The 57,331-nt window shown below is 58.3% G+C and carries 52 protein-coding genes; 29 read left to right on the forward strand and 23 right to left on the reverse strand.

Annotation, left to right across the window (positions count from 1 at the left end; translation table 11 throughout):
* Positions 1-1,293 (forward strand): FkbM family methyltransferase (locus B2344_RS09040; protein WP_290483227.1); only part of this gene is annotated, 1,293 nt, incomplete at its 5' end.
* A gap of 105 nt (positions 1,294-1,398) precedes the next feature.
* Complete coding sequence (locus tag B2344_RS09045; protein ID WP_290483228.1) at positions 1,399-2,445, forward strand: NAD-dependent epimerase; 1,047 nt, start codon at positions 1,399-1,401, stop codon at positions 2,443-2,445.
* Here B2344_RS09045 and rfbC read toward each other — a convergent pair whose 3' ends face one another.
* The 4 genes from rfbC to rfbB form a co-directional block, all read right to left on the reverse strand.
* On the reverse strand, positions 2,446-3,009 hold the full coding sequence (rfbC, locus tag B2344_RS09050; protein WP_290483229.1) for a dTDP-4-dehydrorhamnose 3,5-epimerase: 564 nt from the start codon (positions 3,007-3,009) through the stop codon (positions 2,446-2,448).
* Positions 3,010-3,021: 12 nt separating this feature from the next.
* Entirely contained in the window at positions 3,022-3,891 is an 870-nt protein-coding gene (gene rfbA / locus B2344_RS09055; RefSeq protein ID WP_206991145.1) for a glucose-1-phosphate thymidylyltransferase RfbA, read from the reverse strand.
* A gap of 209 nt (positions 3,892-4,100) precedes the next feature.
* Positions 4,101-4,982: a dTDP-4-dehydrorhamnose reductase gene (gene rfbD, locus B2344_RS09060; RefSeq protein WP_290483230.1), complete on the reverse strand. Its 882-nt coding sequence runs from the start codon at positions 4,980-4,982 to the stop codon at positions 4,101-4,103.
* A complete protein-coding gene (rfbB, locus tag B2344_RS09065) occupies positions 4,979-6,031 on the reverse strand; it encodes a dTDP-glucose 4,6-dehydratase (protein WP_206991147.1) in 1,053 nt (350 codons plus the stop codon). The genes rfbD and rfbB overlap by 4 nt, the downstream gene beginning before the upstream one ends.
* 370 nt (positions 6,032-6,401) lie before the next feature.
* On the opposite strand from rfbB, the gene B2344_RS09070 reads away from it, so the two are divergent.
* The gene (locus B2344_RS09070) at positions 6,402-7,562 is read left to right on the forward strand and encodes a DegT/DnrJ/EryC1/StrS family aminotransferase (protein WP_290483231.1); all 1,161 of its coding nucleotides are present in this window, start codon (positions 6,402-6,404) and stop codon (positions 7,560-7,562) included.
* 25 nt (positions 7,563-7,587) lie between these two features.
* Here B2344_RS09070 and B2344_RS09075 read toward each other — a convergent pair whose 3' ends face one another.
* Positions 7,588-8,130: an RDD family protein gene (locus tag B2344_RS09075; protein ID WP_290483232.1), complete on the reverse strand. Its 543-nt coding sequence runs from the start codon at positions 8,128-8,130 to the stop codon at positions 7,588-7,590.
* A 217-nt stretch (positions 8,131-8,347) separates the two neighbouring features.
* On the opposite strand from B2344_RS09075, the gene ahcY reads away from it, so the two are divergent.
* The 3 genes from ahcY to metK are packed head-to-tail and all read left to right on the forward strand — an operon-like array spanning position 8,348 to position 11,818.
* Positions 8,348-9,742, forward strand: a complete 1,395-nt coding sequence (gene ahcY / locus B2344_RS09080; RefSeq protein ID WP_034810898.1) for an adenosylhomocysteinase — start codon at positions 8,348-8,350, stop codon at positions 9,740-9,742.
* A 15-nt stretch (positions 9,743-9,757) separates the two neighbouring features.
* Positions 9,758-10,612 (forward strand): formyltetrahydrofolate deformylase, encoded by an 855-nt coding sequence (locus B2344_RS09085; RefSeq protein WP_290483233.1) that lies wholly within the window; start codon positions 9,758-9,760, stop codon positions 10,610-10,612.
* A 24-nt stretch (positions 10,613-10,636) separates the two neighbouring features.
* Positions 10,637-11,818 carry a methionine adenosyltransferase gene (gene metK, locus B2344_RS09090; protein ID WP_290479816.1) on the forward strand — a complete coding sequence of 394 codons (1,182 nt, stop codon included), beginning with the start codon at positions 10,637-10,639 and terminating at the stop codon, positions 11,816-11,818.
* 7 nt (positions 11,819-11,825) lie between these two features.
* Here metK and B2344_RS09095 read toward each other — a convergent pair whose 3' ends face one another.
* The 4 genes from B2344_RS09095 to glmS form a co-directional block, all read right to left on the reverse strand.
* Positions 11,826-12,221 (reverse strand): hypothetical protein, encoded by a 396-nt coding sequence (locus tag B2344_RS09095; RefSeq protein WP_156947777.1) that lies wholly within the window; start codon positions 12,219-12,221, stop codon positions 11,826-11,828.
* Positions 12,194-14,659 (reverse strand): S8 family peptidase, encoded by a 2,466-nt coding sequence (locus B2344_RS09100; protein ID WP_290485054.1) that lies wholly within the window; start codon positions 14,657-14,659, stop codon positions 12,194-12,196. The genes B2344_RS09095 and B2344_RS09100 overlap by 28 nt, the downstream gene beginning before the upstream one ends.
* 104 nt (positions 14,660-14,763) lie before the next feature.
* Positions 14,764-15,690, reverse strand: a complete 927-nt coding sequence (locus tag B2344_RS09105; protein WP_290479819.1) for a hypothetical protein — start codon at positions 15,688-15,690, stop codon at positions 14,764-14,766.
* 104 nt (positions 15,691-15,794) lie between these two features.
* Complete coding sequence (gene glmS / locus B2344_RS09110; RefSeq protein ID WP_290483236.1) at positions 15,795-17,621, reverse strand: glutamine--fructose-6-phosphate transaminase (isomerizing); 1,827 nt, start codon at positions 17,619-17,621, stop codon at positions 15,795-15,797.
* A 249-nt stretch (positions 17,622-17,870) separates the two neighbouring features.
* On the opposite strand from glmS, the gene cysD reads away from it, so the two are divergent.
* The 4 genes from cysD (at position 17,871) to B2344_RS09130 (ending at position 23,384) form a co-directional block, all read left to right on the forward strand.
* The gene (gene cysD / locus B2344_RS09115; protein WP_034810883.1) at positions 17,871-18,773 is read left to right on the forward strand and encodes a sulfate adenylyltransferase subunit CysD; all 903 of its coding nucleotides are present in this window, start codon (positions 17,871-17,873) and stop codon (positions 18,771-18,773) included.
* Positions 18,773-20,683, forward strand: coding sequence for a sulfate adenylyltransferase subunit CysN (gene cysN, locus B2344_RS09120; protein ID WP_206991154.1), 1,911 nt, complete (start codon positions 18,773-18,775; stop codon positions 20,681-20,683). Before cysD ends, cysN begins: the two co-directional genes overlap by 1 nt.
* Before the next feature lie 133 nt (positions 20,684-20,816).
* The gene (locus B2344_RS09125) at positions 20,817-22,334 is read left to right on the forward strand and encodes an acetyl-CoA acetyltransferase (protein WP_290485055.1); all 1,518 of its coding nucleotides are present in this window, start codon (positions 20,817-20,819) and stop codon (positions 22,332-22,334) included.
* 45 nt (positions 22,335-22,379) lie between these two features.
* Positions 22,380-23,384, forward strand: coding sequence for an NAD(P)H-dependent glycerol-3-phosphate dehydrogenase (locus tag B2344_RS09130; protein WP_290485056.1), 1,005 nt, complete (start codon positions 22,380-22,382; stop codon positions 23,382-23,384).
* Between the two features lie 25 nt (positions 23,385-23,409).
* Here B2344_RS09130 and B2344_RS09135 read toward each other — a convergent pair whose 3' ends face one another.
* The 3 genes from B2344_RS09135 to B2344_RS09145 form a co-directional block, all read right to left on the reverse strand.
* Positions 23,410-24,321 carry an MBL fold metallo-hydrolase gene (locus B2344_RS09135; protein ID WP_206991157.1) on the reverse strand — a complete coding sequence of 304 codons (912 nt, stop codon included), beginning with the start codon at positions 24,319-24,321 and terminating at the stop codon, positions 23,410-23,412.
* A 42-nt stretch (positions 24,322-24,363) separates the two neighbouring features.
* Positions 24,364-25,302, reverse strand: a complete 939-nt coding sequence (locus B2344_RS09140; RefSeq protein ID WP_290483241.1) for a hypothetical protein — start codon at positions 25,300-25,302, stop codon at positions 24,364-24,366.
* A 139-nt stretch (positions 25,303-25,441) separates the two neighbouring features.
* Positions 25,442-25,852 carry a TIGR01244 family sulfur transferase gene (locus tag B2344_RS09145; protein WP_034810871.1) on the reverse strand — a complete coding sequence of 137 codons (411 nt, stop codon included), beginning with the start codon at positions 25,850-25,852 and terminating at the stop codon, positions 25,442-25,444.
* Positions 25,853-26,066: 214 nt separating this feature from the next.
* Between B2344_RS09145 and B2344_RS09150 the strand changes: the two genes are divergently transcribed.
* From B2344_RS09150 to B2344_RS09165, 4 genes are all read left to right on the forward strand, one after another.
* Positions 26,067-26,960 carry an ABC transporter permease gene (locus B2344_RS09150; RefSeq protein ID WP_414651732.1) on the forward strand — a complete coding sequence of 298 codons (894 nt, stop codon included), beginning with the start codon at positions 26,067-26,069 and terminating at the stop codon, positions 26,958-26,960.
* Positions 26,960-27,871 (forward strand): ABC transporter permease subunit, encoded by a 912-nt coding sequence (locus B2344_RS09155; RefSeq protein WP_290479824.1) that lies wholly within the window; start codon positions 26,960-26,962, stop codon positions 27,869-27,871. Before B2344_RS09150 ends, B2344_RS09155 begins: the two co-directional genes overlap by 1 nt.
* Before the next feature lie 129 nt (positions 27,872-28,000).
* On the forward strand, positions 28,001-29,440 hold the full coding sequence (locus tag B2344_RS09160) for a mannose-1-phosphate guanylyltransferase/mannose-6-phosphate isomerase (RefSeq protein ID WP_290483245.1): 1,440 nt from the start codon (positions 28,001-28,003) through the stop codon (positions 29,438-29,440).
* 108 nt (positions 29,441-29,548) lie between these two features.
* Entirely contained in the window at positions 29,549-30,760 is a 1,212-nt protein-coding gene (locus B2344_RS09165; protein ID WP_290485057.1) for a potassium/proton antiporter, read from the forward strand.
* Here the strand turns inward: B2344_RS09165 and B2344_RS09170 are convergent.
* A complete protein-coding gene (locus tag B2344_RS09170) occupies positions 30,757-31,629 on the reverse strand; it encodes a DUF1499 domain-containing protein (protein ID WP_290483246.1) in 873 nt (290 codons plus the stop codon). The genes B2344_RS09165 and B2344_RS09170 overlap by 4 nt on opposite strands.
* Before the next feature lie 153 nt (positions 31,630-31,782).
* Here B2344_RS09170 and B2344_RS09175 point away from each other — a divergent pair, with 153 nt between their 5' ends.
* The gene (locus tag B2344_RS09175) at positions 31,783-32,301 is read left to right on the forward strand and encodes a DUF305 domain-containing protein (protein ID WP_206991163.1); all 519 of its coding nucleotides are present in this window, start codon (positions 31,783-31,785) and stop codon (positions 32,299-32,301) included.
* Here B2344_RS09175 and B2344_RS09180 read toward each other — a convergent pair.
* Complete coding sequence (locus B2344_RS09180) at positions 32,298-33,923, reverse strand: long-chain-fatty-acid--CoA ligase (RefSeq protein WP_206991164.1); 1,626 nt, start codon at positions 33,921-33,923, stop codon at positions 32,298-32,300. The genes B2344_RS09175 and B2344_RS09180 overlap by 4 nt on opposite strands.
* 99 nt (positions 33,924-34,022) lie before the next feature.
* On the opposite strand from B2344_RS09180, the gene B2344_RS09185 reads away from it, so the two are divergent.
* Positions 34,023-34,967 (forward strand): glycerophosphodiester phosphodiesterase family protein, encoded by a 945-nt coding sequence (locus B2344_RS09185; protein ID WP_290483249.1) that lies wholly within the window; start codon positions 34,023-34,025, stop codon positions 34,965-34,967.
* Here the strand turns inward: B2344_RS09185 and B2344_RS09190 are convergent.
* Positions 34,964-35,341, reverse strand: coding sequence for a DUF4345 domain-containing protein (locus tag B2344_RS09190; protein WP_206991165.1), 378 nt, complete (start codon positions 35,339-35,341; stop codon positions 34,964-34,966). The two genes, B2344_RS09185 and B2344_RS09190, sit on opposite strands and share 4 nt — an antisense overlap.
* A gap of 282 nt (positions 35,342-35,623) precedes the next feature.
* Between B2344_RS09190 and B2344_RS09195 the strand changes: the two genes are divergently transcribed.
* Positions 35,624-36,073 (forward strand): glyoxalase superfamily protein, encoded by a 450-nt coding sequence (locus tag B2344_RS09195; protein ID WP_290479829.1) that lies wholly within the window; start codon positions 35,624-35,626, stop codon positions 36,071-36,073.
* Between the two features lie 15 nt (positions 36,074-36,088).
* Here the strand turns inward: B2344_RS09195 and pdxH are convergent, their stop codons facing one another.
* The gene (gene pdxH, locus B2344_RS09200; RefSeq protein ID WP_206991167.1) at positions 36,089-36,760 is read right to left on the reverse strand and encodes a pyridoxamine 5'-phosphate oxidase; all 672 of its coding nucleotides are present in this window, start codon (positions 36,758-36,760) and stop codon (positions 36,089-36,091) included.
* A 173-nt stretch (positions 36,761-36,933) separates the two neighbouring features.
* Here pdxH and B2344_RS09205 point away from each other — a divergent pair, with 173 nt between their 5' ends.
* The 3 genes from B2344_RS09205 to B2344_RS09215 all read left to right on the forward strand — a co-directional run bounded on the left by B2344_RS09205 (position 36,934) and on the right by B2344_RS09215 (position 40,194).
* Positions 36,934-37,914: a malate dehydrogenase gene (locus B2344_RS09205; RefSeq protein ID WP_206991168.1), complete on the forward strand. Its 981-nt coding sequence runs from the start codon at positions 36,934-36,936 to the stop codon at positions 37,912-37,914.
* Between the two features lie 29 nt (positions 37,915-37,943).
* Positions 37,944-39,035 carry a chorismate synthase gene (aroC, locus tag B2344_RS09210; RefSeq protein WP_290485058.1) on the forward strand — a complete coding sequence of 364 codons (1,092 nt, stop codon included), beginning with the start codon at positions 37,944-37,946 and terminating at the stop codon, positions 39,033-39,035.
* Between the two features lie 103 nt (positions 39,036-39,138).
* The gene (locus B2344_RS09215; RefSeq protein WP_206991170.1) at positions 39,139-40,194 is read left to right on the forward strand and encodes a hypothetical protein; all 1,056 of its coding nucleotides are present in this window, start codon (positions 39,139-39,141) and stop codon (positions 40,192-40,194) included.
* Positions 40,195-40,206: 12 nt separating this feature from the next.
* On the opposite strand, the gene B2344_RS09220 is transcribed toward B2344_RS09215, so the two are convergent.
* Together B2344_RS09220 and B2344_RS09225 are read right to left on the reverse strand one after the other, a co-directional pair.
* On the reverse strand, positions 40,207-40,377 hold the full coding sequence (locus B2344_RS09220; protein WP_290483251.1) for a hypothetical protein: 171 nt from the start codon (positions 40,375-40,377) through the stop codon (positions 40,207-40,209).
* A gap of 154 nt (positions 40,378-40,531) precedes the next feature.
* Positions 40,532-41,605: a class I SAM-dependent methyltransferase gene (locus tag B2344_RS09225; RefSeq protein ID WP_290483252.1), complete on the reverse strand. Its 1,074-nt coding sequence runs from the start codon at positions 41,603-41,605 to the stop codon at positions 40,532-40,534.
* 118 nt (positions 41,606-41,723) lie between these two features.
* Here B2344_RS09225 and B2344_RS09230 point away from each other — a divergent pair, with 118 nt between their 5' ends.
* The gene (locus tag B2344_RS09230; RefSeq protein WP_206991173.1) at positions 41,724-42,452 is read left to right on the forward strand and encodes a hypothetical protein; all 729 of its coding nucleotides are present in this window, start codon (positions 41,724-41,726) and stop codon (positions 42,450-42,452) included.
* A gap of 9 nt (positions 42,453-42,461) precedes the next feature.
* On the opposite strand, the gene B2344_RS09235 is transcribed toward B2344_RS09230, so the two are convergent.
* Positions 42,462-43,190, reverse strand: coding sequence for a TlyA family RNA methyltransferase (locus B2344_RS09235; protein ID WP_290485059.1), 729 nt, complete (start codon positions 43,188-43,190; stop codon positions 42,462-42,464).
* A gap of 66 nt (positions 43,191-43,256) precedes the next feature.
* Here B2344_RS09235 and B2344_RS09240 point away from each other — a divergent pair, with 66 nt between their 5' ends.
* From B2344_RS09240 to B2344_RS09260, 5 genes are all read left to right on the forward strand, one after another.
* Positions 43,257-43,850, forward strand: coding sequence for a superoxide dismutase family protein (locus tag B2344_RS09240; protein WP_290485060.1), 594 nt, complete (start codon positions 43,257-43,259; stop codon positions 43,848-43,850).
* A 124-nt stretch (positions 43,851-43,974) separates the two neighbouring features.
* On the forward strand, positions 43,975-45,489 hold the full coding sequence (locus B2344_RS09245; RefSeq protein WP_290479834.1) for an amidase family protein: 1,515 nt from the start codon (positions 43,975-43,977) through the stop codon (positions 45,487-45,489).
* 39 nt (positions 45,490-45,528) lie between these two features.
* The gene (locus tag B2344_RS09250; RefSeq protein ID WP_290483256.1) at positions 45,529-46,506 is read left to right on the forward strand and encodes a zinc transporter ZntB; all 978 of its coding nucleotides are present in this window, start codon (positions 45,529-45,531) and stop codon (positions 46,504-46,506) included.
* A 178-nt stretch (positions 46,507-46,684) separates the two neighbouring features.
* Positions 46,685-47,761: an efflux RND transporter periplasmic adaptor subunit gene (locus B2344_RS09255; protein ID WP_290479836.1), complete on the forward strand. Its 1,077-nt coding sequence runs from the start codon at positions 46,685-46,687 to the stop codon at positions 47,759-47,761.
* Positions 47,758-50,988, forward strand: a complete 3,231-nt coding sequence (locus B2344_RS09260; protein ID WP_290485061.1) for an efflux RND transporter permease subunit — start codon at positions 47,758-47,760, stop codon at positions 50,986-50,988. Before B2344_RS09255 ends, B2344_RS09260 begins: the two co-directional genes overlap by 4 nt.
* Before the next feature lie 197 nt (positions 50,989-51,185).
* On the opposite strand, the gene B2344_RS09265 is transcribed toward B2344_RS09260, so the two are convergent.
* A complete protein-coding gene (locus tag B2344_RS09265; protein WP_051607433.1) occupies positions 51,186-51,620 on the reverse strand; it encodes a PH domain-containing protein in 435 nt (144 codons plus the stop codon).
* Positions 51,621-51,678: 58 nt separating this feature from the next.
* Positions 51,679-54,018, reverse strand: a complete 2,340-nt coding sequence (locus tag B2344_RS09270; RefSeq protein ID WP_349679787.1) for an ATP-dependent helicase — start codon at positions 54,016-54,018, stop codon at positions 51,679-51,681.
* A gap of 105 nt (positions 54,019-54,123) precedes the next feature.
* On the opposite strand from B2344_RS09270, the gene B2344_RS09275 reads away from it, so the two are divergent.
* Positions 54,124-54,438 carry a hypothetical protein gene (locus B2344_RS09275; RefSeq protein ID WP_290483258.1) on the forward strand — a complete coding sequence of 105 codons (315 nt, stop codon included), beginning with the start codon at positions 54,124-54,126 and terminating at the stop codon, positions 54,436-54,438.
* A gap of 33 nt (positions 54,439-54,471) precedes the next feature.
* Complete coding sequence (locus tag B2344_RS16020) at positions 54,472-54,561, forward strand: hypothetical protein (protein WP_414651733.1); 90 nt, start codon at positions 54,472-54,474, stop codon at positions 54,559-54,561.
* A 350-nt stretch (positions 54,562-54,911) separates the two neighbouring features.
* Here B2344_RS16020 and B2344_RS09280 read toward each other — a convergent pair whose 3' ends face one another.
* A complete protein-coding gene (locus B2344_RS09280) occupies positions 54,912-56,021 on the reverse strand; it encodes an NADH:flavin oxidoreductase (protein WP_034810833.1) in 1,110 nt (369 codons plus the stop codon).
* Between the two features lie 148 nt (positions 56,022-56,169).
* Here B2344_RS09280 and B2344_RS09285 point away from each other — a divergent pair, with 148 nt between their 5' ends.
* Positions 56,170-57,180: a hypothetical protein gene (locus tag B2344_RS09285; protein WP_290483259.1), complete on the forward strand. Its 1,011-nt coding sequence runs from the start codon at positions 56,170-56,172 to the stop codon at positions 57,178-57,180.
* A gap of 8 nt (positions 57,181-57,188) precedes the next feature.
* On the opposite strand, the gene B2344_RS09290 is transcribed toward B2344_RS09285, so the two are convergent.
* Positions 57,189-57,311, reverse strand: coding sequence for a hypothetical protein (locus tag B2344_RS09290; protein WP_256434933.1), 123 nt, complete (start codon positions 57,309-57,311; stop codon positions 57,189-57,191).
* Positions 57,312-57,331: the final 20 nt, after the last annotated feature.

Raw genomic sequence — 57,331 nt, forward strand, 5'->3', positions numbered from 1 at the left:
CTCACCGAGTATGCGCTGAGCAACGACAACCAAAAAGCTTTCTTTGGAAACGGAGAAGTCCAGGCCGCAGCTATTGCGACCACATCCATCCGTCGCACGCTTGGAAATGACGTTCGATTCCTCACCGAATTTGCCTTGAGCGAAGAGAACCGAAAAACCTTCTTCGGAAAGGAAGAAGTCCAGGCCGCAGCTATTGCGACCACGTCAATCCGGAACGCGCTCGGAAACGATCTCCGCTTCCTTATCGAGTACACTTTGAGTGAGACGAACCGGAAGACCTTCTTCGGAAATGGGGAAGTGCAGGCCGCGATTGGTGAACTTTCCTCCGTCCGGAATTCCATCCTGACCTCTCAACTCAATGAAAGAGAAGCAGTGGGCGTCCTGTCCGGCACCTGGCCCATGAAGCAGCGCCAATTGGACGGATTTTCGAAGTACCTGGACATGATTTCCAGACTGAAAGTGTATTACGGCGACAGCCCGGTCCTGAAAGATTTGGAGACAGCTCCCATTCCCGATGGTGGCTTTCCAAACGATATCGTACTGCGAGATTTCTTCACCGAACATTTGTGCCGCGGGCAGGAATTCCTGATGCGCGATTCAACGCTGACCTATGTTGACAAGCATGCGATCTGGACGTTGATCCATGAAATCCTCATGGATCAGGAATACTATTTCGATACCGATCAGAAGAAGCCCTACATTATCGACGCTGGCGCCAATTTCGGGATGTCGAGCGTCTACTTCAAGGAACTTTATCCGAATGCAGAGGTTCTGGCATTCGAGCCTGTTCCCTTCCTTCACGATCTGGCGTCAAAAAATGTCGCCCGCAACAAGTTGAGTGACGTAACAGTGTTGAAAAAAGGCTTGGCCGCGAAACCGGGCACCGCCACATTCTTCATGTCCGGAGACTACAGTATGGCAGGATCCCTCACCGAGCGGCGCAGGACATTTGGCGATGAAATTGAGGAGCTGACAATCGAAACAGTGCCTCTGGCTGATTATCTTGATCGCGAAGTGGACTTCCTGAAACTGGATATCGAAGGCGCTGAAGGGGAAGTCCTAATGGCCGCTGGGGATGCCCTCGCCAATGTCAGACAAATGTGCGTGGAATGGCATCTGGGCGCAAACCCGTCTGATATCGCCCTGGACGATGTTCTTTCGATCCTCACGCGCCTCGGCTTCCGTTATCAGATCGGAAAGTCTGGAAACTATGCCAAGCGCAGCCGCAGCAAACCCATGTCGCACTTGGGAGAGTTGGGAACTTTGAACTTCTGGGCAAAACGCGACACCTAGCCTGCCCGCCCGCGACGCAGTATCAACAAGATTGCCCGCTCTGTATCGCAACGACCAACTGGATTGGTCCCTGCCCTCACCTGAACCATCACGGAATTCGATTACATGCCCTCAGCCACAGATAGCAAAACCTACCTGGTCACCGGCAGCGCAGGGTTTATCGGATTTCATGTGGCAAACACGCTTCTCAAACGGGGCGTGCCAGTCGTTGGGTTCGACAATCTGAATGCGTATTACGATCCCGCCTTGAAACGGGCGCGTCTGAAAGAGCTGGAAAACACATCGGCAAAAGAAGGCGTTTCGTTCAACTTTGTCGAGGGAAATCTCGAGAACGCAGCAGAGCTGAACGCCTGCTTTGAGTCACATGACTTTCATCGCGTGATTCATCTGGCCGCTCAGGCTGGGGTGCGCCATTCGATCACCCATCCTGAAGAATACGTATCGTCAAATCTGGTCGGCTTTGCCAACATGCTGGAAGCTTGCCGAACAGCCAAAACGCCCCATCTGGTCTATGCATCGACATCAAGCGCCTATGGCGCGAATACGACATCTCCCTACAGTGAATCTCACGGGGCGAATCATCCGCTACAACTCTATTCCGCCACCAAGAAGGCAAATGAGTTGATGGCACATGCCTACAGCCACCTGTATCGCCTACCCACCACAGGATTACGATTTTTTACCGTCTACGGACCATGGGGGCGGCCCGATATGGCGCTGTACCTGTTTACGGACGCGATCGTCCGCGGTGAGCCAATAAACATCTTCAACAATGGAGAAATGTCTCGCGATTTCACCTATGTCGATGACATCGTTGAGGGCGTCCTTCGAATTGCAGAAAAGGTTGCAGAGCCTGATCCGGACTGGGACGCGAGCGCGCCAGACCCGGCAACGTCAAATGCTCCGTACCGGATTTACAATATCGGCAACAACCAGCCCGTAAAACTGCTCGATTATGTGGAGGCTCTGGAAAATTCCCTGGGGCGCAAGGCCACACGCAACTTGATGCCGATGCAGCCGGGTGATGTGAAAAACACCTATGCCGATGTGACCAAGCTGACGGAAGCCGTCGGGTACCGGCCCTCAACATCCGTCAAGGATGGCGTCGAAAGATTTGTCGCGTGGTACAGGGAGTATCACGGTATCGATTGATCAGCCCTGATACAAGAATCCCGTATCAGTGTCCTGCAGACTGCCGGCCTGTTCATCCTTCTGGGAGAGTTGCGGCACGGCGCCGTCCAGAGGCCATTCAATTCCAATTTCCGCATCATCATACCGAATAGAGCGATCATTGTCCGGGGCATAGGGCGCCGTGACCTTGTAGATGACATGTACATCTGGCGTCAGCGTCAAGAAGCCGTGCGCGAAGCCTTTCGGTACCAGGATTTGATTTCCCGCTTCCGCGGTCAATGTGACCCCCGTCCACCGGCCAAAGTTCGGTGATCCCTTGCGGATATCCACGGCCACATCGAATACCGCACCGGTAACGACGCGCACAAGCTTGTCCTGGGCAAAGGGAGGGGTCTGGAAGTGGAGGCCTCGCAACACGTGCTTCTCTGCAGAGAAGGAGTGATTGTCCTGAATCCAATCCAATTCAATTCCAGCGTCAACAAAACGCTTGTGATTGTAGGTCTCGCTGAAATAGCCACGGGCATCGCCATAACGCGCCGGGACGATTTCCTTGACGCCATCAAGGCCAAGGTCACGCACATTCATCAATCACTGTCCTCAATTCTGGTTTGCAAGTGTACGCAGGTAAACGGCGTATTCTGTCTTGCCGAGCTGGTCTGCGGCATGAAGCAATTCTTCGCGCCCGAGATAGCCCTTTTCGAAAGCAATCTCCTCCGGACAGGCGATCTTGACGCCCTGCCGGTGCTCGATCGTACGCACAAAGCTGGATGCTTCATGCAGACTGTCATGTGTCCCAGTGTCCAACCAGGCATATCCCCTGCCCAGCTGTTTCACTTTCAGCTTGTCCATTTCCAGATAGGCGCGGTTGACGTCGGTGATTTCGAGTTCACCTCGTTCGGACGGTTTCAAATCGCGTGCGATATCGACGACCTGTTCGTCATAGAAATAGAGGCCGGTAATCGCCCAGTTCGACTTCGGTGCGCTCGGCTTTTCTTCCAGCGTCAACGCCTTGAAGTCTTTATCAAAGGAAACAACACCATAGCGCTGCGGGTCCGCAACCTTGTAGGCAAAGATTGTCGCTCCGTCGGCCTGTGCAGCCGCCTGCGCACACATCAAGCCGAGATTGGCGCCGTAGAATATGTTGTCCCCAAGGACCAGGGCTGACGGGCCGCCCTTCACAAAGTCCTCGCCGATAATAAACGCTTCGGCCAGACCGTTCGGTTGCTCCTGGACGGCAAACTCGATGTTGATTCCGAACATCGACCCATCTCCCAGCAGTCGCTTGAACTGGGACTGATCCTCGGGCGTCGTGATGATGAGAACGTCTCGAATACCGGCAAGCATGAGTACGCTCAGCGGGTAGTAGATCATCGGCTTGTCGTAAACCGGCATCAGTTGTTTTGAGACAGCCTTCGTCAACGGGAACAATCGAGACCCCGTCCCGCCTGCCAGAACGATGCCCTTCATCCGCCAACACTCCACATAGCAATTGTCCGCTTGGTTTGGACCATCTCGGCGAGGCTGGTCAACCGCTAACTGAATTTAAGCTGCACTGCCATCGCCCGGACGCGCGTCTTGCGTATAGACATGCCGATTTTCATCGGGACTGGGCGAAGAAGATAAAAATTCGAAGCCGAATGTGCAGCTGAAAAGTGTCTTCGCACGGGTCGAAAGCCTTATTGTGCAGGTTCGGCAATAATCGCGGAAACCGTCTCGGAAAGGCCAATATTCCAGTCAGGCATTTCAATTCCGAAAACACGGCGGGTCTCGGCCATATCAAGCCGCGCATTCAGGGGCCTTTGCGCCGGCGTGGGATAGTCCGCCGTCAAAATACCGTTCACATCGGCGACCGGACCGCCCAGCTCCTTGCTGACCTCGTAGATCCGCTGCGTCATGGATGCGCGATCGGTCTCTCCCGCCCCTGCAACGTGGTAAACACCCCAGCTACCAAAGCCAGGCTTGGCCGCCTGTTCAGCGATTGTGATCAGAGCCCGTGCGAGATCGGGCGCATGCGTTGGACAACCAACTTGATCACTCACAACACTCACTGCGTCGCGGGTCTGCGCCACCCTCAACATGGTCCGCACGAAATTTCCACCAAATCGCGAAAATATCCACGACACCCGCACAACCAGGGATCGTTCAGTCCCTTCGCGAACAGCCACCTCCCCCTGAAGCTTGGTCTTGCCATACACGCCCAACGGATTCGGTGTGTCATTTGGCGTGTAAGGACTATCCTTTGCGCCATCAAACACGCAGTCTGTCGACATATGGATGAGCGGCACGCCACGCCGAGCGCACGCAACCGCCAGATTGCCCGGCCCTTCAGCATTCAGAGCATAGGCGCCGTCAGCATCTGCCTCGGCGCCATCGACTGCGGTAAATGCCCCCGTATTGATCACCGCCATGGGCTCATACCTGTCGAGCGCGCTGAGGTGCGAGTCTGCGTCCAGCAAATTCACGATCGAACGCCCCGGACAAATGACCCGATCACCCCCTACCGAGACCAGCGCTTGCGCGACTTGCCCCGACTTTCCAACGACAAGGATGCGTGTCATGCCTTAACACCCAGCCTCTCGCCACTATAGTGCTTGTCTCGCAGGGGCCGCCACCAGGCCTCATGCGTCAAATACCAGTCAATTGTCTCTTCAAGACCAGCTTCGAAATCCTGCCTTGGGGTCCAGCCCAATTTCGTATCGATCTTGGACGCATCAATCGCATACCGGAAATCATGCCCCGGACGATCGGTTACAAACTCGATCAGATCTGCATGAGGAGCATTTTCCGGACGCCGGGCGTCCAGGATTCGGCAGACCTCGTGCACGATCTGCAGATTTGTCCGCTCGCTACCGCCGCCAACACAGTAGACCTCACCCGGCACGCCATGTTCAGCCATCATCTTAAGGGCGCGGGCGTGATCTTCAACATGCAGCCAGTCGCGCACATTGGTTCCCGTGCCGTACACCGGAAGGGCTTTGCCTTCCAGAGCGTTCAGAACCATCAAGGGTATGAGTTTCTCGGGGAACTGGCGCGGTCCGTAATTGTTTGAACAATTGGAGACCACAACCGGCAGCCCATAAGTGCGCTGCCACGCCCTTGCCAGATGGTCCGACCCGGCCTTGCTGGCAGAATAAGGCGATGACGGATCATATGGCGTCGTCTCGCTGAAATGGCCTTCCGCGCCCAGAGAGCCGAATACCTCGTCAGTCGAAATATGTACGAAGCGAAAGTGTTGCTTTGCCTCGTCAGGTAGGTCAGACCAATATGTCCGAGCCGCTTCGAGCATCGCATATGTGCCCACAACATTGGTCGTGACGAATTCCGCAGGCCCATCAATCGAACGATCAACATGCGTCTCAGCGGCCAGATGAAAAACGACGTCTGGTTTGACCGACTGAACGATCTCCGTCATGCGCGCAACATCTCGAACATCAGCGTCTATGTGACGGAAACCGGCCTGAGAGCTCAATTCGTCAAGCGTGACCTGATTAGCCGCATAAGTCATGCGGTCCACAGCCACGACTTCGGCGTCGCTTTCCGACAATAGCAGGTGGCAAAGCGCAGATCCGATGAATCCGGCGCCACCCGTCACGACATATCGTTTCATTTAGCAAATCCTGTAATTTCGCAAAAAGGGATTGGGTTGCGACTCCGTATCAGAGCAAACTTCCCGACATGCCCGCAACCGAGATAAAAAAGCGGCGCCCTGTCGGCTTTTGCCAGTCGTTCAATTCCAGACATTACGCCCCTGTCATGGTCGCCCCGGCCCGCCTTCCGGGCTACACCAAGTCCGCTGTCACAGCAACCAATCGGCACATTATTCAGTCGCATTCGTTCACAATCCCTCATGCTGCGACTCCCCGCAGGCATGAGTGTGAAAACATTCGCAGAATTAGTCTGTAACCGCTCGTGACTTGCACCCATTATGGGTTGATCGTATTCGGCCAGCATCAGATCGCAGAACAGGCAGGTTCCTCGTGTCCATCCCCTTCATTGACCTTCAAGCACAGCGCAAGCGCATCGAAGCCGAAATCAATACGGCCATTCAGGGCGTGGTGGAAAGCGGGCGATACGTCCTTGGCCCCGAAGTCTCCGAGTTGGAAAACCAGCTTGCGGCCTGGTGTGGCGCTGCGCATTCCGTCAGCTGCGCCAATGGCACAGACGCCCTCGCGCTCGCGCTGATGGCGTGGGAACTGAAGCCCGGCGACGCCGTTTTCTGCCCATCCTTCACCTTCGTCGCGACGGCTCAAGTCGTGCCTTGGCTTGGTGCTGCGCCGGTCTTCGTCGACATTCTGCCAGAGACCTACAACATGGACCCGGCACATCTGCGCAAGCAGATTGAGGCCGTGAAAGCCGAGGGCAAGCTGACGCCGAAAGTCGTGATCGCCGTCGACCTGTTCGGGCAGCCCGCCAACTATCCCGAAATCAAGGCAATCTGCGACGAGTTCGGCCTGAAACTGATCGCTGACACGGCGCAGGGCTATGGCTGTACGCTGAACGGCAAGCACCCGTCCGACTGGGCCGATATTGCCACGACCAGCTTCTTCCCTGCCAAGCCGCTGGGCTGTTACGGCGATGGCGGCGCGATCATCACGAATGACGCCAAACTCGCCGAGCGGATCGAATCCCTGCGCGTCTATGGCAAGGTCACCCCGACCGATGCGGCCGAGCGCAATTTCCATCATGACCCGAAATACCTCTCCCTGCGCGTCGGCATGAACTCCCGCCTCGACACGATCCAGGCCGCAGTCCTGCTGGAGAAACTGAAAATCTTCGCTGACGAGATCGAGAAACGCCAGATCGTGGCAGATCGCTATGCCGCGGGCCTGACCGGCCATGTCAAACGCGTGCCGAGCGTCATTGAGGGCGGCAAGAGTGTCTGGGCGCAATATGTCATCGAGCATGAAAACCGCGACGGCCTTCAGGCGCATCTCTCGGCGCAGGGGATCCCCACCGCCGTCTACTATCCGGTGCCGATCCACGAGCAGGATTTCTGCGCCCGGTTCAAACCCGCGGACGGCACGCTGCCCGTCACGGAAGCAGCGAGCAAACACGTGATTGCGCTGCCGATGCACCCCTATCTGGAAGAGGCGGACCAGACACGCGTCATAGATGCGATCCGGGCATTCAACGGGTAGCTAGAAGCGACAGACTCTCCTCTGGCTAGGACACAGCTACTCGTCTCGCCTTTGTTCCGGATGTCGTGTCCCACATGTAATCCTGTCTTTTTCGGAACAGCGTCCACGGCCAAAATGGCCACCAGCTCAAGATCAGCCAAGCTACGAATGTCCGCGTTCCAAAACTTGGATGGTCGCGAGATGGCAGCACCTTGAATCTCAGCAGATGCTGCCCAAAGGTCTGGGCGCCCCGGTCGAAGTGCCATTTGAAATAGTAATAGCCTCCAAAACAGGAGGCCAGGCCGATGACAAGCGATACCCAATCTCTCGACATCAACACCTCGCGCTCAAAACTCCACTGCCATGCGCCGGTCGCAATATACTCCATTACCAAGGCAGGGAGAGACACCGCCGGGAACACTCCCATAACTATGACAAAAAAATCGAGATAGAACGCAACGAAGCGTCTTGTCAGGCCTACACGGGACTCTTCGATGACCGTGCCGTGCCGCTTCGGCCACCAGAGCGCAATGGCGAACCCCCACGGTAACAAAATAAATCCCCACGGATCTGACGAGACAGACAACATGCGCCTCCAGGATAAAGACTACCCATAATCTGCCCCACCCCAGGTTGCCAACAGGCATTCTACCCAAGCGTCGAACCGGTCCGGGCGTGGGGGCGGCAGGACAGCGGTCAATTTTCCAGGGGATGTGGGTGCGCGGGCTTGAAAGTGAGCACTTCGCGCGTTGCCTTTTCATGTGCACCGTGTTAGCCGCGATACAAACATATAAAGGATCATTGATATGGCTGAAAACTACCGCGTCGCCGATATTTCCCTCGCCGAGTATGGTCGCAAGGAAATTGCCATCGCCGAGACAGAAATGCCGGGTCTGATGGCCGCGCGCGAAGAGTTCGGCCCGTCGCAGCCGCTCAAGGGCGCGAAGATCGCTGGCTCCCTGCACATGACGATCCAGACGGCTGTGCTGATCCAGACGCTCGAAGCCCTCGGCGCCGACGTTCAGTGGGTTTCCTGCAACATCTACTCAACGCAGGATCATGCCGCCGCCGCCATCGCAGCCAATGGCACACCGGTCTTCGCCTATAAGGGTGAAACGCTGGAAGAGTACTGGGAATTCACTGACCGCATGTTCCACTGGCATGACGGCACCGGGGCGAACCTGATCCTCGATGATGGTGGCGATGCCACCATGTACCTGATCCTCGGTGAGCGCGCCGAATCCGATCCGGCCTTCCTCGAAAAGCCAGGATCGGAGGAGGAAAAGTTCCTCTTCGCACAGATCAAGAAGCGCCTTGCTGCGTCCCCTGGCTGGTTTGCCAAGACCAAGGCAGCGATCCGCGGCGTGTCGGAAGAAACGACGACCGGCGTGAACCGTCTCTACCAGCTTGAGAAGAAGGGTGAGCTGCCCTTCCCCGCCATCAATGTGAACGACTCCGTCACCAAGTCGAAGTTCGACAACAAGTATGGCTGTAAGGAATCTCTGGTCGACGCGATCCGTCGCGGCACGGATGTGATGATGGCTGGCAAGAAAGCCTTCGTCGCCGGTTATGGCGATGTTGGCAAAGGCTCGGCTGCGTCACTGTCCGGTTCCGGCGCGCGCGTTGCCGTTTCCGAAGTTGACCCGATCTGCGCCCTTCAGGCCGCGATGGACGGCTATGAAGTCCTGACGGTCGATGAAGCCGCACCGAAATTCGACATCTTTGTCACCGCGACTGGCAACAAGGATATCCTTACCGTCGACCATATGCGTGCGATGAAGGACATGGCCATCGTCTGCAACATTGGTCACTTCGACAATGAAATTCAGGTCGAAGGCCTGCGCAATTTCGAATGGACGAACATCAAGCCGCAAGTCGACATGATCACCTTCCCGGATGGCAAGCGGATCATCCTGCTGTCTGAAGGCCGCCTCGTGAACCTCGGCAATGCCACTGGTCACCCTTCCTTCGTGATGTCGGCATCCTTCACCAATCAGACGCTGGCGCAGATCGAACTGCATGTGCGCGGCGAGCAGTATGAGAACAAGGTCTATACGCTGCCCAAGCACCTCGACGAGAAAGTCGCCCTGCTTCATCTCGAAAAGCTTGGCGTTCAGCTGACAGAGCTTTCCGGCGAACAGGCTGACTATATCGGCGTTCAGACGACCGGTCCGTTCAAGCCTGAACACTACCGCTACTAGGGGAAACCTTCTTCCGTGGCACGTCCCTATATCCTCAAATTTGCCTGCCCCGACCGCGTTGGACTGGTCGCAGGGCTGGCAAAACTGATGGAGCGTCATGATTGCTTCATCGCCGCGTCGCGTACATTTGGGGATACGGAAACCAGCCGCTTCTTTGCACGACTGGTCTTCCACGGGACGACCGACGCCCTGCCGGCTGGACTTGAAGATGATTTGGCGGAAATGGCTCACGAGTTGGGTGCGGACTGGTCAGTCCATCCCGAAGGTGAGGCCGTACGGACACTGTTGATGGTGTCGAAATCAGAACATTGCGCAAACACGCTCCTCTACGCGGCGCGGCGGGGTGAATTGCCAATTGATGTCGTCGGCATCGTCTCCAATAATGAGACGCTCAAGGATGATTTTTCCCATTGGGGCTTACCCTGGTTCCATGTTCCGGTGACAAAGGAAACAAAACCGGACGCTGAGGCTCGACTGTTCAGCATCGTTGAAGACACGCAAGCTGATCTCGTCGTACTCGCCAGGTATATGCAAGTACTGAGTGATGAAGCCTGCCGTCGTCTCGAAAAGCGGTGCATCAATATCCATCACTCCTTCCTGCCGGGATTCAAGGGCGCACGCCCCTATCATCAGGCCCATGCCCGCGGCGTGAAAATGATCGGCGCGACGGCGCACTATGTGACGGCCGATCTGGATGAAGGGCCAATCATTACCCAGCTCACCGAAGCCATCGACCATACGTTCAGCCCGGCTGACATGATCGAGAGCGGACGGCATCTGGAGGGCAACGCCCTGCTTCGCGCGGTCAAGGCTCATGCAGAGCACCGCATCTTCATAAACTCCGGAAAGACGGTCGTTTTTGCCCGGTAAAAGAACACTGATAGAGAGCCAGACATGAAACTTGCCAGCCACGAATTTACCAGCGAGAGCGTTTCCGAAGGCCATCCGGACAAGGTGGCTGACCAGATTTCAGACGCAATTGTCGACCTGTTCCTGTCGCGCGATCCAACAGCGAAAGTCGCCGTCGAGACCCTTACGACCACCAATCGTGTTGTCCTTGCCGGTGAAGTGCGCACCAATAACGGCGCCGTCATCACGCATGACGAAATGAACCAGGCGGCGCGCGATGTGGTCAAACGGATCGGCTATGAGCAGGACGGCTTCCATTGGGAAAACATGGAAATCGCCAATCACGTCCACGGCCAGTCGGTTGAGATCGCGCAAGGTGTCGAAGCTGGACAAGGCCTCTACGCTGAGGAAGGTGCAGGCGACCAAGGCATCATGTTTGGCTATGCCACGAACGAGACCCCGGAACTGATGCCAGCCACACTGGTCTATTCGCACCAGATCCTTCAGCGCCTCGCGCAACTTCGCCATGATGGCACACACCCCGAGCTCGAGCCTGATGCAAAAAGCCAGGTTACGCTGCAGTATGAAGGGTCAAAGCCTGTCGGTGTAAACGCGCTTGTCGTATCCCATCAGCACAAGGATAGCGCCACGCTGGAACAATTGCGTGAAATCGTCCGCCCCGTGATCAAAGACATCCTACCCGATGGTTGGTTTCCGGACGAAGACAAGTTTTTCGTGAACCCCACCGGACGCTTTGTCATTGGCGGACCTGACGGCGACGCCGGCCTGACCGGCCGCAAGATCATTGTTGACACGTATGGTGGCGCTGCGCCCCATGGCGGCGGTGCATTCTCCGGCAAGGACCCGTCCAAAGTGGACCGGTCGGCCGCGTACGCCACGCGCTACCTTGCCAAGAACATTGTGGCCGCTGGCCTCGCTGATCGCTGTACCATTCAGGTCAGCTATGCGATCGGTGTGGCGCAGCCGCTCTCAATCTATGTGGACACGCATGATACGGGCAATGCAGACGAGGACCGTATCGCTGCGGCGCTGCGCGAATTGTTCGACCTGTCGCCCAAAGGCATTCGCACGCACCTCAAGCTGAATCAGGCGATCTACGGCCCGTCCGCAGCCTACGGGCATTTCGGCCGGACCCCGACCGAGAATGGTGGGTTCAGCTGGGAAAAGACGGACCTTGTAGACGAACTGAAGCGCCTCGCGAACTAGCGCCGCCTCAATACGCGACAGTGATTTTGTCAATGAATGCCACGGTCTTGCCGTGGCATTCTATTTTGACTCGCTGGGGCAACGGCTTCCGCGACTGCTGGTAAGCTGCCGTTCCGGGAACGGACGGCCCACCTTCCGTGAGGTTGAGGATCAGCAAGCCCTCATCCTCAGTCGGAACAGAGCCAAGCCGCCAGGACTGCTCATCCGCAACACGGACAACAACGTGCAGTTTTCCCCCGGACTGACCCGGGCCCGGCATGCGATTGATCCATGCCGACGTGTCCGTGATTTCCGGGCACGCGGTTTCGCCAAACGGCAACCAGGCGCATCCGGTCAGGATGAACCCACTCGCGACTGCCAGCAATGACCTGCGGCCTACCATGGGGTCGACAGCCGCATCCACAGCGCCTCCTGGTCTTCGGCACCGCTGATATGGTTGGGCGACGTGGAGACCACAGCTGCGGCCTCGCCAGACCATGTGTCGGTCAGTCCGAATGTGTAGCGCGTTTCAAAATCGATTTGCCGACCGCTGGGGGTCAATTCAGCCTGCACCAGATCCCGGATCAATTGACTGTTCATATCCACACCAATCGGCGCATCGAGGTTCAAGAAACCTGTCTCGGCTCGCCGCGGCTGCGCCATGATGAAGTGCAACCGCCCCTCACCCAGTGATCGGTCTGCGCCCACCGACCAGCGGCTCGTCCAGATGCCTTCCACATCAACACCTGGCAGGTCGACGCTCGCCATTTCCATTCCTGAAGACAGGACCCAGTCGGAACCGGCGAACCATGCTCCCTCCAGCGAATATGCCGTCATCTCGGTCTGGTCTTGCGCGCCGAAGCGCTCCTGCAGTGTTCCACCCAGCGCCGTATCTTCATCCGAAATGAAGGATGCGCCCGCACGAAGTGACCAATCCTGGGCATCGCGGCCGAACATGAAGCCGGACTGACTGCGACCGCCCTGCTCGGCAGAGAATATGTCCATGACGAGGTCATCCGTCACGGCATGACTGAATTTCGCCCATGCGCCGCCGGTCGAAAAAGCGTTCCCGACACCGGGTTCGTTGAGCAGGGAGATATCTGGCGCCAGATGCGTCAATGATCCACCTCGTCCCAATTCCACCTGGCTCTCGCCGAAACTGTAGCGCATCTGGAATGTTGATTGCGGGTCTTCCTGATAAGGGGCGGTCGGATCATCCTGCAACCGAGCCTGGGACCAGCTGAACGACATGTTTCCAGCATTAACGGCATAGGATTCGCCCGCCGCCCAATCAGCGCGGGTTTCAAAATTCACCAGGCGTGAGCCGAGCGCATCTGACGGCAGGGTCGCAGCAATGGCATCGGCATTCAGGCGGAAACCGCGTTGGTACTGGTCCTGAAAGACGAGGCTGTTGAACGCGCCGGAATTGGTGGCCCAATCCCCAAACGCGCCACCGCTGGGCGCAAGCGCGTCGGTAAAGCTGACTTTCTCGAGACCGAAGTCCAGATTCTGCTGGCCTTGTGGTCGGAATGCTTCTTCGAGGTTCAGGAGGCCCACACCGGAAACGCTGTCAGTACCAGCACCCGCGACCTCGCCCGTGATCAGGTCGGGCGATGTGTCTACATAGTCTGTCGCGGTATCCAGCAGGATCTGGAGAGCGACTTCAGGTTGGGACTGCAAGTTCGGGAACGCGTCCAGCAAGAGCGCCAATGCGCCCGCAACATAAGGTGCTGCAAATGATGTCCCCGAAATGCGATAATAGTCTCCATCACTGTCGGCATCATTTGTCGGGTCGCCGGGGAATGCGACATCATCGTCCGGGCCAGTCGAGATTACGTCCTCACCGGGGGCGAGCAGGTAGAAGTTCTGCGCCGCACTGCCTGCCCTGTTCGAGAAGTCCGACAGTATGCCATTCGGGTCGACCGCGCCCACGGCGACAACCCGCCCGAGTGAAGATGTTTCACCTGCGATATAGGCAGGCTCGGTTGGGCGTTCCCCGACCGCCTCGGTGTCATTGCCATCTTCATCTGTCCCTGCCGGTTCAGCTTCATTGCCGGCCGAGATGACGACCAGCACACCCGCCGCGGCCGCAGCGCGGACGGCGTTCTCCAGTCGCGGATCATTGTCGATCTCGCCACCGAGAGACATGTTGATGATCGAAGCCCCCTGAGCCACGGCGTATTCAATCGCACGGACCAGCGTATCGTCGTTGTAGACGCAACCTTCATCTTCCCCGGTGCGCGCACAGCTGCCGGGCGAGTCAGCCCGGATATCGATTATGGAAGCCTCATACGCGGCGCCTTGAATACCGTTCGGCGTGTTATCGTCCAACACGCTGCTGAAATCGTCCTGCCGACGCGCAGCGATGACGCCCGTAACCAGTGTGCCGTGGCCTTCGGTGTCGGTATCGCCATCCTGACGAGTGATGGTGACCCGGTCTCCAGCAGCGTTGAAGCCAGCACAGGCAGTGTCCGCACAGACATCGAACATCTGCACAACAGCCCCTTGGAGATCGGGATGATCAGAATCAGTCCCCGTATCGATGACCGCCACAGTCTGACCCTGGCCTGTCGCGCCAAGTGCATAGGCTGCTGACGCACCGATAATGGGCAGGCCTACTGTGGCATTGTACTCGCGCGTTTCGAACTGTTCCCGCTCTGCGATTGTGTCAGGAAACGGATTCGAGGGCGGCGGCGGTGGAGGCGGCGGCGGAGGGGGCATCGGCGTGACAGCGGAACTGCCGCCGCCTCCTCCGCCGCCTGCGCAGGCCCCCAGCACAATGGCCGACGCACCCAGCATGGCAGCCGCCAGCATGGACCGCGGAATGGGCTTCACCGATTTTATGTTGCGATACCGGATCATGAAGATTCCTCCCATAGCGGCATCCAACTCGTCCTGCGGTCGGTGCCTTCCAAGCAATATTCCACCCCAAAGATAACCAAGGGGCAAACACTTCACTCAGCTTGTCAGGAAAATTCGACACGTTCTTGCGAGAAGTAGAACAGCGAGCGCGTCTCCTCATCAATTGTGTCATTGTGCGCTTCCAGCAATTTGTGCATGGCGTTTTTGCGATCCTTGAGCGCGTGATCGAAATCACCCTCAATCATGCGGTCAACACCGGTCCGAACCATCGCATCGCGCACTTCCATATACAGCGTCAGAGATCCGCCGAGAAACATGGACTCATAGGCAATCTTGCTGGCGATTTTGTCATGGATGTCAGAATACTGGAATTGCCGCTCCATCACCGATTTGCGCTTGCAGATGAAATCAATCTCGTGCCGGTGCTCTGGATGACGCAAGTAGAAATTCTTCAGCGCGGTCATCTCCGTGTCGATCCGGGCCTGCACATCTTCCGGCAGGGATTCACTGAGAATGATGATGATATCGATATCCGAGCCCTTCACCATCTCCCCGCTCGCGACGTGTTCCCGTGGCTCATTGTGCGCGAGATAGTAGGCGAGATCGCCCGCGATAAATGCGCAGAGTTGGCTGCGAATGTCGCGTCCCAGAGTGACGAATACCTGCTTCATCACGGCTTGGGCCACCGACAGCTTTTCGCGGCTGATCTCCCGATGCATGTTCGACAGGGTGCCCTGCCGCTCGATCATCTTGTCGCGTTGGCCCGGTAAGCCGAACAAGGTGAAGGACAGGAAATCTCGCAGGATCGAAGGGCTCAGCCGCACCTGATCGTCGCGCGTGATATCAAATCGCAAATAGTAGCTGGCGAAATGGGACACGTGCAGCTTGCGGCTCTGATAGCAGGCTTGCCACAAGGCCAGATGTGGAACGCCATAAAGATCGTCAGCCAGCTCCTTGCCGAGCCGAGGTCCCTTCTCCGCCAGGACCGTCTCGATTCGGGCTTCAATTTCTTTCAAATCATAGGTCGGCACGCACGAATCTCCCACATCCTGCATCAGTAAGGCAGGCCAGGAAGACGCTGTCCAGCAAGGTCAGGTGGTCACGATCCGTATTTGATACGATCAGGCGCGTCTCATCACTCAACGGTGACTGACTTGGCGAGGTTGCGCGGCTGGTCGACATCAGTCCCTTTGGCAACAGCCACATGATAGGCCAGCAATTGCAACGGCACTGCGGCCAGCACTGGCAGGCTGATATCATCACCATCCGGCAAGCAAATCACATGATCAGCCCGGTTACCCGCAGCTTTGATGCCGGCTGCATCCGAAATGAGGATGACACGCGCGCCACGTGCGCGGATTTCCTCGACATTTGAAATGGTCTTCTCGAACAGCTCGTCTTTTGGCGCGATCACAACGACCGGAAGGTCTTTTTCGATCAGCGCGATGGGGCCATGCTTCAACTCGCCGGCGGCATAGCCTTCGGCGTGAATATAGGACACTTCCTTCAGCTTGAGTGCACCTTCCAACGCCAGCGGGTAGTACCGTCCGCGACCGAGGAACAAGACATCCCGGCAAGGGGACAACGTCTTTGCGATCTCGCGGATATCATCTTGTGCCTCAAGTGCCTCGGTCACCTTGCGTGGCAACGCCATCAGACTTTTGACCGCCATTACCTCATCACCAGGCAAAAGATGCCCCCGAGCCTTGGCTGCATTAAGGGCGAGCACAGCCAGAACAGACAATTGCGCGGTGAAAGCCTTCGTGGAGGCTACGCCAATCTCTGGCCCGGCATAGGTCGGCACGATCGCCGCCGCCTCTCGGGCGATCGAGCTTTCGGGTACGTTGACCACAGCCACGGCCGGGGTGCCATTTTGACGGCAATAGCGCAGGGCTGCCAGCGTGTCGGCTGTCTCTCCGGATTGGCTGACAAACATTGCTGGACCGGTCTGAGGCAGCACAGGTTCACGATAGCGGAATTCAGATGCGATATCGGTCTCGAACGCCAGTTTGGCTTTCTGTTCAAACCAGTATTTCGCTGTGTGGGCGGCATAATACGCTGTGCCACAGGCAATCGCCACAGCCCGATCAGCCTTGGCGAACATCGTATCGGCCACTTCGCCCAGATTGAGCGTCTGCGTCGCCTGGTCGATATAGGGCAGAATGGAACGAGCGAGAGACTCGGGTTGCTCATGGATTTCCTTGAGCATGAAATGATCATACTCGCCGCGCTCAATCAGGCCTTCGTTCACAGCGGATTTCACGCGGGGACGGTTTACGCGGTCACCATTTGCGTTGCGCACATCATGGCTGGTGGGCGTCAAGACGACCCAATCGCCTTCCTCCAGATACGTCACGTCGCGCGTGAGAGGCGCCAGCGCGATGGCGTCAGAACCAAGGAACATTTCGCCTTGCCCGTATCCGAGGACCAGCGGGCTGCCCTTGCGCGCGCCCATCAGCAAGTCCGTCTTGCCGGAAAAGATGGCAGCGATGGCGAAAGCGCCCGACAGGTTTTTCAGCGCGGCTTCGAATGCATCAACCGCGTCCATGCCTTCGGCCATGTTCTGGTCGATCAGCTGTGCGATGACTTCGCTGTCTGTCTCAGACTCGAATGTTCGGCCCCGCGCCTGCAAGTCTTTACGCAACTCGCGGAAATTCTCGATGATGCCATTGTGCACAATCGCGACCTTGCCTGACACATGGGGATGAGCATTGGTCTCGTTCGGCTTGCCATGCGTGGCCCAGCGCGTATGGGCGATGCCAGTCGGGCCATCAACCGGCGCGTCGGCCATGAGGGCTTCCAGATTGACGATCTTGCCCCTGGCGCGGCGGCGCTCAATTGCATCTCCCGCCAGCACAGCTATGCCGGCGCTGTCATAGCCACGATACTCCAAACGCTTCAGGCCGTCGACGAGACGCCCGGCAACGGTTTCCGTACCTGTGATCGCAACAATTCCGCACATACTCTACCTCCATTCGGGTAAAGCGTATTTAGACCGCCTGAATCCGCCAGGATAATGACACTTTGTGTAGGAATGCGACAACAGACAGGCAAAACCGTCTCATGGTGGGCATATTGCATGCTTTAGCTCTGCTGAACGATCAAATTATGGATGTCACACACATTCGGGTCTATCGCCCACGCAAGCCCGCTATATCTGGGATATCAAGAACTTACATATACTGATGATGCTTGAAGGACTGTACGCGTTTTGAAAAACCTCACCCACCTCGACAGGCTGGAGGCTGAAAGCCTGCACATCATCCGCGAAGTGGCCGCCGAGTGCGAAAATCCGGTCATGCTCTATTCCGTTGGCAAGGATTCGGCGGTGATGCTTCACCTTGCGATGAAGGCGTTCTATCCATCGCGCCCTCCCTTCCCATTGATGCACGTCGATACAACCTGGAAATTCCGGGAAATGATCGAGTTTCGCGACCGGAAAGCCAAGGAGCTGGGCTTCGATCTTCTGGTGCATGTGAACGAAGATGGCGTCCGCGACGGCGTCGGGCCGTTCAGTCACGGATCAGCCGTGCACACAGATGTGATGAAAACGCTCGCCCTCAAGCAGGCGCTCGACAAGTACAAGTTCGATGCAGCCTTTGGCGGCGCCCGACGCGACGAAGAAAAATCCCGCGCCAAGGAACGCATTTTCTCCTTCCGCTCAGCCGAGCACCGGTGGGACCCGAAGCGCCAGCGGCCAGAGCCGTGGAACGTTTACAATACACGTATCAACCAGGGCGAAAGCGTTCGAGTCTTCCCGCTGTCCAACTGGACCGAACTGGACATCTGGCAGTATATCCGCCGCGAAAACATCGAGATTGTCCCGCTCTACTTTGCTGCCCCGCGCCCCGTCGTGAACTGGAATGGTGTGGACATCATGGTTGATGATGACCGAATGCCGGAAGAATTGCGCAGCACCGCGGTGACCAAATCCGTCCGCTTCCGTACACTTGGCTGTTACCCGCTGACCGGCGCGGTCGAAAGCACAGCTGCCACGCTTGAAGACATCATCCAGGAAATGCTCCTGACCACCACATCCGAACGCCAGGGCCGCGTCATTGACGCCGACCAGTCCGGATCCATGGAAAAGAAAAAACAGGAAGGCTATTTCTGATGCGCCTCAATGACGACCTGATTGAATCAGATATCGCCGCGTATCTGGAGAAGCATGAGCATAAATCCCTGCTTCGCTTCATCACCTGTGGTTCCGTGGATGATGGAAAGTCGACCCTGATCGGTCGCCTGCTCTATGACGCAAAGATGATCTTCGAGGACCAGCTGGCCTCTCTCGAAAGCGACTCCAAGAAAGTGGGAACTCAGGGTGAGAATATCGACTTTGCCCTGCTCGTTGACGGACTGACCGCTGAACGGGAGCAAGGCATTACCATCGACGTGGCCTATCGCTTTTTCGCCACCGACAAGCGCAAGTTCATCGTCGCCGATACGCCAGGACATGAACAGTATACGCGCAATATGGCGACCGGCGCATCAACCGCAGATGTCGCCATCCTGATGGTGGATGCGCGCAAGGGCATCTTGACGCAAACACGGCGCCACAGCTTCATCACATCCCTGCTGGGCATTCGCAAAGTCGTGCTGGCCATCAACAAGATGGACCTGATCAATTACAGCCAACAGGCCTATGACGACATCGTAGACGATTTCTACGCCTTCGCAGACGAGTTGGCGACGGATTTGGAAATCCAGCCAATCCCGATGTCTGCCCTCGAGGGCGTGAATATTACAAGCAAATCGAATGAAACAGACTGGTATGATGGCCCCAGCCTGATGGATTATCTGGAGACCGTGCCGGTTGGTGATCGCCGCCTGAACACGCCTTTCCGTATGCCTGTCCAATGGGTCAATCGACCCAACCTCGACTTCCGAGGTTTCTCCGGACAGATTGCTGCGGGCTCGATCCAACCTGGTGACCGCGTCAAATCCATGCCGTCCGGGAAGCAGTCCACCGTCCAGAGAATTGTCACGGCGACGGGTGACCTTGAGCAGGCAATCGCCGGACAATCCGTTACAATCACGCTGGACGATGAAATCGACTGTTCGCGCGGCGACGTTCTCGTTTCAGCCGAAGACCCTTCCGAAGTGTCTGACCAATTTCAGGCTCGCCTGCTTTGGATGAGCGAAACGCCACTCCTGCCCGGTCGCCGCTACCTGCTGAAGATGGGGGCGAAGACTGTCACGGCCACGGTCAACGCGCCGAAGTATGGCATTGATGTCAATACACTGAACGATGTTCCAGCGAAGACGCTGGAACTCAACCAGATTGGCGTTACAACCCTGTCTCTAGACCAAGCCATTCCGTATGATCCGTATGATGTCAATCGAGAGATGGGCGGCTTCATTCTGATCGACCGGATGACGAATGACACGGTTGGTCTCGGCCTTGTCGACTTCGCACTCCGCCGCGCATCAAACATTCACTGGCAAGCCATGGATGTTGATCGGTCTGCCCTGGCGGAGCAGAAAGGCCAGAAGCCAGCCGTGCTTTGGTTTACCGGCCTGTCAGGATCCGGCAAGTCGACCATCGCCAACGCCCTGCAGAAACTGTTGTTTGCCCAAGGCAAGCACACTTTCACGCTGGACGGGGACAATGTCCGTCACGGCCTGAACCGCGATCTCGGTTTTACCGATGCGGACCGCGTCGAGAATATTCGCCGCGTCGCCAATGTCGCCCGCCTGATGTCCGACGCCGGATTGATCACGCTGGTCTCGTTCATCTCGCCGTTTCGGTCAGAGCGACAAATGGCGCGCAATCTGATGGCTGATGGCGAATTTATTGAAGTCTATGTCGACACGCCACTCAGCGTCGCGGAGGACCGGGATGTGAAGGGCCTCTACAAGAAAGCCCGCGCTGGAGAGATCAAGAACTTCACCGGCATCGATAGCCCGTACGAGCCACCTCAGGCGCCCGAACTGCGCATCGACACAGTGAACAATTCTCCGGAAGAAGCCGCCGAAGTCATTCTTGGCTTCATGCGCGAAAAGGGCCTGCTGAACGGCGAGTGACCCAGCATTGAAGGCGCCGTGCCCACCTGACCGGGCACGGCGCCGAACATCGCCTCCTTCCCCAACGTACCGGCTCGCCTTGCCGAATTTCGCACGCTAGGTGTCGTTTCACACAACGATAAGGGAGCGTGTCATGGCAAAAGGCGATCTGCCGGTTCTGGTTGGCGTGGGACAAAGCCTCAGCCAGTGGGATGGAACAAGCGGAGCAGACGGTGCGCCGTCGCCCCTGTCGCTCATGGTCAACGCGTCCAGGGCAGCCCTCTCTGACAGTGGTGCAGACCTCTCCAAGGCCATCGACACGATTGCCGTTGTTCGCATCTTTGAAGATTCAGTCGGTGGCGCACCGCACCCGCACGGCCATAACACCAACCTTCCCGGCACGCTGGCGCGCGATATTGGCGCTGCACCCGATACGCTGATCTATGAAACCGTTGGCGGTCAGAGCCCACAGGCCCTTGTCAATGAGATGGCCGCGCGCATCCATGCGGGCGATGCTGACTGCGTGCTGATCTCCGGTTCCGAGGCCAATCGGGCCTCGAAGGGCGCGCGCCGGAACAATGTGGAAATTAACTGGGCCGACGGCGCTGATGTGGATTACGAAGATCGCGGCATGGGTCCGATGATGCTGTCGCGCGAAGAAATCAAGCATGGCATCGTCGCGCCAGCTTATTTCTATGGCCTGTTCGAAAACGCCATCGCCGCCCGCGAAGGCCATTCACGCAGCCAGCACCGCAAGGCCATGGCCGAACTCTTCCAGCCCTTCTCTGTTGTTGCTGCAAAGAACCCGTATTCTCAATTCCCGGAGGAACGCTCGGTTGAGTTTCTTTCGACACCGTCCAAGGCGAACTACGAATATGCTGATCCGTTCCTGAAATGGTTCATCGCCCAGGACGCTGTGAACCAGGGCGCTGCTGCGATCCTGATGAGCAGTTCCAAAGCCGACGCATTGGGTGTTCCGGAAGACAAGCGTGTCTATCTTCACGGTGCAGGCGAAGCGGCCGACGATCTGATCTCGCTGCGCCCGAGACTCGACGGCTCATGGGCAATGCAGACCGCTATAGATCGCGCATTGGATCAGGCCGCGAAAGCAACAGGCGATATCAAGCATCTGGATCTCTATTCCTGCTTTCCATGCGCCGTGTTCTCTTCAACTGCCGCGCTGGGCATCGACTGGAAGAATGATCCGCGCCCACTCACCCTGACGGGTGGCCTGCCCTTTTTTGGCGGACCGGGAAACAATTATTCCCTGCACGGTATCGCGGAAATGGTGTCGACCCTTCGCGCAGATCCCGGCAGCTATGGCCTTGTGCTCGCCAATGGTGGCTGGATGACAAAGGAAGCGGTCGGGATCTACTCGACACAGAAGCCGACTCGTTTCGCACCCGCAGAATCCTATGCAACACTAACCGAACAAGTCACACTTTGTGGCGAGGATTGCGAGGGCACGCTGGAAACCTTCACGGTCACGCATGGCAAGGAAGGACCGAACAAAGGCATCGCGTTCGTACGCCTCGAGGATGGGCGCCGGGCACTTGCCGTCGCATCCCCCGCTGCGCTCGCGACGTTACGTGAAGATGCCTCGCCCGTCGGCCGCAAGGTTGCCGTCAGCGTGGATACTGAAAAGGAGCGTGGCACGTTCAGTTTCATCTGACCGAGCCGCTTGCCCCGCCCCCCGGTTTCGACCAATCTCCGGCGCATGACGAAACATTTCAAGACATTCGGCGTCATTGGCGGCGGCGCATGGGGCACAGCGATTGCCCAGATGCTGACCCGTGAGGCCCAGGACGTGCTGATCTGGTGCCGCGAAGCAGAGGTGGCCGAAGCCATCAATACGCGCCATGAGAATACGGTCTTCCTGCCGGGCGTACCTTTGAACCCCGCGCTCAAGGCGACATCGGACCTCGCAGACCTGCACCTGATGGACGCGCTCTTTTCTGTCGCCCCTGCCCAGCACACACGGGCAACCTTGCAGGCACTGAAAGAGCATATCCGCCCCGGCACACCAGTTGTCCTCTGCTCCAAAGGCATCGAACTGAAGACAGGCGAATTCATGACGCAGGTGCTGGCCGACGAGCTGCCCGAAGCGGTTCCGGCTGTCATGTCCGGCCCGAGCTTCGCCATCGATGTGGCCAAGGGCCTGCCGACGGCTGTGACCTTTGCCATCGAAAATGAAACCCTTGGCGCCGAACTGATCGCCGCTGTTGCGACCCCGAATTTCCGCCCTTACCTCGCGCATGACCTGTTAGGTGCAGAGATCGGCGGCGCGGTGAAGAATGTGCTCGCCATTGCGTGTGGTATCGCACTCGGCAAGGGCCTGGGCCGCTCTGCCCATGCAGCGCTCATTGCCCGCGGCAGCGCGGAAATGACCCGGCTCGCTCTTGCCCTGGGCGCCGAGCGCGAAACCCTTTCCGGCCTGTCAGGGCTGGGCGACCTCGTCCTGACCTGCTCTTCCGAGACGAGCCGCAACATGAGCTGCGGACTGGCGTTGGGCAGAGGTGAGCCCCTTGAAGACATCATGGGCGCGCGAAACGCCGTAACCGAAGGCGTCGCAACCGCGCCGGTTCTGAAACGGATTGCTGCCGATCGCGGCGTCGACATGCCGATCTGTGATGCAGTTGCGGATGTGATTGAAGGCGCAATCAGTGTCGATGACGCGATCCAACGCCTGCTGATGCGTCCGAACAAGGTTGAAACAGTCTAGGACGGATTTACCGACATCAAGCCCGTCACACCGGGGTTTTCACCAGTTCGAAATGAGACCGGACGGTGGGTTTGTCATCCGGAGAAACCGCGACACCGGTCTTGATCAGCTCGATCATATGACCAAGCACAGACATGGCTGCGGCTGGATGCAAGCGCTTGTCGACTTCGGCGTACATCACCTTGACCATTTCAGGGATCGAGGACTGACCCGCCCGAAGCTGGTCAAGAATGGCAGCTTCGCGAGCCCGGCGGTGGTTGGCGTATTCCGTGATGAAATGGTCGACGAATTCGCGGCCACGCACCGGATCGCCATGGGTAGGCCAAAGCGTGTCGAATTTCCTGGATTGAATCTTGTCGAGGCTGCGCATGTAATCGCCCATGTCCCCATCCGGCGGCGCGACAACAGTCGTCGACCAGCCCATGATGTGATCACCCGACAGACACGCATTCTCTTCGCGCAAGCCGAAGCAGAGATGGTTGCAAGTGTGACCCGGCGTCTCAATCACATCGAGTGTCCAGCCGGGGCCCGAAATCACGTCGCCATCGCCAACTTTGACATCCGGCATGAAGCCAAGGTCGTCTGCACTGCCAAGCTCGCCCTTGGCGGTCGGCACGCCGCAATTTTTCGCGTAAGTCTTGCAACCCGCCCACTGCGCCAAAGGCGTCGCCAGCGGGGAATGGTCGGAATGACCATGAGTGACCAGAACGTGGGTGACCGTCTCCCCCTCCAGCGCCCGCTTCAAGGCTTCGAAATGCTCAGCATCTTCCGGGCCGGGATCAATGACAGCCACTTCGCCATGACCGATGATGTAGACGCCGGTGCCAACATAGGTGAACGGCCCGGGATTGTTCGCGATTACGCGGCGAATGAGCGGGGAAACCTGCTCTACGATGCCGTATTCGAACTCGATTTCGCGAACGTAGGGAATAGCCATATTATTCTAGTCTCTTGCAGCGATCCTGGCTTGCCGGAGCGATCAGCGCTTCTTCGAAGCAAAGGCGACGGCAAAGGCCTGCGCCATGCGACGTGTGGCCCTCAGCTTGGCGCCGAGCTTCAGCGCCACGGGCGGGCCCATATCCGTCTTGTTTGCATCGACGATGTAGATTCGTCCGGATGAACGGTCACGTAGGACGTCAACGCCGCCCCAGTCTAGTCCGATCGATGCAGCAAACCGCTCAATCACGGCAATTTCATCGCTCGTGTAGCAATTGCGAGGCTCGTCGAGCAAAACCTGAACATTCTCGTTCAGGAAACGGCGCTCCAAGGGCCGACGCTTGCGGAACACGATGACGGGTGAGCCGGCCACGATGCAACAGCGCAGATCCTCGACCAGACCGCCTTCGATCTCATTGTCGACGAGGCGCTGATAGGTCTTGCCCGGCAGGGGCGTATCCAGCGGACCTTCCAGAATCCGGCCATCATGCGCGGCATTCAATTCAGACTTCTCGACCATGCGGCCCTGATGGGTCGTTGGGTCAACCGATAGAGAATATCCCGCAGCCTCACCGAAAGCGGCTGCGACGGTCGATTTTGAAATATCATCACAAGTGAAATTGACCAGTTTCGCCCCATCACGAACCATCGGGACCGTATTGTCGGTTTCGGTGGAGTCATCAAACTGCATGACAATGTCAGCGGTCGCGACGTCATCAATCAATTTGGCACCTGACACATGTGTCACGGGCCAGATGAAATACCATGGGCGTGGCTTGTCAGGATAGAATGCAATCGTGGGGCGCTTGTGTCCGGTGACCCGGCGCCAGGTGCGCCATGTCTGCGCAAAGAAATAGAAGCAGAACCAGGTGAAGATGTCGTGCGCCAGCGAAAATGTGAGCGGAACGCGGTGCCCGGTCTTCTTCACCAGCATGGCGCCGTCATCGTATTTGAAATCGGTGATCCACAGACGATCGCTCATCCATTCCACTCCTCTTGCGCATACAGCCTCATGGCCAGCGCCTCCCTGTCTTGGCCTTCGCATGACCGGTCATCACTGACAACACACATAATGCGGCGCAAGTGTGACCACTTGCTCACAACATCTGTGAGCAGGATGGTCACAGCAGCGATTGCAGACTCGACAGATCATAGCCCGCATCTGCGGCAGCATCGACGATTTCCTGACCTGTACCCTGCCCGGCATGAGTCAGGGCCCATGCCGTTATGCATCGTGTCCCGGTGCGGCAATACGCCAACACCGGCTGAGGCGCTTCGTTCAGGATATTGCTCATCCGCTCGACGACTTCTGGGGTGGGGGCGCCTGAGAAAGGCAGTGCCACAAAGGCCAAACCCAGGGATTCGGCTTTGGCACGAATCGCGCCCATACGGGGCTGGTCTACGCCGCCTTCGCCATCTGGGCGGTTCGCAACAATGGTTTTGAAGCCTGCAGCCTGAATTTGGGCAACATCCTCCTCGTTAATCTGGGGGGCGACAGCAAAAGCTTCCGTAACGCGGCGAATATCGGCCATATTTTAGTGTCCCTGCCTGAGTCTGCGGTCTTGATCGGCTGTCGCTACAAGCTAAGGATTGCGGATCGTTATGCCAAGCGTCGGTGACGGCGGCATGATCAAATTCCTATTACCAGCAGCGGAATAACTTAAGTACGTGTCCTCATTTCAACGTGTCATCAGCCGAATTCCGTGGGCCTATACGTTCAGGCGTCTGCTAATTGCAATCCCCACAATGCTTGCCATCATAACGATGGCGTTCTTCATGATGCGCGCCGCGCCGGGCGGTCCGTTCGATGGGGAGCGGAAACTGCCGCCTGCGATCGAACAGGCCCAACTCGCCTATTTCGGCATGGATAAGCCCGTTCACGAGCAGTATTTCGACTATGTCGGCGGCGTGCTGGTCGGGGATTTTGGCCCGTCCTACAAGACGCTTGGCAAGAGCGTAAACGACTTGATTGCAGACGGCCTGCCCATCTCCCTCACCATCGGGTTTCTCTCCATGGGTCTGGGAATAGCGGTGGGCACATTGCTGGGTGTTTTTGCGGGACTCAGGCAGAATTCAGCGGCGGATTACAGCGTCATGGGGATCGCCATGGCAGGCATTTCGATCCCCACCTTTGTTACCGGTCCGATCCTGATTTTCATCTTTGCCCTGGGGGCTGGCATCTTCGCGGTTGGCGGTCTCGGAACCTATCCGAATATCGGGATGAACTGGCACAATATGACCTTGCCCGTAATTACTCTGGCCCTGCCACAGATTGCGATCATCTCCCGCCTCATGCGCGCCTCGATCATCGAGACAATGCGTTCCAACCATATCCGCACGGCGCGTTCCAAAGGCCTGACCGAACGCCAGGTGATTGCGCGTCACGCCCTGCCATCGGCCTTGCTGCCACTGATCTCGTATGCCGGCCCCGCAATGGCACGCGTCATGACCGGGTCAGTGGTGATCGAAAAGATTTTCGGCCTGCCCGGCCTCGGCTCATATTTTGTCGATGGTGCCCTGAACCGTGACTACACGCTCGTGATGGGCGCAATCATTGTCTATGCGGGCCTGATCGTACTGCTCAATCTTGTAGCAGACATTCTCTACGCCCTGCTTGATCCGAAAGTGAAATACGATTGATGACGGATCTTGATCCTCTCCTCGACCCGACTGGTCGCATCGAACCGGTTCAGAATGCCATTATAGGGGGACGCTCGCTCTGGGAAGATGCCCGGGCGCGCCTGTTCCGCAACCGCGCCGCCGTCGTCTCCATGTGGATTCTCGGCTTCCTCATTCTGTTTGCAGTCGTCGGGCCATTTGTCTGGGTCCACAAATACAGCACCATTTCTGACCTGCGCACCATTGCGCCGACGCTGGAAGGCCTGCATCCGCTCGGAACCGACCTGCAGGGACGAGACCTGCTTGCGCGCCTGATGATCGGCCTGCGTATCTCGCTCATGGTCGGCATTGTCGCCACGGCTGTCAGCCTCGTGATCGGCGTCAGTTGGGGTGCGACGGCAGGTTATCTCGGTGGTCGCGTCGACAATTTCATGATGCGCATTGTCGACGTACTCTACGCTCTGCCCTTCATCTTCTTCGTGATCCTGTTGCTGACGGTGTTTGAGCGCAACATTGTGCTGATCTTTGCAGCCATCGGCGCGATCGAGTGGCTGACAATGGCGCGGATCGTACGCGGCCAGACACTGGCCATCAAGGGCAAGGAGTTCATCGAAGCGGCGCGCGCGTCTGGGGTCAGCCGCAAAGACATCATTGTGCGCCACATCCTGCCGAACGTGATCGGCCCGGTCGCCGTCTATGTCACGCTGACCATCCCGGTGGTGATCCTCGCCGAAAGCTTCCTGTCCTTCCTCGGCCTCGGTGTGAACGAGCCCCTTACCTCACTTGGCGTGCTGATTTCGGATGGCGCACACCGGATGGAAGAAAAGCCCTGGATGCTGCTGGCACCCGCCGTCACGATGGCAGTCACCTTGTTGTGCCTCAACTTTATCGGTGACGGCCTGCGCGATGCGCTGGATCCGAAAGACCGCTAGACAGTTTTCACCTGGCACCTGGACAGACTGGACCAAATGCCCGCCACACAGGGAAAATCTTGGTGTTCAGGGTGGCCTTTGCTGGTGCGCTGAGGCAAGAGATTCGCGGGTAATTTGAAAGAGCAAACGATGGCAAAATCGATGACCAGCATCGTTCCGGTACTGATGTGCGGTGGAGCAGGCACGCGGCTCTGGCCGCTGTCGCGAAAGAGCTATCCCAAGCAATTTGTTCCCCTGATCGGCGATACATCCCTGTTCCAGGCATCCGCGCTGAGATTGACCGGAGGCGCCTTCACGCCGCCGCTTGTCCTCACCAATGCGGATTTCCGGTTCATCGTGCAAGAACAGCTCACCGACATCGAAATCGATGACGCTTCCATCATGATCGAGCCAGACGCGCGCAACACGGCCCCCGCAATCCTGGCGGCAGCACTGCATCTGCAAAAGACCCAACCAGATGCCCTGATGCTGATCGCACCATCCGACCATGTCATCCCGGACAGTGATGCATTTCTGGAGTCAATCAATGCGGCCGTCGATGCGGCCCAAAAAGGCCAGCTCGTCACGTTCGGAATCCAGCCCACACATCCCGAAACCGGATACGGATATCTGGAGCTCAGCAAGCCGGTGGAAGACTACAGTCTGTCCCCCATCAAGTTGAAGCGTTTCGTGGAGAAGCCCTCTGCGACCAATGCCCTTAAAATGGTGAATAGTGGTGACTACCTCTGGAACGCAGGGATCTTCCTGTTCAGCGTCAAAAGCATTGTCGAAGCTTTCCAGAAACATGAACCGGGCATGGTTGAATGCGTGAGCAAGTCTGTCGATGACCTGCAGATGGATCTCGGCTTTATGAGGCTCGATCCGGAGAGCTGGAACCGGGCCCAGTCGATCTCGATCGACTATGCCGTCATGGAACGCACCGAAAATCTTAGCGTCGTGCCATTTTCGGGCGGATGGTCAGACCTTGGCGGCTGGGACGCCGTATTGCGCGAAACCGGGCCGGACAAGCATGGGGTTTCGACCAGCGGACATGTCACGGTCATGGATTGCCAAGACTCCCTGATCAGGTCCGAAGATAATGGACTGGAAGTCGTCGGTATCGGCCTGAAGAACATCATAGCCGTTGCCATGCCGGATGCGGTGCTGATCGCGGATGCGTCCCGCGCACAGGACGTAAAACTGGCCGTTACCGAGCTCAAGGCCAAACAGGCACGCCAGGCCGAGCAATTTCCGCGGGACTATCGCCCCTGGGGCTGGTTTGAGTCCATTGCGATGGGCGAACGTTTTCAGGTCAAGCGCATCCAGGTAAAGCCGGGCCAGTCGCTGTCCCTTCAATCGCACCATCATCGCGCCGAGCACTGGATTGTCGTATCCGGAACAGCCAAGGTCACGATCAATGAGGACGTCAAGCTCGTCACCGAGAACCAGTCCGTATACATCCCTGTAGGATCCGTTCACCGGCTGGAAAATCCGGGGAAACTGCCCGTCGTCCTAATCGAAGTTCAAACTGGCAGCTATCTCGGTGAGGATGACATCATACGATACGAAGATAAATACGCGCGCGATTAGAGTCTGCGGAGTCGAACTTATTTGAATTCGAATGAATCTGCACCTTGCGGCACGAGGTGCGGCACTCTTATCTAAAGAGTTCCCCCATTTCAGACCCGAGGATGCCCGTTGGAACTCTTTGTCTTCCTTTGCAGCCTCATCATATTTGTCAGCTTTGCGCTGATGCCGCTGGCAAGGCGAGCAGGAGCTCCATTTCTCTTGATCGCACTTCTCATCGGCATGCTGCTGGGAGAAGATGGTCCAGGCCGTATTCAATTCAGTAATTTCAACTTTGCGTTCGACCTTGGCAGCGTGGCCCTGGCCGTCATCCTGTTTGCCGGCGGATTGGAAACTGGACGCAGCGTCTTCCGTTCCGCTGGTGCGCCGGCATCCCTACTCGCAACCATCGGTGTGCTGATTACAGCAGGCATCACGGGTGTTGCGGCCTGTCTATTCATGGGACTGCCCTGGCAAGTTGGTCTATTGCTTGGCGCAGCGGTCGCCTCTACCGACGCGGCCGCGACCTTCCTTCTCGTTCAGCAAAGCGGCATAGCCCTGAGACAACGCCTGAAGGATACGCTGCTGTTGGAATCCGGCCTGAACGACCCGATGGCCATTTTCCTGACAGTGTCGCTTACCACGCTGGTCGCCTCCATACAGACCAATGCGCCGGCGGACCTCCCCGGCATGGCTCTGTTTCTGCTCATGCAAGCCGGTATCGGCATTTTGGGCGGCGTCCTTGGCGGCAGGCTTCTGGCCCGCATTCTTGATCGCCTTTTCCTGCCAATAGGCACGTATCCCATCATGACCCTTGCAGGCGCCCTCGTCATCTTTACCGGCGTGTCGCTGGTTGGAGGCAGCGGCTTCCTCGCGGCATATCTTGCCGGCGTCAGTTTCAAGGCCAAACTGAAGCGACCAATCGATCGCATTGTCGACTTCAATGAAGCCTTCCAGTGGCTCTGCCAGATGGTGTTATTCCTGACCCTCGGTCTGCTCGTTACGCCGAGTGCGCTGTTAAACGACATCTGGCCTGCCATCGGATGCGCCGCAGTATTGATGCTGATCGCTCGACCGCTCGCCGTATTTGCCAGCGTGGGATGGATGGGCTTTTCCTTCCGTGAGAATGTCTTCCTGAGCTGGGTGGGCCTGCGCGGCGCGGTACCGATCCTTCTCGCGATCTATCCTGTCATCGCACCAGGACCGATTTCAGTTGGCTTCTTCAATGTCGTGTTCGTGATCGTGACAATCTCGCTAACCATTCAGGGCTGGACGATTGCGCCGACAGCACGGCTCCTTCGTCTGGGCCCGGAAGCCCAGACAAAGGAAATAACTGATACCTAGCGCAGCGCGATCTCGATATCATCGAGCAGATTGCGGACCCGTTTGGCATTCGCACCAAGATCAGACAGGCCGACCCGACTGGTTGAACGCACATCAATGCGGGACCCGCCCTCTTCTGTCGGCTGGATACGGATCATGATGTCATCCTTGAAATCAAACCAGAAGCTCGTTTCGGTTGCCTCGATGCGACCGGCCGTCTCGTCACTGGCAACGATCACCCAACCGCGCTCCTTCACAAGCGTGAGGATGGCCTCGAATGCCGCTTCCGACGGAGCTTGAGTGATATAGGAATCAAGTTTCGGATAAGGAGCGTCCGCACGGTCATCCTGTTGGGTCGGATCGAATTCGGCCTCTTCCTGCAATTCGGACACGAGGCGCCCCGGAGTGCCCGGCCAACGGTCTTCGGCATATTCCGGAACGATTGGTGCAGCTTCGACCGGGTTCATGGCCTCGGTCTCGGCCCGGACGGCGAGCAGGGCATCGCTCGGCATGATCGGGTTGGACCAGTCGGTCTGAACGTCGTGGATCGGCGGCAAGCGGGACGCTTCCCCGCCAAACGCCGCGACGCGCCCAAAGCTGAGTCCGGCAATCAAGAGCGAGGCAAACGCCAGAATGAAAGCGCGTTTCCGGGGTGCTTTGATCAATGAGAGGATCACCGCGATCACTGAGACACCGAGCGCCACGAAGATCAGCTTGAGTCCCCAATTGATCGTCATCAGACCAAGCCCGACCTGCCAGTTCCATAGGCCCAGCTTGGTGCCAAGCGCTGCGATGATGAACCAGAAGACCGTAAAGATCGACAAGGCAAGCGACGCCTTGGCAACCGTGCCGCGCCATCCGGCATCCTGTGTCTGTTCTGTCGTATCCATTGTGTTTCCAGCCCTCTCCGGATGAACCCTGTCACCTGACATAGATCACACTGCCCCTCTCAACCAGTCTCGTGGAACAGATTCGTGCGGAACAGCGTCCGCTCCTGCACGTTCAAACTGAACCTCTTCAACGTCAATTCGAAAGGAAAGACCATGGACCATTCCGGCAGCTATCTCCGCTTCGGCCTAATGATCACGACCTCCGCCATCGTCATGTTCGGACTTATGTATCTAAACACCTATGCCCTGCCCCATGTGCATTGGAGTGAAACCCGCTTCTACATGACCCTCATCATGGCCGCGTCGATGGCGATCGTGATGTTGGCCTTCATGCTCAACATGTACCAGGATAGCCGCAAGAACCTCGCAATATTCGTCGGCAGTGGCCTGCTCTTTGTTACCGCCCTGCTTCTGGTGCGCTCGCAAGCAACGGTAAGCGACCAATCATATATGCGCGCCATGATCCCGCATCATTCCATCGCCATCATGACCAGCGAAAGGGCGGGCATAGAAGACGTACGCGTTCAGCAATTGGCCGATGAAATCATCAAAGCTCAGAAGGTGGAAATAGCTGAAATGGAATGGCTGATCGATGACATCTCCAAAAATGGAAAAGCGGCCACTCCCGAAGAAGCGGCCGCCCGTCCAGTTCCCGAGTTCAGCCCGAACTAGGCCGTCGGCAGCTTGTAGTCCTTGAACTGGTTGCGCAGGGCCAGCTTGTTGATCTTGCCCGTGGCGCCAAGCGGAATTTCATCGACAAAGACGACATCGTCCGGTGTCCACCATTTGGCGATCTTGCCTTCCAGTTGGGCCAGCACGTCTTCCTTGCTCGGCGTTTCCCCCGGCGCGGCTTGAACCACCAGGAGTGGGCGCTCATCCCATTTCGGGTGATAGATGCCGATAGCCGCCGCATTGGCCACTTTCGGGTGGCCGACCGCGATGTTCTCGATGTCGATGGAGGAAATCCACTCGCCGCCTGATTTGATCACATCCTTCGCGCGGTCGGTGATGGTCATCGTGCCATACTCGTCGATATTGGCGACATCGCCCGTATCAAAATAGCCGTCCTCGTCCAGCACGTCGCCGCCGACGCCCTTGAAGTATCCAGCTGCAATCGCAGCGCCGCTCACCATCAACCGGCCAGACGTCTCGCCATCATTCGGCAGCACCTTGCCTTCGTCATCGACGATCTTGAGCTCCACGCCGAATGGCGGGCGCCCCTGCTTGAGCTTCTGCTCCATACGCGTGTCGATATCGGCATTCACGAGATGGGGCGGCAAGGCGCCCAGCGTTCCCAGCGGCGAGGTTTCGGTCATGCCCCAGGCGTGGACAACATCCACTTCATAATCCTGCTCGAAGGCACGAAGAATCTTCTCCGGAATGGCTGAGCCCCCGATCAGAACCTTCTTCAAGTGCGGCAGCTTGAGATTGTTTTCCTGCAAATGTGTCAGCAGCATCAGCCAGACGGTTGGAACCGCGGCGGTGATCGTCACCTTTTCCGTATCCAGCAATTCATAGATGGATGCGCCATCCATCTGTGCCCCCGGCATTACCATGTTCGAGCCGACAGCAGGACAGGACAGTGCAAGGCCCCACGCATTGGCGTGGAACATCGGCACGACCGGCAGCACCACATCGTCAGCGCCCATGCCCATCACATCCTTGCCCATCGTGATCAGCGTGTGCAACACGTTCGAGCGGTGGGAGTAGAGAACTCCTTTCGGATCGCCTGTAGTGCCCGACGTATAACAAAGGCCACATGCGGTATCTTCCGGGAAGTCGCCCCAGCGGACCTCGGTCGAGCGACCATCAATCCAGATATCAAACGGGATTGCACCGAGAGAGTTTTCCGGCATCGTGTCAGCATCAGCGTATATGACGAAAGTCTTCACCGTCTGCAGATGGTCCTTGATGGCCTCCACAATAGGCAGGAAGGTCTTGTCGAAGATGAGCACCTTGTCTTCGGCGTGATTTGCGATCCAGGCGACCTGTTCAGGGTGCAGGCGTGGATTGATCGTGTGGAGCACCGCGCCAATGCCCATGGCGCCATACCAGGAGGCCATATGCCGTTCAGAGTTCCAGCCCAGCGTCGCCACGCGGTCGCCCAACTGAATGCCGCTATCGATAAGCGCATTCGAGACCTGCTTGGACTGGTCAAAGAGATTGGCATAGGTCGTGCGGACAATATGGCCTTCCACGCGCCGAGTGATGATTTCTCGTGTAGGATTGATGCGCTTGGCGTGTTCGAGGATTTTGTTAACCGTCAGCGGCCAGTCCTGCATGATACCCAGCATGGTAAGTCTCCCTGTAATGTTTTGTCTTCGGCAATAATTGCCTGATTTAGAACCGGTTTATGCGTGCGATTGCTGCAGCGCAAGAAGAGGACCACCCGAATGAACCACTCCGCACTGCTTGTTATCGCTCTCATCCTGCTGTCTGGCTGCGGCCCGTCAAGCGATACCCCACAGTCAGGGGCCGTGGAGCCCGCAATCACCGAAGCTTCTGCGCGCATGCCCCTGCCCGACTATTTCGACTGCCTGCGTGAAAACGGAGGCGTGGTGATCGCTGCGCATCGCGGGGGCCCTGCGCCGGGCTATCCTGAGAATGCCATTGAGACGATGCAGTTCAATTTCGACAACGGGGTCCGGATCTTCGAGATTGATGTCGCCGAAACCCGAGACGGCGTGTTGACCCTGATGCATGATGACCGGCTGAACCGAACGACGACCGGCCGGGGCTATGTCTCCGATATCAGCTGGGAAGAACTGTCGGGCCTGACCCTGGTCGACAATGATGATCGTCACACGCGCTTTAGCCCGCCCAAGCTGACCGACGCCCTGATCTGGGCCCGAAACAGCGGCGCCATTCTGGAACTCGACCGCAAGAAGACTACAAGCTTCGCCAATATGGCCAAGACCGTTTATGCGGCGGGCGCGGAAGAGAACATCATCATGATTTCCTACAATGATGACGAAGCCGCCGAAATCGCAGCCATCGACCCCCATTTCATGATGACCGCCTCGGCACGCGGCGGCCGTGACATTGCGGCACTTGAGGCACGCGGTGTGGACTCCCGTCGACTGATCGCCTGGACCGGCACTGGCCGCCCCGATGCCGCAGCCTGGGATCGCAATGCCCGCAATGATGTCGAATCCGCTTTCGGCACGCTGGGTCGTTCCGGCGAGCGATTGGACGATATCTATCTGGCCGACGGCAACGGATCGGAGTTTCAGGATCTTGCCGATGACGGCCTCGTCATGCTGGCCACTGACCGGCCGCTCGAAGCGGCCGCGGCAATGACCGCAGATGACACCGCCATCGCCGCGTGTGGTGGCTAGGCTCGGGCAGAAACCATCCGTTGCCAGAGCACAAAGATCACAGGCACAACCAGCTCGATACCCAGCGCGACCATCTGGTCCTGCGCGGGCTGACCGACGGTCATCACTGAGACAAGACGACCGAGCCCTCCGATAAATATGGCTGCGCTAACCACCAGAAGAAGCCGCCCTTGTTTTTCGATGGATGGAATAATCGACCAGATCAGGAAGCTCACCACAAGATACATACCGGAGAAGTACCGATACTGATTGTCCAGTTCTGTCGTGACGCCTGCCGGGGACAATCGTTCCGCCCCGTGCAGAAAGCCCATCAGGGCAAAAATAGCGGGAATGAGTGAGAAAATGCCAAGGGCAATCTGAAGTCCGCGTTTCATTATGTGGTGTACCTCCCCTAACGGCGCATCGTTTCCGTACGCCCTGCCGTCACTTACTCACGGCAAATGTCTGGTGACAATGATTGACGCAACGTCTTCCCAGACGTATGAGGCGCGCGGGCTCTGGGACGCCCGCCGCTCGCAAGGCCTTTGGTCTTTCGGTGAAGATCCCCCGGCGCACTCCGCGCCGCGACTTTTGATCACGGAACACCGGTCCATCCGGCAGTCCCGCGGCAAGGCGAGCCCCGCTGAGAAGCGACTGCCCGGACAAGGATGTTTCCAATGTCTATTTCAATAACAACGCGCGAACAGGCCAAGGCCCGTGCCCGCGACATACGGACAGAACAGGCAAATGCCGGTACGTCCATCTCACATGCGAGAGCACTTGAGCTCGTCGCGACTGAACTCGGCTACCGCGACTGGAATACCGCATCGGCGCGCCTGTCGAACAAACCCGAGGCACCCTGCCAGCTGGGTGACCGCATCTCGGGCCGCTACCTCAAACAATCCTTTGAGGGGCGCGTGCATGCAATCCGCGAACTGGCGGGTGGCATGGGGTACGAAGTGACCCTGCACTTCGACACGCCGGTAGATGTGGTTGAGTTCGAGAGCTTCTCGGGATTTCGCCAGCGCGTGACCGCCATGGTGAGTGGTGATGGCGTGTCATGGGCAAAGACCAGTGATGGCGTCCCGCACCTTGTCATCGAAGCCGTCTCGAACGGAATCGTTTGATCTGGCAGCGGAACGCTACGGATAGAGTCGACCGGTGGTCCAACCCTCGTTTGAGCGGACAAACTTCAGCCGGTCGTGCATCCGGAAAGCCTGGTCCTGCCAGAACTCGATCTCGACCGGCACGACACGGAACCCGCCCCAGAATTCGGGGCGGGGAATGTCTGGTCCGTCGCCGAAGATTTCCGATAGTTCAGCCACGCGCTGTTCGAACTCGGCCCGATCGGCCAGTGGACGCGACTGGTCAGACGCGATGGCGCTGATACGGCTCTGGGCGGCACGGGTGGCAAAATACTCATCGGCGGCCTCTTCGGAGACTGGCATAACCGTCCCGCGCACCCGCACCTGCCGGCGCTGGCTCTTCCAATGAAAGCCAAGCGCTGCTTTGGGGGTCTCGGTCAGTTGCTGGCCTTTGGCACTTTCGAGATTGGTGAAGAAAACAAACCCCGCCTCAGTCACCTCTTTCAACAATACAATACGGACATCCGGCATGCCGTCAGCGTCCACGGTCGCCAGAGACATTGCGTTGGAATCATTCGGTTCGGCTTCGCGCGCCGCCGCCATCCACTCTTTGAACAGGGCTATCGGGTCAGCCACGTCTGGAATCAGGGGTTTTCCCGACGGGTCGGTCAGATAATCCGTCGCGCTGGGTGAAGGGGGAATGATATCGGGTTGGTCGCTCTGGCTCATCGATCTGTCCGCTCGTCAGGCTGTGGGGGCTGGCCGTCATATAGGCCAATCGGGCGCGGAGTCATACCGCTACGGCGGCGACATCCTGCGGCATAGGCGCATGGCCGCTTGCCCTTCTCTGACAAATTCGTCATTGATGCCGCGAAATCACCCTATGCAAGAAGGACTCTCCCATGAAAAAGCCCGTGAAAGTCGCTGTAACTGGCGCTGCAGGCCAGATCGGTTATGCGCTCTTGTTCCGCATTGCCGCTGGAAACATGCTTGGACCTGACCAGCCGGTCGACCTTCACCTGCTGGAAATCACGCCTGCGCTCGGCGCGCTCGAGGGCGTGGTCATGGAATTGAACGATTGCGCCTTCCCGCTCCTGAACAATATCGTCGCCACTGACGACCCGAATGTTGCGTTCAAGGATTGCGACTTTGCCCTGCTCGTCGGCGCGATGCCACGCAAACAGGGCATGGAACGCAAGGACCTGCTGTCTGCAAATGGCGGTATCTTCGGCCCACAGGGCAAGGCGATCAATGATCATGCCAGCCGAGACGTGAAAGTGCTTGTCGTCGGCAACCCGGCCAACACCAATGCCCTGATCGCACAACAGAATGCGCCTGATCTGGATCCGAAATGCTTCACCGCCATGGTCCGTCTCGACCACAACCGCGCGATGAGCCAACTGGCTGAGAAGACGGGCGCCCACAATACCGACATCAAGAAGATGACAATCTGGGGCAACCATTCCTCAACTCAGTACCCAGACCTGCATCACGCCACCGTCAAAGGCGAAGCTGCCCTCTCCAAGGTCGATCAGGACTGGTACGAAAACACGTTCATCCCGGACGTGCAGCAGCGCGGCGCAGCTATCATCAAGGCACGTGGTGCCTCTTCGGCCGCTTCGGCTGCGTCAGCCGCCATCGATCATATGCGCAGCTGGGCCCTCGGCACCGAAGCTGGTGACTGGGTGTCCATGGGCATCCCGTCCGATGGCTCTTACGGCATTGAGCCGGGCGTCATCTACGGCTACCCGTGCACCTGCAAGGACGGCAAGTACGAGATCGTCCAGGGTCTCGAAATCGGTGAATTCTCGCGCGCCCGCATGGATGCGACCGAGAAAGAACTGCGCGAAGAGCGCGAAGCTGTTCAGGACCTGCTCGGCTAGGCCCTGACTCAATACTGAAACGGGCAGCCATGTCTCACAACACGTTCGGCCACCTCTTCCGCGTGACCACCTGGGGCGAAAGCCACGGGCCCGCACTCGGATGCGTGGTCGATGGCTGCCCGCCTAGTCTTCCGCTGGATGAGGCCTTCATTCAGCAATTCCTCGACCAGCGCCGCCCCGGCACCTCGCGATTCGTAACCCAGCGTCGGGAACCCGATCAGGTGAAAATCCTGTCCGGCGTCTTTGAGGATGACCGGACCGGCGGCCCTGTCACCACAGGCACACCGATCTCGCTGATGATCGAAAATACAGATCAACGCTCGAAAGATTATGGTGAGATCCGTGATCGGTACCGCCCCGGTCATGCCGACTATTCCTACGATCAGAAATATGGCGTCCGTGACTATCGCGGCGGTGGCCGCTCCAGTGCGCGCGAGACTGCCGCGCGGGTAGCTGCAGGCGCGGTGGCGCGCCGCGTTCTTGGCGACGGAATCTTCTTGCGCGGCGCTGTCGTCCAGATCGGCCCCCATGCCATCGACCGCTCGCGCTGGAACTGGGATGAAACGCGATCGAACCCATTCTGGTGTCCTGACGCCGAAATGGTGCCCGTCTGGGAGACCTTTCTGGACGAAACTCGCAAGGCTGGAAGCTCTGCTGGCGCAATTGTAGAGGTCGAAGCGACGGGGATTCCTGCCGGTTGGGGCGCGCCCATATACGGAAAACTGGATAGCGAACTCGCGGGTGCCATGATGAGCATCAATGCGGCCAAGGGCGTGGAAATCGGCGAAGGCTTTGCCGCCGCGGCTTTGTCCGGTGAGGAAAACGCCGACCAGATGCGCACTGGCAATGACGGCGCCCGTTTCCTGTCCAACCATAATGGCGGCATTGCGGGCGGCATTTCAACCGGTCAGCCGATCGTCGTGCGAATCGCAATCAAACCAACATCTTCCATCCTTACCCCCGTCCAGACTGTCACGCGTGACGGTCAGGAGGTGGACGTACGCACCATCGGACGGCATGATCCCTGTGTTGGCATTCGTGCGGTGCCGGTGGCGGAGGCGATGCTCGCCTGTGTGCTGGCCGACGCGAAGTTGCGACATAGAGGGCAGACGGGAAAATGACCGCAAATGCGCATGTCACAGTAAGTTCACATACCTGCTATCGGCATTGCACATTGAACCTGCTACCTCGCGTTCAGTATTCAAATAGCGATGGGTTGGCGTAATGGGTGGCGTAGAAATTTTCGGCATCATTGGATTTATGCTGGCGTGCTACGCCGTCGTCGCGAATGATTCGATCCAGACACTGGGGACATTCCTGTCCTCGAATGCAAAGCGTCCCTGGTGGGTCCTGTGGATTTTTGCCAGCGCAATTCTGTTGGCCGTGCTCTTCTACGGGTATTTCAATGGCCAGGGAGACGTTGCCTACGAACGTCTCGACAAATTGTCTGTGCTGCCAGGTGAAGGGGATCGCACCGCGGTGCTGATGCCCGGCATTCAATGGTGGCACGCCCTGCCTCCACTGGTCCTGCTATTCCTGACTCGATTTGGCATCCCTGTGTCGACGACCTTCCTGGTGCTGACCCTGTTTGCCTTGTCGGGCGGGTCTGCCAGCGATGGCATCCTTGAGAAAATGATCATCAAGTCGGCAATGGGCTATGTCGTGGCGTTCGCGTGCGGCGCTGTGATCTGGATAATAATTTCCCGCACGTTCGAGCGTTGGGTCTTTCATACGAAAGACGAATTGCCTTGGCCCTACTGGATCACATTCCAGTGGCTAACGACGACCTTCCTCTGGTCACAATGGCTGATGCAGGATCTGGCGAATATCTTCGTTTACCTGCCGCGAACAGTCACAGTCACTGGGGACGAAACGCATGTGGCCTTTTCGCTCGGCTACGTCATTTTCGGTGCGATCCTGCTTGTGGCCATCCAAGGCTACATCTTCGCCACGCGCGGCGGCCAGATTCAGAAGATTGTGGAACGCAAGATCAACACGGTGGATGTCCGCGCCGCGACAATCGTCGACCTGATCTACGGAATAATCTTGTTCCTGTTCAAAGAGGTCAGCAATGTGCCGATGAGCACGACTTGGGTATTCCTTGGCCTTTTGGCCGGTCGCGAACTCGCGATCTCCTACGTCGCGCATCTGCGCGAAAAGAATGAGGCCGTGAAAGACGTTCTCGGCGATGCCGGACGTGCCTTCCTCGGCCTCATCATTTCGATCATTCTGGCTTTTGCCATGCCCCTCATGGGGACAGGTAAGCTTCCGAGCTTCTAGCCCCGTTGGCGTTTAGGCGAACAGGTTAAAGATCGGATCGAGCGCGATCGCGAGACTCACCCCGACGACGCCTGCCAGTGCCAGCATGGCTCCCCGCAGGACGCGCAGGTTCGACTCGTTGAGGGTCAGGTCCCTGTGCGCCAGCCAGGAAACGTGATTATCATTATGATCTAGGACTGCCATAGGTGGCTCCTTTCATTCCTGGTAAATAGTTCGTGTCACATGACCGCAACGTAACTGTCATATTACTGTCATGTTCCATTCGCGCAAATCAATATTTTTTCATACAGAATTAAGCAGCGCCCGTACCTCTGGAAAAAAGTTTCATTTCAAGGCGTTATGATGATCGCCGGAAGGTGCTGATTTTTGTAAGAAATGCCAGTGACTGCGTTTCAGGCACCAATCCTGTCAAATCGCATGCTTGTACGGCGTCCCAGGACAGATAGCTTTTGTAGTATGGCTCGTGGAAACCGTGGGGAAAATATTCCAACAGTCCATCAAGGTCCGAATAGTCTCCAAATTGCGCGCTATCTGCCAGGATAAACAGACCGCCCGGCTTCAGGACTCGTCGAATTTCCGCCAGCACCTTCTCCCTCACGCGGGGCGGCAATTCGTGGAACAGGAAAATGGAGACCACCATATCGAGGCTATTGTCCTCTACGGGCATCGCCTCGGCCGCCTCGTGCAGGATCTCTACCTGTTTCCACGGTTTCAGACGTGTGCGGGCGGCGTCGGTATAGGTCGGTGACAGGTCCAGCCCGCTCGCCATTAACCTTGGATATACCTGCATCACTTGCGACAGGAAGCGGCCATTGCCGCACGCCACATCCAACAGGCTGACACCGCGTTGGTCGCGTCCCCTGAGCTCCCGTGAAATCTCGGCCAGAACGGCGCGGCGCATCGCATCTGCTGTGCCAGTAAACAATGCTTCGACCTGAGTGTCATAGATATCGGCGCTGTCCTCGGTAAACCAGCCGCCGGACTGATAGTGGAAATTCTGGAGATAGTAGGCGGGATACCGGTTATGCTCGTCGGTCACCTGTTGCCGTACTTCCGTTCCATTGCGTTCCAATCGGCGCCGATCAACGTCCTCGACATCTTCCCGGAAAGCCCGCGCCGATCTCAACGCTTTCGGCAAATCCTTCAGGCGCACATCCGATGGCGCTGGATACAGCCCTGCCTCAACATTCAGGCGGTCCTTGATGAACAGTTCGAAATAGGCTCGGCGCAGGACAGCAAGGTTGGGCTGGCCTCTGGTGGGCTGGAACGCTGGTTCACCCGGGCGATCAAAGCCGCTGGCACGCCGACGCGCCGCGCTCATCTGCGCGCCATACCAAGCCGACCGCAGCCCTTGTGCAGCAGCGTAACGCGCCCGGCCAGCGGTGCGGGTGGCGATGTCGAACACTCCCATTCAGTCAATATGTGGCCAGGTGTACCCGGCGTCCAGTTTTCACCTACTGTTCAGGTTCCGCCCCGCAGTATGCCAGTCTGACACTGGCGGGCGTGTATCCGCGACAAGGAGTATTGCGATGAAATCCCACTCGCTGTTCATCGGAGCGCTGGCCATGGCCAGTCTTGCCATACCGGCTACGGCCTCGGCCCAAAGCGGATATGGCTACACCTATAATCCCCCTGTCCAGAACGTCCAATGTGAGCGCCAGCGCAAGGATGACCAGTTTGCGGGCGTGCTCGTCGGCGCGATTGCGGGCGGCCTGATCGGCGGGGCAATCGGCAATAATGTGGATGATGGCGATGCGTACCACTACCGGGGTCACAGAGGGTATCGCGGCCATAGAGGCTATCGCGGTCATCGGCGTCACGGCGGATACCACCATGGCAACGGAAACTCTGATGAAGTCGCTGCGGGCGCCATTCTCGGCGCGATTGTGGGCGGTCTTGCTGGCGGAGCCATTGCAGAAGACACAAGCCGACCCTGTCAGGTTGCAACACCTTATGGAGCGGCCACGAGCGGTACCTATCCAGCCGGCGGCATTCCGCGCACAACCGACGGCCTGTATGGCGGACCGGAGATCATGAACTATCCCAACACGCCGCCGCCAAGCCGCACATATCCGGCGTCAACGACTGCGGGACCGACCCTGCCGCCCCAACCGGGTACCGATATCGAGTGCCGCACGATTGAGCGCGAAACGCGGCTGCCCGATGGTCAGGTCATCCGCGACCCGATCACCGCATGCCGCGATCCCTATGATGGCACATGGGAGATCAATGACGGTTTCGGGGACGAGAACTACTAGGCGACGGAACTAGGTTCGCACCGCATAAAACAAGCGTTCGGCATTGCCGTCGCCCCCGGTGATAGGGCTTTGTGTCCATGACTGGATTGGCCACCCCTGCCCGGCCATCCATTCCGCGAAAACGTCCGCCGCCAAGTCTGCCTTTTCGGAATCTGTGACCAGTCCGCCCTTGCCGATGTTTTCCCGACCAACCTGGAATTGCGGCTTGAACAGGCCGACAATTTCCGCCCGCTCAGCCGCGAGCGACAGAGGAACGGCCAGCAGCTTTTCGAGCGAAATGAAGCTCGCATCGCATACGAGCAAGGAAGGCGTGTCGCCCAGCATCTCTCCGGTCAGGGTGCGGGCGTCTTGAGCTTCCAGGCTCGTGACGCCGTCCTCATCGGAAAGAGAGGAGTGAAGCTGGCCTCGCCCGACATCGACCGCGACGACATGCGTCGCACCGGCCCGCAACAGCACGTCTGTGAAACCACCTGTGGACGCCCCGATGTCAAGGCAAACGCGCCCAGCCGGATCAACGGCAAAAGCGCTCAGGCCGTGCGCCAGTTTCAATCCCCCTCGCGATACGTAAGGGTGCGCCGGTTGTGCCTCGATGCGGTCGTCGCGTGACAGCATTTGCGATGGTTTGGTTACCACGACGCCGCCAGCCGTCACATTGCCTGCCTCAATCGCGGCGCGCGCAGAGGCTCGGCTGTCGAACAACCCCAGACTAACGAGCAATTTATCCGCGCGGTCCTTCACGATATGGAGCCTTCCTGCCAAATAGACGTTACGCCTATATCAGAACCCCGCTGACAGGAGACCCCCATGATCACTCGAACTGCAATCGCCTCACTCGCCATCGCCCTTGCCGCTTGCGGACAGCAAGGCGCGACCCCGCAGGAGATGCCCGACAGCGACAATGGCTTGCCAACGACAGACGAAATGCCCGGGCCGGATGAGGGCGTGTTCCCGTCCATGATGACCGCGACGGCTTCCATCATTGGCTCGGAAGGCACGGAGATCGGCACCGCGAATTTTCTCGATGGTCCGAATGGCGAAATGATTCGTGTTGAACTCAATTCCGGCAGCTTGACGCCCGGCTGGCACGGCATCCATTTACACGGCACCGGCACGTGCGAAGATGTTGGCGTGTTCAAGGCATCCGGCGGTCATCATGGAAAGATCGAAGGAGCGCATGGCCTGCTCAATCCGAAGGGACCGGAAGCCGGCGACCTGCCAAATATCTGGGTCGCGGAAGATGGTTCGGCCGGATATGAGGCGTTCACACGCCTGACCGCACTCGACTCCCTGTTGGATGAAGACGGCTCGGCGCTCATCATCCATGAGGCCGAAGACGACCACATGACCCAGCCTATTGGCGGCGCCGGTGCGCGAGTGGCGTGCGGCGTTATTCAATAGGCACCACCAGATCAGAAATATTGAAAAGCCGCGCAATTTCGCGCGGCTTTTCCACGATTTGGTGGTTGCGAAATTCCAATTCCCGTTACAGGCTTCGCTAAAAATGGGAATTGGGAGGAATAGAATGACTGGATTTTCACGGCGGGAAGCTCTGCTGGGCGGGGCAGCCATCGCGACACTTGCGGCATGCGGACAAACGCCGAGCGACGCCGCAGCCACCGTGCCGACAGGTCCCGTGGCAGCAAAAGCTGTCCCACCAGCCGGTTGGGAAAGCGGTCTCACCATCGCCGCCCGAATTGCCTCCGGCGAAACCACTTCGCTCGTAGAAACGGAAAAAGCCATCGCTCGCGCCAAGGCCGTGAATGGCGATCTCAATGCGATCGCCACCGACAGCTTTGACCAGGCCTTGCGCGACGCAGCCGTCCCCGCGCCGGGAACGTTCAGTGGCGTGCCCACATTCATGAAAGACCTTGTCGGGTGGAAGGGCACGCAATCCATGTGGGGCAGCCGCGCTTTCGTGGGCAATATTTCCCAGGAGGATTCCCCCTTTGCCGCAGCGTGGAGAAAGGGAGGAGTCGTTTCTCTCGGTAAATCCACGACACCCGAAATGGGGCTCATTTCATCAACCGAGCCGCTCGTAACAGGCCCGACCCGCAATCCTTGGGACCTATCCCGAATTCCGGGCGGATCGTCCGGCGGCGCAGCCGCCCTCGTGGCCGCACGTGTCGTCCCGTTCGCGCATGCCAGCGATGGCGGCGGATCCATCCGCATTCCCGCTTCTACGTGTGGTGTTTTTGGGCTGAAGCCATCACGTGCCCGACTGGACAAGCGGGACGCGGCCAACGCTCCGCCTGTCGATATCTCGGTCAACCATGCCGTGACCATCACGGTGCAGGATTCCATTGAGCTGTTTCGTGTGGCGGAGACCAATGACGGGACCTATGCACCCCTCGGAGACATATCGACCCTGAACCGTCCGCTACGGATTGGCTTCGCACCGGACTCGATCAGCGGGACACGCGTGTCCCCTGAAACCACCGCAGCGCTTGAGGACGTCGCGCAGCTCTGCCGGGATCTGGGCCATGAGGTGATCGACTTCAAAGTTCCGCTCGACGGCAAGGAGTTCACCGACAAGTTCCTGCTCTACTGGGCGGCTGGCGCCGCCGAGTTTGCCCAACAGGCCAGCGCCTATTCCGGCAAGCCGATCGGGCCCGACATTGTCGAGCCATGGACGCTCGGCCTGGCCGCCATGTTCCAGGCGCGGCAGTCGGAAATGGAAGACACGATCGCGTATCTCAAGGCATTCGAAGCCGTCTATGACGACTGGTTCAGCGACATGGATGTGCTACTCACACCCGTAACAGGCAGCCCCGCCGTACCGATTGGCGAACAGGCCCCGGATGGAGATTTCGACGCGGTCATGGAGAGTGTTCTGAACTTTGCCGCTTTCACTGCGCCGATGAACGTTGCAGGCGCAGCCTCGATGAGCGTGCCCTTGTCATGGTCGTCGGGCGGCCTGCCGATCGGCTCCATGTTCTCTGCCAAACGGGGCGAGGATGGCCTGCTGTTTGAACTGGCCATGCAGCTCGAAATGACACGCCCCTGGATTGCGCGCACGCCGCCAGTCTCGGCGCTCTGATCCTGCATGGTGTCGCCCTCTGTTTCCTCAACTGACGCAATGACGGCGCCGCTGGTTTTCGGCTACGGAATGGCGGCTGACGGCACCATCGCATCGCTGAACTGGGAGGATGTGACCTCCGGCCGATTGAATGAGTTCAGTCGCCACTGGTTGCACCTCAACCGTTTGTCGCCGGAAGTGAGAACCTGGCTCGCTCGCCAGAGCGGGCTGGACCGTATCGCCACCGAGGCGCTGCTTCAGGAAGACACTCGCCCGCGCTCGACCCGGCATGGTGCTGGTTTCCTGATCAATTTGCGCGGCATGAACCTGAACGAAGGCGAAGCACTGGAAGACATGCTGGCCTTGCGCATGTGGGCCAGCGAAGGCTCTCTGATCACGTTGCGCGCCAAGCCCATCCAGGCGACGCGCGATGTCGAACTGAAGGTCAAAGAGGGCAATGCGCCCAATTCAACGGGCGGCCTTGTTGCCGCCCTTGCCGATGCGTTGACCGACCGGATGGAACCGGAAGTGTCGCGTTTCGATGAACAGGCGGACCAGTTCGAGGATGATCTGCTTGATCCTGGTACGCGTCTCCCGCGCTCCAAACTGTCGGAGTTGCGCCGCCGCGTATTGCAGGTACGTCGCTATATTTTGCCCCAACGCGAGGCACTTTCCCAGCTTGTCCGCGAAGGCACCCAGTCCGGCTTGTTCTCCGATCATGATCTGCTGTTCCTCCGCGAGTCCGCTGATCGGGTCACACGTCTGGCGGAAGAACTCGACACGATCCGGGACCGCTGCACCGTGTTGCAGGAACAGGTGATAGAGGAACGCGCGGAAGTGATGAACCAGCGCTTGTTCGTGCTCTCGATCCTGTCAGCGGTCTTCCTGCCGATCAGCTTCGTGACGGGCCTTTTCGGCGTTAATGTGGGCGGCATGCCGGGGGTTCAAAGCGCCGGCGCATTTGCCATCCTGGTCGGGGCGCTCGCGGTGGCGACCATCCTGATGCTGGCCATCTTCCGCTGGCGACGCTGGATCTGACTCTGCCCTCGCTGATCGGGGCATTTATTAATCACACCTTGCACTGAAACCTGAAATCTGCGCGCCAGCTTTGCCGGATTGCAACAATCGGCTGTTAACTATGATCGAGTGGCGACCTTATTCAGGCGACGCCGCGCCCTATATCTGATACAGCGCCAGCCGTGCGAAAGACTGAACCGTGAACCGATCCTTAAAAATTGCCATTGCTATCTTTGTCGGCCTACTGGCCTGGTTCGTGATCCGGAGTGTCATTCGGGGCGACATCAGCACGCAGCATGAAGATGTCCGGCTGGAAGCCAGCGAGGTCGCGCCCGAAGCGGTCACTTTCACGGTTTCGGCACAAACTCACGGCATCCGCCTCAAGGCCAAGGGCCTGACGGCCCCCGATAAATCGGTGACGGTAAAAGCTGGAACCGCGGGCAACGTAACCTCGACGCCCGTGCGCGAAGGTACGCGCGTCTCACGGGGCACGCTGCTCTGCGGGCTGGATGTTGAAGCCCGCGCCGCCCGTCTGGAAGAGGCTGAAGCTCGCCGCGACGCTGCACGGATCGATTTCGAGGCGGCAAGAACATTGGCCGAAAAAGGCCTGGCCCCCGCCAATAATGAAGCCTCCGCGAAGGCAGCTCTCGACGCTGCAGAAGCCTCGGTGAACGCCGCGCGGGTGGAACTTTCCAAGACACAGATTCGGGCTCCGTTCGACGGAATATTTGAAAACCGCTTGGCCGAAGCTGGTGATTATCTTTCACCCGGTCAGCCTTGCGGCACCATGGTCGACATGGACCCGGTTATTGTCGCGGTCGAAGTGGCCGAGGCCAATGCCGGCCAACTGACGACCGGCATGACCGGCACCGCCCGCCTGCCCAGCGGCAAGACCTATCCGGCCACGCTGCGTTATGTCTCACGCACGGCCGACGCGGGCACGCGCACCTTCCTGATCGAGGGTGAACTCGACACAGGCGACGATCCGGTCGCCGCGGGTGTCACGGCAGAACTCTTTATTCCAATGGGCGAGGTGCCAGCGACGCTGATCTCTCCCGGCCTTCTGACATTGTCGGACGCTGGCGAACTCGGCGTACGCTACGTCGACGACCAGAACACGGTACAGTTCGCGCCCATCAAAGTGATTGATGAGACGCCTGAGGGCGCGTGGGTCACAGGCCTGCCCGCTACGGTCAGACTGATCTCTATTGGCCAGGACTACCTGGCTGAAGGGGTCGAAGTGAAACCTGTTCCCCAAGGCGGTGCCCAGCCATGACCCAGATCGTCGAGGGTGCCATCGGCCGCGCGCGGATGGTGTTGTCCATCCTGATCTGCGCCATCATTGCCGGTACGGCGACGTATATCGGATTGCCCAAGGAAGCGGATCCGGACATTCCAATTCCTTTTGTTGGCATCACGGTGCCGCTGGCTGGCGTGACTCCAGAAGATGCCGAGCGCCTTCTGGTCAAACCCATCGAACAGGAAATCCAGTCTCTTGAGGGCCTGAAAACCTTTATCGGCATCGGCGCAGAGGGCGCTGGACAACTGGTTCTGGAATTCGAAATCGAAACCGATGTCGATCAGGCAGTGTTGGACGTGAAGGACAAGGTCGATCTGGCCAAACGGTTCTTCCCGGCTGATGCCCGCGAGCCCATCATCACCGAAGTGAATGCTTCACAATTCCCGATCATGGTCGTGAACCTGTTCGGCCAGGCGCCTGAGCGCGGACTGAACCAGATTGCCGAGACCCTGCAGGACATGCTGGAGCGCAATCCGGGCGTGCTGGAAGCCAACATTATTGGCCAGCGCGAAGACGTGCTCGAAATTGTGGTCGATCCCGTCAAACTTGAAACTTACAATCTGTCCTATCAGGACATCTACGCCGTCGTGACCGCGAACAACCAGCTCGTCCCGGCTGGCCAGATCGACACCGGCGAAGGCAGCTTTGCCGTCAAGGTGCCCGGCCTGATCCGATCCGCCCAGGATGCGCTCAACCTGCCGGTCAAACGCTCTGACAATGCCACGGTGACTCTGTCGGACGTGGCCGAAATCCGCCGCACTTACAAGGACGCAACCGGCTACGCGACGTTCAACGGCCAACCCTCCCTGCAATTGCAGATCGTCAAACGCTCCGGTGCCAACATTCTCGACACGGCGAATTTCGTGCGCGACACCGTCGCGGCCCAGCAGGAAAGCTGGCCCAACACGGTCGATGTCCGCATCACATCAGACGCCTCGGAACTGATTGGGGATCAGCTGGGACAACTCCAGAACTCGATCATCACCGCTGTCATGCTGGTGATGATAATCTGTGTGGCCGCACTTGGTTGGCGCTCCGCGCTGCTGGTGGGTATCTCCATCCCCGCCTCCTTCGTGATGGCGTTCCTGCTTCTTGGGGCATTTGGTTACACGATCAACATGATGGTCATGTTCGGCATGGTCATCGCGGTGGGTATTCTGGTCGATGGCGCCATTGTCGTAACCGAATATGCCGACCGAAAAATGGCCGAGGGCCTCAACCGGAAAGAGGCTTACGGCATGGCCGGCAAGCGGATGTTCTGGCCAGTGGTTGCATCGACCGCGACAACCCTTGCGGCTTTTATCCCATTCCTGTTCTGGAACTCAATGCCTGGCAAGTTCATGGCCTATCTGCCGATTACGCTGATTTTCGTTCTGTCGGCGTCGCTGGTCATGGCGCTGATCTTCCTGCCGGTGCTCGGTTCGGTGATCGGCGCACGGCCTGATGGTACCGATGAGAGTCTGGCGGCATTGGCGGCAGACGCCGATCCGTCGGAGGCTACCGGCTGGCTTGGCGGATATGTTCGCCTGCTGAAAGTGCTGCTGGCGCATCCTTTGGCTGTGACGGGCGTGGCCATTGCCGGGGTCATGATGATCTTTGTCTGGTTTGGCTCGACACCGCACAAGACCGAACTCTTTCTGGATGTCGAACCTGAACAAGCCTTCGTGTTCGTTCAGGCTCAGGGCAGCCTCTCCACCGCAGAACAGCTTTCTCTTGTCAAACGGGCCGAAGTGGCAATTACCGGCATGGACGGCGTTGAAGACATCTCGACCGAAGCCGGCGCCTCCGGTGGCGCGATCTTTTCGCCGGACGGATCATCCAGCAAGCCGACCGACACGGTTGGGCAGCTACTGGTCGACTTGGCCACGGCCGATGGCGTGCACAATGGCCGCCGCACACTCGCGAACATCCGCACCCGGCTGGCTGAAATTCCTGGCCTTCGCTTCGAAATCGCCGCCCGCGAACAAGGCCCACCCTCGGGCAAGGACATTCAGATCGCTCTACTCTCCGAGGATGCCGCCTCCCTCAATTCCACTGCGCGCATGATCCGCGACTACCTCGATTCCCGACCTGACCTGCGCGAAGTTGAAGACACGCGCCCTCTGCCCGGTATCGAATACCAACTCGAAGTCGACCGTGCCGAAGCTGGCAAGTATGGACTCGATATCAGCCAGGTCGGCGCAGCCGTACAGCTAATCACCAATGGCGTGCTCGTCGGTCGCTATCGGCCGGACGATGCCAATGACGAAGTCGACATCCGCGTCCGCTTCCCACAGGCAGACCGCAGCGCCAGCGCAATTGACGATCTTCGTATCGCCACGCCGCGCGGCAATGTTCCGCTCTCATTGTTTGTCGAGCGCGTGCCCGCCCCGCGGGTCAGCCAGATTACGCGCCGTGATGGAGCCCGGGTCGTGGATGTCCGCGCCAATGCCTTGGAACAGGGTGCAGGCGCTGCGATCGTCGAAGAGGTCAAGGCCTGGGTTGCCGAACAGGATATTCCCGGCACGGTGGAGGTACGCTTTGAAGGCGCGGACGAAGATAGCGCCGATGCGGCAGCCTTCTTCCAGGGGGCCCTGCTCGCCATGCTGTTCATGATGGCCATCATCCTGCTGTGGGAGTTCAACAATTTCTGGCAGGTCTTCCTGACCCTGACGGCGGTAATCATCTCCACAGCCGGTGTGCTCGTTGGTATCCAGCTCGTCCTGCCTTACGTTTCCCAGCTGATGATCGGTACGGGCATTGTCGCGCTCGCCGGGATCGTGGTGAATAACAATATCGTCCTCATCGACACGTATAACCGTCTGCTCAGCGATGGCCGCACGCCGGAAGAAGCCGCCGTCGCGACAGCCGCCCAGCGTATTCGTCCGATCCTGCTGACGACCGGCACGACCATCTGTGGCCTGTTGCCGATGATCATTCAGATGAATGTGAACTTCTTCGAAGGCTCGATCAATTTCGGGGGTGCCAGCTCCGAATGGTGGGTCCAACTGGCAACGGCCGTGGTATTTGGCCTTGGCTTTTCTACAATCATGATCTTGCTGGTGACGCCTGTCTGGCTGCTTGCACCACACCGTATTCGCCGTTGGGCCGGCCGTCTGAAGGATCGGGTCCGGGGCGAACAGGCAGCCGCTCACAGTATATCTGAACAGACCACGGCCAACGAGAACGAACCGTCTGACCGGTCCCTGCCCGCCGCTGAATAGGAATCCAGATGAGCCTCAGATGAACGCGCCATTCGGTTTGCGTTCGCGTGGTTCATGCGAGAACAGGTACTGCAGCACCGGGTCAGCCTTCGCCCTTTCGGGCAAGCGCCTCCACCCATCGCGCTTCATGAGGCCGGCCGGACTCCCTCCCCCCTGACCAGGCCCCCGGTGCTGCATATCCTTTCTCGCGAAACAGATCAGCCGACCAGAGGCCCGCCCGGCGCAAGCGCTGTCTGCTTGGATTTTTCCGCTTCAGCCCGAAACCTCTGGGGATGGGCCATGTTGGGGAAATTGATGTGGGTTTCACCACGCCCATGGACCGACAGTTTTCCGAAGCCAAATATCCGCCCCAAGATGCCTTGGTTGAGGGAACTGCCCTCTATGGAGTCGAGCGTGATCTCCTCGACATTGGCTGACCAGAGCCCGGTTTTCTTCACAACCCGGCGATCTGTCACTACAAACTCGGTCGTGTTCAACCGGATCATCTGGGCGATAAAATAGAAAATCCCGAAGATGATGATGCCAAAGATAATCAGCATCGCCCATGCCTTGGCATATTCGAGCCAATGGAACTGGCCGCGATAGCGCAGGACCTCGCCCTCATAGAGCCGCTTCTCAAGATAACCGGCCATGATCGCCTCACCGCTTTGCCTTACCCATCCAATTCGGAATGGAACGCGCGGTCAACCATCAAACGGGTTGCACGAATGTGGCGATCACTTTCTTCCGTCCGGACTTTTCGAAATCCACGGTCAGCTTGTTGCCTTCCGTATGAGCCACCCGGCCATAGCCGAACTTGTCATGGAAGATACGTGTGCCGACCTTGAAAGTTGCCGGTCCGCCTGAAGTGGCCGACAGGGTCGTACTGTCTCGCGGCGGACGCGTGTCGAACCGGCCCGCATTTTCCTTCAGGCGCTGCCAGCCCGGGCTCTTGTAATTCGAACGTTCGCCAAGGTCTTCGACCGATCCGCTGAATCCACTCTCGCCACCGGGCATGCCGGAAAAGCCCGTCTCTGAAATCGCCTCGACATGATCATGCGGCAACTCATCAACAAAGCGGCTAGGCAGTACGCTCTGCCAGCGGCCATAGATCTGGCGGTTCGCCACAAAGGAAATATAGGCGTGCTGACGCGCGCGCGTGATGCCGACATAGGCCAGCCGACGCTCTTCCTCGAGCCCCTTCATGCCGCTTTCATCCAGGCTGCGGCGGGATGGGAAGACTTCCTCTTCCCATCCGGGCAAGAAGACGACGGGCCATTCCAGCCCTTTGGCGCCGTGCAGGGTCAGGATCTGCACCTGGTCTTCCCCGGCCCCGCCGGTCGAAGCGTCCATGACCAGTTCGATATGTTCCAGGAAGCCGGCCAGTGAGTCGAACTCGCTCATCGCCCGGACCAGTTCCTTCAGGTTGTCGAGCCGTGTCTGCGCCTGCGGGCTGCGATCCTTCTGAAGCATGTCAGTATAGCCGGACTCTTCGAGAATCGTTTCGGCAAGTTCCGTATGCGGCATGCCATTGGCCAATTTGTCTCGCCAGAGATTGATCTGGTCGATGAACTGGTTCAGCCCGCGCTTCGCGCCGCCCTTGATCTCGTCAGTCTGCAGCACCATTGGCGTCAGCACGAACAGGCTTCGGCCATCCTCGCGCGCATAGGATTGCAGCTTGGCGAGCGATGTATTTCCCACGCCGCGCTTCGGCTGGTTCACGACCCGCTCGAACGCAAGATCATCATCCGGCGACCGTACAAGCCGCAAATAGGCCAGCGCATCGCGTATCTCGGCGCGCTCGAAGAAGCGCGGGCCCCCGATCACGCGGTACGGTATGCCCAGCATGATGAAGCGTTCCTCGAAGGCCCGCATCTGCCACGAGGCGCGCACCAGAACGGCGCAATCCTCATGGCTGCCACCCTTCGACACCCAGCTCTCGATATCGTCCGCAATCAGGCGGCTCTCGGCCTCGCCATCCCACAGGCCGCGCACCTTCACCTTGGAGGCGTCAATATCATCAATTGCATTGTCGTCGCCGACATAGAGCGTTTTGCCGAGACGGCTCTTGTTGTGACTGATCACCGAGGAAGCAGCGGCAAGGATATGCTTGGTCGAACGGTAGTTCTTTTCCAGCCGGATCACATGCGCGCCGGGGAAATCCTTCTCGAAGCGGAGGATGTTGTCGACTTCCGCCCCGCGCCAACCATAGATTGACTGATCATCATCACCGACACAGCATATATTCTGCGAGCCCTGTGCCAGAAGGCGCAGCCAGAGATACTGCGCAACGTTCGTATCCTGATATTCGTCGACCAGAACATAACGGAACTTGTCGTGATATTCCTTCAACAAATCAGGGTTTTTCTGGAAGATCGTGATGTTGTGGATCAGCAAATCGCCAAAGTCGCACGCATTCAGCACTTTCAGCCGCGCCTGATAAATCTGGTAACAGGTGATGCCCTTGCCGTCAGCGAACTGGTGAGCCTCTTCCGGCGGCACCTTGTCCGGCGTCAGCGCCCGGTTCTTCCAGCCATCAATCAGGCTGGCGAGATAGCGCGGCGTCCAGCGTTTCGGATCAATGTTCTCGGCCTGAATGATCTGTTTGCACAGGCGCACCTGATCATCGGTGTCGATGATGGTGAAAGTCGATTTAAGCCCTGCCAGTTCGGCATGTTTGCGCAGAATCTGCGCGCTGATCGAGTGGAACGTGCCAAGCCAGCGCAGGCCCTCGCCCGCCTCGCCCAGCATGTTCAGCGCCCGCTCGCGCATTTCCCGGGCGGCCTTGTTGGTGAAGGTCACGGTCAGCGTCTGCGACGGCCAGGCCAGCCGCGTGCCGATGATGTGTGCGAGACGCGTGGTCAGCACGCGCGTTTTGCCCGTGCCGGCACCGGCAAGCACCAGCAGAGGGCCTTCGGTCGTCAGCACGGCCTCGCGCTGCTCCGGGTTCAGGCCGTCCAGATACTCCGCCTCGCTCTTGGCAGCGGGCGGTTTGGCGGCGGCCATTTGGGAAATGGACAGGCGATTCGGATTAGAACTCATAGCGAACATATAGCACCGAATGCCCCGTTGGGCAGGGTTTGCGGCACACACGAATATTGTGAATATGCCAGTGCCATGTCATGCTCCCAAAAATTGAATTTGGAACCCTTGAGGATGAAGAAGCCCGTCTTTCTGATAGCCGCTGCCATCGCGTCTTCTCTATTGCCCGCACAGGCAGATGCGCCGTCCAATCCTACTGCATGCAACCCCGTGGTCGGTGATGGAACTGCCAAAGCAACCATGTGGCTCGAAGAACGCGTGGCTGCACTGCAGGAGCTGGAGAATCCTACTGAACAGGATGCGGACCTGTTGAAGGAGTTCCAGGCCAGCTTGCTCGGCATAAAGGACAGGCAGATGTCCGGGCAAGACAATGACGAGGCCCGATGCACGCCTGCCAAATCCTTCGACAATAGCGACAAGACCACTTGATCTGATCGTTTAGCGGCAGAAAAGCCGGGCAGTATGTGCACGCACAAGGTTCGGCTCGTATCTGCCGAAGATGTCGACTCTGAAGTCAGGGCATGGCTGGCCGAGTCCTACAACACCGCCTGACCCGAACTGACCACAAAAAAACCCTGCAGGGACGCGTCAGGTGTGCGGGACGCGGCCTTGCAGGGTCGAGCGAGATGCTGGTGTGAAGGCATCTCACTTTGATACGGGCTTGGCCCGCGTCAGAAGGGGGAATAGATCATCCGAACAAGACGGCTATCGCGCAGGTGGCGTCGAAGCGCGGACAAAGTGCGTGTGATGTACGGGTCCCCCACACGCCTTCATCGTCAAATTGTATCGGGATGGCCTAAACTGTCCCCACCATCCAACTGGACCTTGGCGGAATAGCCACCTTCGGCCCAGCTGAATTAACCAAAACCATTCCTGACGATCGGATGCAAGTCTAAATCGACCTAAGATAGCGTTGCCAAACTCGCTGCATCATAATCGTTCAACTCATCAAGGCGACCTTCATGCACCTTGCGGGCCCATGCCGGATCCTGAAGCAGCGCGCGCCCAACCGCAACAAGGTCAAACTCACCGCGCGACAAGCGCTCTTCGAGGTCATCGAGCGACCGTGTCCCCGAACCCTCACCCTGGAAAGCCTTGATGAAATCGCCTGACAGGCCAACCGACCCGACGGTAATGGTGGGCAGGCCAGTCAGCTTCTTGGCCCAACCTGCACCGTTCAGACCGTTTTCGCCATCGACCTCAGGGAATTCGGGTTCCCAGTAGCGGCGCTGGGACGCGTGCAATACGTCCACGCCGCCATCGACGAACACTTTCAGGAAAGCTTCGAGGTCTTCCGGCGTCGTAGCCAGGCGCGCATCATATTGTTGTTGTTTCCACTGCGAGTAGCGCAGGATGATCGGGAAATCCGGAGAGACACGCTTGCGAATTTCCTTCAGGATATCAGAGGCAAAGCTGGCGCGGTCGACCAGCGATGTGCCGCCGAACTTGTCATCGCGCTTGTTCATGACATCCCAGAAGAACTGGTCGATCAGGTAGCCATGCGCGCCATGCACTTCGACACAGTCAAAACCGAGCTTTTCCGCTTCAGCGGCGGCGTCAGCATATGCGAGCACCATGTCGTCGACTTCAGCTGATGTCGGTGCCTCAATCACAGCTTTACCGGTATGCGTCATGCCCGAAGGGCTGTCGGTCGGCGCGTCCGGATTGGGGCCACTGCCTTCCTTGCGCACCATGCCCATATGCCAGATCTGGGGCGCGATCTTGCCACCCTTGGCGTGGACCTTCTCAACCACATTTTTCCAACCAGCCAGGGAGTCCGGCTCATGGAAGTTCGGAACGTTCGGGTCGTTCGATGCCCCACCACGGCGGATTGTGGTGCCTTCGGTCAGGATCAGGCCAACCTCGTTTTCGGCGCGACGCGCATAATAGTCTGCAACATCATTGCCCGGCACGCCGTTCGGCGACTTCGACCGCGTCATCGGGGCCATCACGATGCGGTTAGGCAAGTCGAGGGACTTCATCTTGAAGGGGGTGAACAGTGAACTTGTCATTTAGGGCTCCATCAATGTTGCGAGACAGGTGGCGGCACCCTCCCCCAAGGTCAAGATTTTCCCCTACGCAAAGACAGCCATTGCATGGTTCAGTGTCTGTTCAGTATCTCTCAACGCTACTGACTTGAAACTGTTGAAGGCTCTCCACATGAGACACGCCCTGTTATTCTTCCTGCCCGCTTTGGCCGCTGCCTGTGCCACGCCCGGATATGACTATGAGGCGCGCATGGCGCCTGGCTTTCCTCAGGCCGCAGAATATCGCGATGTCGCCGTGGGCCAGTTCCGCGGGCCAGCCGGGAATGTCGCCGAAGCCGAGTTCGCCGACATGATCGAACAGGTTACGCTGGATGGATCCTACTGGTTCACCTTGCCGTCCGGCGATCCGGCCGGAATTTATGAGGGCCGGGTCGACATAGAGTCCTGGGATGCCGAAACGCGCTTTGAACGCGAAAAGCGATGCGTTGAATATGACGGCCTGTTCGATTGCGAACACCGCGCCATCGTTGAAACGGAATGTCGCGAAGAAACCGTCGAAGTCGTTGTCACCGCCAATCTGGTGGACTATCGCACCAACCGGCTGGTCTTCAGCCAGCAACAGCTGGGCGGGGCAAATCGGGAAACATGCGTCGACGTGGCCGAATATGAAGATCGCGGCCATGACCTCGGCGTTTGGCGCGACCCTCAACAGTCCAGCTACGATCCCTACAATGCCCCGATTGGCATGGTGCGAGATGCGACCGTGGAAGCCGTTCGCCGGTTCCGCAATGATATCGCGCCTTACTACCAGACCATGCGCGCCGAAATCATGACGGACGGCCTGACCCCAGAAGCCCAGAACGACCCTCGCTTCGCCGCAGCCGTGAAGGCCACCAAGAATGGCAATTTCATGGGGGCCTGCGCACAGTGGGACGAATTGGGACGCGAATGGACCCACGCCCCTGCCATTCTTCATAATCTGGGCGCATGTGCGGAGGCGCGCGGCGACATGGCCACGGCCCAGTTGCGTTATGCCCGCGCCGCCGAATTGGCCCAGTCAATCCCCCTGCTGGAAGACAAACAGGCCAAGCCGATCTTCAGCGCACTGGAGCGCGTTTCAGGCCGCCGCATGGATGACGCCCTGATCAATTCGATCCTGTATCCGGAAGAACCGGCTAGCTGAACGGAAGACTAAAAACCAAGCAGCGTGCGGATCGGAATACCGGCTTCAGCCGCGTCAGCCACGATGCCCCAAGTGATCCCGGCCGCAAATGCGATACCGGCCACCACGAATTTTCCCAGAATGCGACCCATTGGCGTGTCCTCCCGCTTTG

The organism is Hyphomonas sp. UBA3195, assembly GCF_002366485.1.
In the GTDB taxonomy this organism is placed as follows: Bacteria; Pseudomonadota; Alphaproteobacteria; order Caulobacterales; family Hyphomonadaceae; genus Hyphomonas.

What these genes read in the sequence shown, in the direction of transcription:
- B2344_RS09045 (WP_290483228.1), top strand. Translation starts at nt 1,399, where the DNA reads ATGCCCTCAGCCACAGATAGCAAAACCTACCTGGTCACCGGCAGCGCA.
- rfbC (WP_290483229.1), bottom strand. Translation starts at nt 3,009, where the DNA reads ATGAATGTGCGTGACCTTGGCCTTGATGGCGTCAAGGAAATCGTCCCG.
- rfbA (WP_206991145.1), bottom strand. Translation starts at nt 3,891, where the DNA reads ATGAAGGGCATCGTTCTGGCAGGCGGGACGGGGTCTCGATTGTTCCCG.
- rfbD (WP_290483230.1), bottom strand. Translation starts at nt 4,982, where the DNA reads ATGACACGCATCCTTGTCGTTGGAAAGTCGGGGCAAGTCGCGCAAGCG.
- rfbB (WP_206991147.1), bottom strand. Translation starts at nt 6,031, where the DNA reads ATGAAACGATATGTCGTGACGGGTGGCGCCGGATTCATCGGATCTGCG.
- B2344_RS09075 (WP_290483232.1), bottom strand. Translation starts at nt 8,130, where the DNA reads ATGTTGTCTGTCTCGTCAGATCCGTGGGGATTTATTTTGTTACCGTGG.
- ahcY (WP_034810898.1), top strand. Translation starts at nt 8,348, where the DNA reads ATGGCTGAAAACTACCGCGTCGCCGATATTTCCCTCGCCGAGTATGGT.
- metK (WP_290479816.1), top strand. Translation starts at nt 10,637, where the DNA reads ATGAAACTTGCCAGCCACGAATTTACCAGCGAGAGCGTTTCCGAAGGC.
- B2344_RS09100 (WP_290485054.1), bottom strand. Translation starts at nt 14,659, where the DNA reads ATGATCCGGTATCGCAACATAAAATCGGTGAAGCCCATTCCGCGGTCC.
- glmS (WP_290483236.1), bottom strand. Translation starts at nt 17,621, where the DNA reads ATGTGCGGAATTGTTGCGATCACAGGTACGGAAACCGTTGCCGGGCGT.
- cysN (WP_206991154.1), top strand. Translation starts at nt 18,773, where the DNA reads ATGCGCCTCAATGACGACCTGATTGAATCAGATATCGCCGCGTATCTG.
- B2344_RS09125 (WP_290485055.1), top strand. Translation starts at nt 20,817, where the DNA reads ATGGCAAAAGGCGATCTGCCGGTTCTGGTTGGCGTGGGACAAAGCCTC.
- B2344_RS09130 (WP_290485056.1), top strand. Translation starts at nt 22,380, where the DNA reads ATGACGAAACATTTCAAGACATTCGGCGTCATTGGCGGCGGCGCATGG.
- B2344_RS09135 (WP_206991157.1), bottom strand. Translation starts at nt 24,321, where the DNA reads ATGGCTATTCCCTACGTTCGCGAAATCGAGTTCGAATACGGCATCGTA.
- B2344_RS09140 (WP_290483241.1), bottom strand. Translation starts at nt 25,302, where the DNA reads ATGAGCGATCGTCTGTGGATCACCGATTTCAAATACGATGACGGCGCC.
- B2344_RS09145 (WP_034810871.1), bottom strand. Translation starts at nt 25,852, where the DNA reads ATGGCCGATATTCGCCGCGTTACGGAAGCTTTTGCTGTCGCCCCCCAG.
- B2344_RS09150 (WP_414651732.1), top strand. Translation starts at nt 26,067, where the DNA reads ATGCTTGCCATCATAACGATGGCGTTCTTCATGATGCGCGCCGCGCCG.
- B2344_RS09155 (WP_290479824.1), top strand. Translation starts at nt 26,960, where the DNA reads ATGACGGATCTTGATCCTCTCCTCGACCCGACTGGTCGCATCGAACCG.
- B2344_RS09160 (WP_290483245.1), top strand. Translation starts at nt 28,001, where the DNA reads ATGGCAAAATCGATGACCAGCATCGTTCCGGTACTGATGTGCGGTGGA.
- B2344_RS09170 (WP_290483246.1), bottom strand. Translation starts at nt 31,629, where the DNA reads ATGGATACGACAGAACAGACACAGGATGCCGGATGGCGCGGCACGGTT.
- B2344_RS09175 (WP_206991163.1), top strand. Translation starts at nt 31,783, where the DNA reads ATGGACCATTCCGGCAGCTATCTCCGCTTCGGCCTAATGATCACGACC.
- B2344_RS09180 (WP_206991164.1), bottom strand. Translation starts at nt 33,923, where the DNA reads ATGCTGGGTATCATGCAGGACTGGCCGCTGACGGTTAACAAAATCCTC.
- B2344_RS09185 (WP_290483249.1), top strand. Translation starts at nt 34,023, where the DNA reads ATGAACCACTCCGCACTGCTTGTTATCGCTCTCATCCTGCTGTCTGGC.
- B2344_RS09190 (WP_206991165.1), bottom strand. Translation starts at nt 35,341, where the DNA reads ATGAAACGCGGACTTCAGATTGCCCTTGGCATTTTCTCACTCATTCCC.
- B2344_RS09195 (WP_290479829.1), top strand. Translation starts at nt 35,624, where the DNA reads ATGTCTATTTCAATAACAACGCGCGAACAGGCCAAGGCCCGTGCCCGC.
- pdxH (WP_206991167.1), bottom strand. Translation starts at nt 36,760, where the DNA reads ATGAGCCAGAGCGACCAACCCGATATCATTCCCCCTTCACCCAGCGCG.
- B2344_RS09205 (WP_206991168.1), top strand. Translation starts at nt 36,934, where the DNA reads ATGAAAAAGCCCGTGAAAGTCGCTGTAACTGGCGCTGCAGGCCAGATC.
- aroC (WP_290485058.1), top strand. Translation starts at nt 37,944, where the DNA reads ATGTCTCACAACACGTTCGGCCACCTCTTCCGCGTGACCACCTGGGGC.
- B2344_RS09215 (WP_206991170.1), top strand. Translation starts at nt 39,139, where the DNA reads ATGGGTGGCGTAGAAATTTTCGGCATCATTGGATTTATGCTGGCGTGC.
- B2344_RS09220 (WP_290483251.1), bottom strand. Translation starts at nt 40,377, where the DNA reads ATGGCAGTCCTAGATCATAATGATAATCACGTTTCCTGGCTGGCGCAC.
- B2344_RS09225 (WP_290483252.1), bottom strand. Translation starts at nt 41,605, where the DNA reads ATGGGAGTGTTCGACATCGCCACCCGCACCGCTGGCCGGGCGCGTTAC.
- B2344_RS09230 (WP_206991173.1), top strand. Translation starts at nt 41,724, where the DNA reads ATGAAATCCCACTCGCTGTTCATCGGAGCGCTGGCCATGGCCAGTCTT.
- B2344_RS09240 (WP_290485060.1), top strand. Translation starts at nt 43,257, where the DNA reads ATGATCACTCGAACTGCAATCGCCTCACTCGCCATCGCCCTTGCCGCT.
- B2344_RS09245 (WP_290479834.1), top strand. Translation starts at nt 43,975, where the DNA reads ATGACTGGATTTTCACGGCGGGAAGCTCTGCTGGGCGGGGCAGCCATC.
- B2344_RS09250 (WP_290483256.1), top strand. Translation starts at nt 45,529, where the DNA reads ATGACGGCGCCGCTGGTTTTCGGCTACGGAATGGCGGCTGACGGCACC.
- B2344_RS09260 (WP_290485061.1), top strand. Translation starts at nt 47,758, where the DNA reads ATGACCCAGATCGTCGAGGGTGCCATCGGCCGCGCGCGGATGGTGTTG.
- B2344_RS09265 (WP_051607433.1), bottom strand. Translation starts at nt 51,620, where the DNA reads ATGGCCGGTTATCTTGAGAAGCGGCTCTATGAGGGCGAGGTCCTGCGC.
- B2344_RS09270 (WP_349679787.1), bottom strand. Translation starts at nt 54,018, where the DNA reads ATGTTCGCTATGAGTTCTAATCCGAATCGCCTGTCCATTTCCCAAATG.
- B2344_RS09275 (WP_290483258.1), top strand. Translation starts at nt 54,124, where the DNA reads ATGAAGAAGCCCGTCTTTCTGATAGCCGCTGCCATCGCGTCTTCTCTA.
- B2344_RS16020 (WP_414651733.1), top strand. Translation starts at nt 54,472, where the DNA reads ATGTGCACGCACAAGGTTCGGCTCGTATCTGCCGAAGATGTCGACTCT.
- B2344_RS09280 (WP_034810833.1), bottom strand. Translation starts at nt 56,021, where the DNA reads ATGACAAGTTCACTGTTCACCCCCTTCAAGATGAAGTCCCTCGACTTG.
- B2344_RS09285 (WP_290483259.1), top strand. Translation starts at nt 56,170, where the DNA reads ATGAGACACGCCCTGTTATTCTTCCTGCCCGCTTTGGCCGCTGCCTGT.
- B2344_RS09290 (WP_256434933.1), bottom strand. Translation starts at nt 57,311, where the DNA reads ATGGGTCGCATTCTGGGAAAATTCGTGGTGGCCGGTATCGCATTTGCG.